Genomic DNA, 45,697 nt, shown 5'->3' with positions numbered 1-45,697 from the left:
GGCCGGGCTGGTGGAGTACATCAAGTACTACAACCAAGAGCGAATCAGATTGAAATTGAAGGGGCTAAGCCCGGTAAAGTACCGGGAACAGGCCCAAGCAGCCGCCTGACCCCACCGTCCAAGTCTCGGGGGTCACTTCAGAAGCGGGGTTTTGCGGTAGTGCCGGCCGCTGGCCGGCAACACCAAGGCCCTTGGAGGTTCCGTGGTTGCCGGCCAGCGGCCGGCACTACCCGTTGCACCCAGGGTCAGAGCCCGCCCCTTACGCCTTGGCGTACTTGCCGGTGCGGTAGATCAGCCAGCCGACCAGGAACAGCACGGCCAGGCCGATCCACTGTGCGCCCGGCAGGTGGAACGGCACCGCCAGCACGTCGGCACGGCTGCTGATCACGATCGGAATCGCGATGGCGATGCCCATCAGTGCCTCACCGGTGATCAGGCCGGCGGCAAACAGCACGCCCGGCTTGTGCACGCGGTCGCGGCCTTCTTCGTCATCGGCGCGCACCTTGTGGAAGCGCTCGACCAGATGGGCGATCAGGCCGCCGAGGAAGATCGGCACCATCAGTTCCAGCGGCAGGTAGATGCCGATGGCGGCGGCCAGCACCGGCACGCGGAAGCGCGCGTTGCGTGACTTCAGCCAGCTGTCGAAGGCGATGATGGCAGCACCGACCACAGCACCGATGCCGATGAAGGTCCACGGCAGTTCACCACCGAACAGGCCCTTGGCCACCGAGGCCATCAGGTTGGCCTGCGGCGCAGCCAGCGCGTTCGGGTGCAGCTCGGACTTCACGCCGATGCCGTAGGCAGTGGCCAGCAGGTTCAGTACCGGGGCCATGATCAGCGCGCACGAGAACGCACCGATGCCCAGCATCAGCTGCTGCTTCCACGGGGTGGCACCGACGATGTAACCGGCCTTGAGGTCCTGCAGGTTGTCACCACCGACCGCAGCGGCGCAGCACACCACCGCACCGATCATGATCGCAGCCACCGCACCCAGCGGTGCACCGCCGGCACCGACCGGCTTGAGGCCGTCAGCGCCCAGCAGCACGACCAGCACGGCCGAGGCGAACAGGATGGTCGAGATGGTGATGCCCGAGACCGGGTTGTTGGACGAACCGATCAGGCCGGCCAGGTAGGCCGAGACCGAAACAAACAGGAAGCCGGCGACGATCATGATGAGGGTCATCGGGATCGACACGTGCCACTGGCCGACGATGGCCTGATACAGGGCCAGCAGCGGCAGCACGAACGCCACCAGGGCGACCAGCATCCACTTCATCGGCAGGTCGCGCTCAGTGTGCGCCAGCACCGGGCCGCCACTCTTGCGGGCCGCGGCGAAGCCGCTCTTGACGCCGTTGAGCAGCGACTTGCGCAGCGAGATCAGGGTCCAGATGCCACCGATCAGCATCGCACCAACGCCCAGGTAGCGCATCTTCGCGCCCCAGATGGCGAACGCGGCCTCGGTGGAGGAAGCCGCGGCAACCGACGCGGCCAATGCCGGATCGGTGTTCATGAAGAACGCCTGGTAGATCGGAATGGCGATGTGCCAGGTCAGGATCGAGCCGGACACCACCACGATGCCGACGTTGAGGCCGACGATGTAGCCCACGCCCAGCAGTGCAGGCGACAGGTTGGTGCCGATGAAGGCGGTGACCTTGGAGCTGCCGACATAGGCCGAGGTGGCCCAGGCGTCCGGGATCAGGCGCATGCCGCTTTCCGCGGCCAGCTTGACGAAGGCGCCGATCACCGCCGACAGGCCCAGGATCTTCAGGCCCGGACCCGGGTTCTCACCGGCCTTGAGCACTTCCGCCGCCGCCTTGCCTTCCGGGAACGGCAGCGGGTCTTCAACGATCATCGAACGGCGCAGCGGCACCGAGAACAGCACGCCCAGCAGGCCGCCCAGGCCGGCGATGCCCAGCACCCACCAGTACTTGAAGTCCGGCCAGTAGCCCATGATCACCAGCGCCGGGATGGTGAAGATCACGCCGGCGGCGATCGACGAACCGGCCGAAGCGCCGGTCTGCACGATGTTGTTTTCAAGGATGGAGCCACCGCCCAGCAGGCGCAGCACGCCCATGGAAATCACCGCGGCGGGAATGGCGGTGGCGATGGTCAGGCCTGCGAACAGGCCGAGGTAGGCGTTTGCGGCCGACAGCACCACCGCCAGCACGATGGCCAGGGCCACTGCGCGGAAGGTGAGCTGCTTGGGCGCAGCGTCGTGGTTCATGGAAGCCCCTGCTGGCAAAAAATCCCTGCCACGCTAGCGTTCAGGGCAGATCAAGTCCAGCGTGCCAAAGGATGGGGGCGTGCGCTGCAGCGCAACGGGCCAACACGTGGCCCGGCAATCGACCGACCCGGCAAAGTCCGGATGGGCGCACCGCAAATGATATGTTATATCTTAATGCTACCTTGTTCTTACTGCATCGCATGCCCCCTTCCCCCTCCCCTCGCCTGGCCTCCATCGACCAGCTGCGCGGCACCGTGATGCTGCTGATGCTGCTGGACCACGTGCGCGAGACCTTCTTCCTGCAGCACCAGGTGAGCGACCCGATGGATGCAGCGACAGTCTCTCCTGCGCTGTTCGCCTGCCGCCTGCTGGCCCACCTGTGCGCACCCGTGTTCGTCCTCTTGACCGGCCTGTCGGCCTGGCTGTACGGCCAGCGCCAGGCGGATCCGCGCCGGGCCACGGCCGCGTTCCTGCTCAAGCGCGGCCTGTTCCTGGTGGTACTGGAGCTGACCCTGGTGAACTTCGCCTGGACCTTCCAGCTGCCGCCGGACACGCTGTACCTGCAGGTGATCTGGGCCATCGGGCTGAGCATGATCGCGCTGGCCGGCCTGCTGTGGCTGCCACGCCCGGCCCTGCTGATGCTGGCAATCGCGGTGGTGGCCGCGCACAACCTGTTCGACGGCATGCGGGTGCAAGGCGATGGCCTGCTGGCGGTGCTGTGGAAAGTGCTGCATCAGCGCGGCTGGATCGAGGCTGGCGCGCTGCGCCTGCGTACCTCCTATCCGGTGCTGCCGTGGATCGGGGTGATCGCACTGGGTTATCTGATGGGGCCCTGGTTCGCCCGCGAGCGCGCGCCGGAGCAGCGCCAGCGCTGGCTGCTGTGGACAGGCTTCGGCGCGCTGGCCCTGTTCGCATTGCTGCGGTTCGCCAACCAGTATGGGGATGCTCCCTGGTCGTACCAGACCACTACGCTGCGCACGTGGTTGAGCATCTTCAATGTCACCAAATACCCGCCGTCCTTGCAGTTCCTGCTGCTGACCCTGGGGGTGGGAATGTTGCTGCTGCGGCTGTACGAATGGCCGCCGCTGGCGCGGGCACTGCAGCCGCTGGCCGATATCGGCGCTGCGCCGATGTTCTTCTACCTGCTGCACCTGTATGTGCTGAAGGGGCTGTACCTGGGCGCGCTGGCAATCTGGGGCCCGACACACGGTGACCTGTACGCGCTGGATTCGGTCGCCGGCCTGCTGCTGGTGGCCTGTGTGCTGGCGGTGGTGCTGTACCCACCGACGCAGGCCTTCGCGCGGTTCAAGGCGCGAAGGCGCGATCTGCCGTGGTTGCGATACCTGTGATCGCCCAGGCCAGTCCGGCAATCCATGGCGTGGATCTACTGAAAGCGGATCAGGCCACAGGCCTATAATTCCGCGATGAATTCCACCGCTATCGCTTCCGACGATTTCCTGGGCCATCCCAAGGGCGTCTACGTCTGCTTCTTCACTGAAATGTGGGAGCGCTTCTCCTTCTACGGCATGAAGGCGCTGCTGCTGCTGTACCTGACCAAGTACCACCTGTTCGGCGACAAGGCCGGCCTGGACCTGCTCGGTGCCTATGGCGGCCTGGTGTACTGCATCCCGGTGTTCGGTGGCATGCTGGCCGACCGCTGGCTGGGCATGCGCCGGGCAGTGCTGTTCGGCGGCATCCTGCTGGTGCTCGGCCACCTCGGCATGGCCTTCGAGGGCCACGCCGCGTACCGGGTGAACGGCGAAGTGGTGCGCGACACCTCCGCACTGGCGGTGACCTACCTGTCCCTGGCGCTGATCATCATGGGCGTCGGCTTCCTGAAGCCGAACATCTCCACCATCGTCGGCAAGCTGTACGCCAAGGACGACCCCCGTCGCGACTCGGGCTTCTCGCTGTTCTACGCCGGCATCAACCTCGGCGCGCTGTTCTCTTCGCTGGTGTGTGGCTTCCTCGGTGAGGCCTATGGCTGGAAGTATGGGTTCGGTGCTGCCGGCATCGGCATGCTGGCCGGCCTGGCGATGTTCCTGTGGGGCCAGAAGTACCTGCAGGGCCATGCCGAACCGCCGCAACCGGCCGCGCTGAAGCAGAAGGTGCTGGGACTGCCGCGCGAATGGCTCATCTATCTGTGCGCGGTGCTGGGTGTGCTGCCGGTGGCGTGGCTGATGTGGGCTGCCGGCAACGGCGCGTTCGCGCTGGGCGGTGAAATCAGCCTGGCGCTGATGCTGATGCTGGTGGTGCTGGGCGGCGTGCTGGTCTGGTTCGCCTGGTTCACCGGCAGCAAGTGCACGCCGGTGCAGCGCCAGCAGATGATCGCGCTGATGGTACTGATCTTCCTGGCGCTGGTGTTCTTCACCATGTACGAGCAGTCCTACGGCTCGTGGGTGACCTTCACCGACCGCCTGTTGACCAAGGACATCGTGCCCTCGCTGGTGATCACGGGCGGCACGCCGCTGCCGTGGTCGATCCTCTCGCTGCTGCTGGCACCGCTGGGCTTCGTGATCAGCGCGCGGCTGTCCGAGCGCCGCCCGGGCTCGTCTGCACCGCGCACGTTCTTCGCCGCCATCGTCGTGCTGATGCTGGTGCTGCTGGTGCGCGACTGCCTGGTGATCCCGCAGACCGCCGGCTCGCTCACCTATCTCGGCGGCCTGTTCCTGGTGCTGCTGGCGCCCGTGTTCGCCGCGCTGTGGACGTGGATGGACCGCCGCGGCTGGGAGCCGGGCAAGCCGGTGAAGTCGGCCTGGGGCCTGGTGATCGGCGCACTGTCGTTCTTGCCGCTGGCACTGGCGGCGCAGCAGGTGGGCGCCACCGGCGAGATGGCCAGCGTGTGGTGGCTGGTGCTGGCCTACTTCCTGCTCGCCAGCGGCGAGATGTGCCTGTCGCCGGTCGGCCTGTCGGCAGTGACCCAGCTGGCCGTGCCGCGGGTGATGAGCCTGATGATGGGCACCTGGTTCCTGGCCACCGCATTCTCGGAGACGCTGGCCGCGCTGTTCGGCAAACTGGCCGCGATCGAGGTGCCGGAAGGCGAATCGCTGGACATGGTGGCCGCAGCCGGCGCCTACGCGCACCTGTTCTGGCTGCTGATGTGGATCGGCCTGGGTTGCGCACTGGCGGCCTTCATCGCCGCACCGCTGCTGAAGAAGATGATGCACGGGGTGAAGTAAACCCCGCGCTTGCGGAAAACCAGGGCGGCGGAACGTTCATCCGCCGCCCTGTCAGCTCAGGGCGCCTTGTCCTTGCCGGTCGCAGGCGCGGCCGTCGCGGTCTTGCCACCCAGGCTGCGCGCCAGGAAGGCCAGCAACTTGTCGTAGTACTCGCTGCGATGGGCCTCGGTGTAGAAGCCGTGGCCTTCGGTCTTGTAGTACAGGCTTTCCACCGGCGTGCCGGCGCGCTTGAGCGCCGCTTCCATGCGTTCGGTGTGCTGGATCGGCGCGCGCTTGTCCTCGCCACCGGCGGCCAGGAACACCGGCACCTTGATCCGTTCGGCCAGGTTCACCGGCGACACCGCACCCAGCTTGGCCGGATCCCCCAGCCATTCGCGCAGATAGGTCACGCCTGAACCCCGGTCCTGGATGTCGCCGCGGGTGTACATCATCGGCAGGTCGTAAACCCCGACATAGCCCGCCGCGCACTGATACAACCCGGGTTCGCGGGCGGCACCCATCATCGCCGAGTAGGCCCCGTAGCTGGCGCCGTAGATACAGATGCGACGGCCGTCGGCGATGCCTTCGCTGATTGCCCAGCGGGTGGCATCAGTGACATCGTCCTGCATTGCCGCGCCCCACTGCTGCGCACCGGCCTGGGTGTGGGCCCGGCCGTAGTTGCCCGAACCACGGAAGTTGACCTGCAGCACGGCATAACCGGCCGCGGCCAGCATCTGCGTTTCGCGGTCGTACTGGCCGGAATCGAAGATGTCGAACGGGCCGCCATGCGGCATCACCACCATCGGCAGGTTGCGCCCGTCGCTGCCGGCCGGCAGGGTCAGGAAGCCATGCAGCGGCAGGCCATCGCGGGCCTTCAGTGCAATCGGCTTCACGCTGGCACTACGGTCAACGTCGATCCAGTCGCTGCGGCTGATCAGGTGATCAGCCTTGCGCGCCACCGTGTCGTACACGTAGAAATCGCCCGGGTTCGAGCCCGACCAGGTTTCCACCAGCACGACACGGCCATCGCGGGTGCTGGAGGTGATGTAGACGGGCCCTCCGAAGGCGGCTTCCAGGCTGCGGTACAGGCGCGCCTCCGGCGACTTCTCGTCGAAGAACCGGGTACGCGGCGTATCGCCCAGATACAGCGCGCCCACCGGCACGTGGGTGCCGGGCCGATGGATGATGCGATACGGATTGACCACCTCGTCGCGCAGCAGCGTGGCACGCTCGCCGGTCTGCGGGTTCCAGCTGACGATCGCATCCGGGCCCTGGGCCTGCTCGACGTTGAGGTAGGCCAGGCTGTCATCGGCCGAGAAGCCGAGGGCGGTTTCGATGCGCTTGCTGACCGCCTCGTCGTTGATCAGCTTCCAGGTGTCGCCGCTGCGTTCGCGGAAATACAGCTTGTTGATGTTGTCGCTGCCCGAGCCGTGCACGAAGCGGACCTCGCCGGCGCCATCGGTGGTGAATTCGCCGCGCCGTACCGGCGAAGATGCCACCCGCGCACGGCGGCCGGTGGTCACATCCATGCGATCGACGCGGGTGAACGGGTCCTCGGCCAGCGGCCATACGGTCACCAGCACGTTGCGCTCGTCGCCCGGCAGGTCGTCGGCCAGGAAGGCGGCCACTGCTTCGACTTTCTTCGGCTGGATGCGGGTCCCCGGGCCCTTGCTTTCGACGCGATAGCCGACCAGCAGCTCGCCACGGTTGCCGTTGGCGTCGACGGCATAGAGTTCGCCGGTGGGATTGGGTTGGTCGAGCGAGCCCCACTTCTGGGCCAGGCCGATCAACAGGCGTTCGTTGCTGACCCAGTCGAATTCCTGCGCGTGGTTGCGGCTGGGTGGCCAGAAACTGCCGACCAGCTGCTTGTCCTTCAACCGCAGGATCGCGATCGCGGTGCTGTCTTCCCTCGGCACCGTTGCCGCTACGTACTCGCCCCCCGGCGAAATCTTGATGTCGGTGAAGGTCTCCCGGCGCAGGTACTGCGTCAGGTCCACCGCCCCCACGCTGCCTGCGGCAACGCCCCCGATGACGGCCAGTGCGGCCGCCAGAATCGTCTTGTGCATCCTTCCCCTGCTCCTGTGGACACCTTGTCCTGGTGGCCGATTCTAGGCAGGGCCATGCCTTTCCCGCCAGAGCCGGAAAAGACGACGGCACCGTTGCCGGTGCCGTCGTTGCCACTACCTTGGAGAGAGAGTCAGGACGTGGGTTCGGGGGGCGTGCGCCGGGTCAGTGGACCCCGCGCACCGCCAACATGAGGGCCAGGATGCTGAGGATCACGGCGATGGTGCCGTCGAGCACGCGCCAGGTGCTGGGCTTGGTGAACAGCGGCGCCAGCAGGCGTGCGCCGAGGCCCTGCGCGGTCAGCCACAGGCAGCTGGCGGTGACCACGCCGGCGGCGAAGGCCATGCGGGCGTTACCGAAGTTCTCGGCGATCGAGCCGATCACCATCATGTCCAGCCAGAAGTGCGGATTGATCAGCGAGAAGCCGACCGCGGCCATCAGCACCGCGCGGCGGCTGCCGTCGTCGCTGTCAGCCTCGCCCATGCCACCGCCCCCCGCGATTGCACGGCGTGCCGACTTCATCGCATACCAGGCCAGGAAGGCGACGCCGGTCCACAGCACGGCGCTGGTCAGCCACGGCAGCGCCGAGGTGAGCGTGCGCAGGCCGGCCACGCTGGCGAAGATGAAGATGGCATCGATGGCCGCGCAGGTGGCGACCACCGGCACGATGTGCTTGCGCAGGATGCCCTGGCGCAGAATGAAGGCGCTCTGGGCGCCGACCACGGCGAACAGGCCGATGCCGGTGGCTGCACCAGAGAACCAGGCACCGAGGCCGGTGCTGGCGGAGATGACCGAGAACATGGGATTCACTGCCTTGTATTGCTTGGGGGGACGGTGCCTCGCGAAGGCGGACAGCACCGGAACGGGCGCTATTGTCGCGCCGCAACATGAAAAAGACGAGCTAAACTTCCTAAATCAACATTAGCGGAGCTTAATTCGATGCGTATCGATCATGCCCAGCTGCGCGCCCTGGCCGCGGTGATCCGCGAAGGCAGCTTCGACCGCGCCGCGCAGTCGCTGAATGTCACGCCCTCGGCCATCTCGCAGCGGGTCAAGGCACTGGAGGACCGGATCGGCCGCCTGCTGGTCAAGCGCGGCACGCCGGCCACCGCCACCGCCGAGGGGCAGCTGCTGGTGCAGCTGGCCGAGCAGACCGCCCTGCTCGAACACGATGCGCTGCACCGGATGGGCCTGGCCGACGAGGATCTGCCCCAGGCCAGCATCCCGGTGGCGGTGAACCACGACAGCCTGGAAACCTGGTTTCCGCAGGCGGCCCACCAGTTCGCGCAGAGCACCGGCACCACCTTGGACCTGCGTGTGGAAGACCAGGACCACACGGTGGAGCTGCTGCGCCAGGGCACGGTGCTGGGCGCGGTGACCACCCTGGACGAGCCGGTGCAGGGCTGCCAGATCCATGCGCTGGGCAGCATCCGCTATGCAGCGACCTGCACCCCCGAATTCCGCGAACGCCACTTCGCCAAGGGCGTGACCGCGCAGGCGCTGGCGCAGGCCCCGGTGCTGGTGTTCAACCGCAAGGACGAAATGCAGTCGCGCTTCGCCCGGCGCATGGCCGGCGACGACCTGCCCAGCACCGCACCGACCTGGTGGATTCCCTCCACCCGGGCCTTCGTGCAGGCCAACCTCGGCGGACTGGGCTGGACCATGAACCCGCTGCCGCTGGTCAAGCGCCACCTGGACGCAGGCCGCCTGGTCTACGTGCGCCAGCGCGCGTGGGAAGACGTGCCGCTGTACTGGCAACACTGGAAAGGCGACGTGCAGACCATGGCTCTTCTGACCCGCGCGGTGCTGGATGCGTCCTCGGCGCTGATCCGGCGCAAGCGCTGAGCTGCACAGCGACAAGGGCGTGGAGGGATCAAGTCGCTTCCGCCGTGCAGGCCGTATGGCCTGATACGACTTGATCCCCGGCGTCCCCTTTTTCGGCGCGTGACCGGGGTCCGTTCCGGGGCGCCCGGTTGTGCCAGCATCGCAGCACCCGACACGGAGCGCCGCGATGCAGACCGATCCGCTGTTCCTGCACATCCGGGTGGTGATGGGCATCATCCTCGGCCTGTCGATTACCACCGTGCTCAAGGGCCTGGCGCAGATCATCGAGCATCCGCAGCGCCGCGGCTGCTCGGCCCTGCACCTGGGCTGGGTGGCGTGGACGCTGATATCGCTGGTGACCTTCTGGTGGTGGGAGTTCCGCCTCATCGAGGTGCACCGCTGGACGTTTGAAACCTACCTGTTCGTGATCGTGTACTGCGCGACCTGGTTCCTGCTGTGCGCGCTGCTGTTTCCCGACGACCTGCGCGAATACGGCAGCTACGGGAACTATCTCATGCAGCGCCGGCGCTGGATCTTCAGCGTGATTGCTGCACTGACCCTGCTCGACCTGGTCGATACCGCCATCAAGGGCAGCAGCCGCTGGAAGCTGCTGGGAGCCGCGTACCCGTTGCATGCCGTGTTGATGCTGGCGGTGGCGGTGCTCGGCTGGCGACTGCGCAGCCAACGCACACAGCTGCGCCTGGTGCTGGCAACGCTGGCGTACCAGATCGGCTATTTCGCCGTGGAATACTTCACCGTCGGCAGTGACTGACCCGGCTGCCTGCACTCCCGGGAAACGCCTTCGACGCCCCGCGGCCGGGCGGCATCGGCATCCGCAGGGACGGCCGCGTCGCCGGGCATGGCCTGGCGCTATGGTAGAGGACCGCCGACCGGATGCTGCGTTGCATCAAAAACGGACCGGATCCGGTTAGAATCGCACCTGGATGCGGCAAGGCGTTGTTTCTTCACGCCCTTTCCCTGCCCCACGCGCATCCTGACCCCTTCCCCTCCGCCAACGATCCCGCCCCCATGAAGAAATTTGGCAAGGCTCTTCTCGCCCTGCTCGTGCTGCTGTTGCTGGCCGCCGCGCTGTTCCTGTACTGGCCGCTGACCCAGCGCTCGGTGCCCGCCGCCAGCAACGACAAGCCCGTCGATGTGGTGCTGGTCGGCGCCGGCATCATGAGCATTACCCTGGCCACCTACCTGCAGGAACTGCAGCCGGACTGGAACATCCAGGTCTACGAACGCCTCGACGGCGTCGCCGGTGAAAGCTCCGACGGCTGGAACAACGCCGGCACCGGCCATTCGGCGTTCGCCGAACTGAACTACACCCCGGAACTGCCCGATGGCAGCATCGAGACCAAGCGCGCGGTCGGCATCGCCGAATCGTTCGAGGTCTCGCGCCAGTTCTGGTCGCACCAGGTGAAGGAAGGCCGGCTGAGCCAGCCCAGCGACTTCATCAACCCGACGCCGCACATGAGCTTCGTCTGGGGCGATGACAACATCGCCTACCTGCACAAGCGCCAGCAGGCGCTGGTGAAGAACCCGCTGTTCTACGGCATGCAGTACTCGGAAGATCCGGCACAGATCAAGCAGTGGGCGCCGCTGCTGATGGAAGGCCGCGACCCGAAGCAGAAGGTGGCCGCGACCTGGATGCCGCTCGGTACCGACGTCAACTTCGGTGTGATCACCCGCCAGCTGACCGCCGGCCTGCAGCGCAGCCCGAACTTCAGCCTGCACCTGAACCATGAAGTGACCGCGCTGCGGCAGAACGCCGACAAGAGCTGGAACGTGACGGTGAAGGATCTCAAGGCCGGCACCGAAACCACCACCCACACCCGCTTCGTCTTCATCGGTGCCGGCGGCGCCGCGCTGAAGCTGCTGCAGATGTCCGGCATTCCGGAGTCGAAGGACTATGCCGGCTTCCCGGTCGGTGGCCAGTTCCTCGCCTTCCAGGGCCAGGACGTGACCTCGCGCCATGGCGTGAAAGCCTACGGCATGGCCGAGACCGGTTCGCCGCCGATGTCGGTGCCGCACCTGGATGCGCGCAAGCTGGACGGCAAACCGGTGGTCCTGTTCGGGCCGTTTGCGCTGTACAGCACCAAGTTCCTCAAGCACGGCTCGTGGTGGGACCTGTATTCCTCGGTGACCCACAACAACGTTGGCCCGATGCTGGAAGTGGGCAAGGACAACCTGGACCTGGTGCAGTACCTGATGGGCCAGGCGCGCCTGAACGATGCCGACCGCCAGGCCGAACTGGTCAAGTACTTCCCCAATGCCAAGCCGGGTGACTGGAAGCTGGTCACCGCCGGCCAGCGCGTGCAGATCATCAAGCGCGATCCGCTGAAGGGCCCGGTGCTGCAGTTCGGTACCGAGATCGTGACCGACAAGGACCACACCATCGCCGCACTGCTCGGCGCGTCGCCGGGCGCGTCGACCTCGCCGCCGATCATGCTGGACCTGATGGCCAAGGCCTTCCCGGACCAGATGAAGGCCGGTTGGGAAACCCGCCTGCGCGAGATCGTGCCGTCGTATGGGCGCAAGCTCAACGACAGCCCGGCGCTGGTGAACGAGATCCGTACGCTGACCAGCCAGACCCTGCACCTGCCGTACCTGGAGGTGCCGGTGGATGCGAACGCGGCGGTGCCGGCTCCGGCCGCTGCGGCTCCGGCTCCGGCGAAGGAAAAGCGCAATGCCAATGAGGAACTGCAGGCTCTGTAAGCCCGCGCGTTCCTTCGATGCAGACGGACGGCCACCTTCGGGTGGCCGTTCTCGTCTGGGCGGGCCACCGGATGTAGAGCCGAGCCTGCGCTCGGCTGCTCTTCGCGGCTGCCAACAGCCGAGCATGGGCTCGGCTCAACAGGAAGCCTGCTGGATGCCGGAAAGCCTCTACGTAATGACGCGAATTGTAATCTTGTTAAGAATTATTTACATTTGAGTCCTGCGCAGTGATCGCGCCTCTCCAGAAGGACCTGACCGTGCCCGAAGCCGCCGCCCCGGGTGCTGGACGACTGTTGCCGCCCTTCCCCGTTTCCAAGCCTCGAGCCCACCATGCCCCTGCCTGTCCGTAACCGCCTGCCCCGCCGCGCGCTGCTGCCGGCTGCCCTGCTTTCGTCGCTGACCCTGCTGGTCACGCCCGCCGCGTTCGCCGCCACCGATGCCGCCGCCGATGCCAAGACCCTGGACCGGGTCAGCGTCCGGGCCGAGCGGTCCGCTCCGCCGGCCAGTACCACGCGCCTGCCGATCACCCTGCAGGAAACCCCGCAGTCGGCCACCGCGATCAGCCTGCAGCGCCTGCAGGACGAATCACTGTTCAGCATCAACGATGTGATGCGCAACGTGACCGGCGTCAGCGTGTCCTTCTATGACACGCAGCGCCCGCTGTACTACGCGCGTGGCTTCGCCATCACCGACTTCCAGGTCGACGGCATTCCCACCTACAGCGGCTCCACCAACCAGGAATACGACACCGCCTTCTACGACCGCATCGAAGTGATCCGCGGTGCCAACGGCCTGCTCAGCGGCGCCGGCGTGCCGTCGGCCACGGTCAACCTGCTGCGCAAGCGCCCCGGCAAGGAATTCGACGCGTCGTTCGCGGTCAGCGCCGGCAGCTGGGACTACCGCCGCATGGAAGCCGATGTCACCGCGCCGCTGACCGATGACGGCCGTTTCCGCAGCCGCGTGGTCGCCGCCTACACCGATCGTGGCCTGTATTACGACCGTTACGACGAGAACAAGATGGCCGGCATGGCGGTGCTGGAAGGCGATGTCACCGACAGCACCACCCTCACCCTCGGCTACCAGACCCAGGACAACAACCCGACCGGTTCGACCTGGGGCACCGTGCCGTTCTTCGACAGCCAGGGCAATTTCGCCCATCTGCCGCGCTCGACCAACCTGTCGCCGAAGTGGAGCTACTGGAAGCGCGAGAGCAACACCGCCTTCGCCAACCTGGAACAGCGCTTCGGCGACAACTGGCTGCTGAAGATCAACACCGCCTACACCCGCGGCAACGTGCAGAACGTGCGCCTGTACGGCACCGGCAACCCGGACCCGGTGACCGGCTCGGGCATCTTCCTGCGTGCGGCCGCCGGTGATTCGAAAGACACCCGCCGCAATGTCGATGCTTACCTGACCGGCAGCTTCCCGCTGTTCGGCCGCGACCACGACCTCACGGTCGGTGCCCAGTGGTCGGATCTGGAAGGGACCACGAACACCGTGGCGCTGAACTTCCCGAGCGACTGGGCAACGTGTGTCAGCGCCACGGGTGCACGCGAGCGCTGCTACTACATCCCCAACGTCTACAGCTGGAACGGCGATATCTCCGAGGTGACCTACCGCCGCACCGGCGCGCGCCGCGTGGCCAAGACCACGCAGAGTGGCGTCTATCTGGCCACGCGCCTGCACCTGGCCGATCCGCTGTCGCTGATCGCCGGTGCACGCCTGAGCCGGTGGGAAACCCTCACCCGCTCCTACAACGCCGCCGGCGCCTATACCGGCACCAGCGGTGCGTACAAGGTGAGCGATGAAGTCACTCCGTACGTGGGCCTGGTCTACGAGATCACCCCGAACGTGTCGGCCTATGCCAGCTACACCGAGATCTTCAATCCGCAGAACTACAAGGACCGCAACGAGAACCTGCTGGCGCCGGTGCAGGGCTCGAACCTGGAAGCGGGCATCAAGACGCAGTGGTTCGATGGCCGCCTGACCGCAAATGCCGCTGTGTTCGAGGCCAAGCAGGACAACTACGCGGTGCGTGACATGGGCGTGCCGGAGGGTTCGCTCAGCGACGGCAGCTCGGCCTACATCGGCGTCAACGGTACCAAGGCGCGTGGCTGGGAGATGGATATCAACGGCGAAATCCTGCCGGGCTGGACGGTCAATGCCGGCTACACCCACGTCAAGGTCACCCGCGCCGCCACCGACCTGCTGTACGCCAACCCGCCCAAGGACCTGCTGCAGCTCAACACGCAACTGCAGCTGCGCGGTGCGCTGGAACGCCTGAGCATCGGCGGTGGCCTGCAGTGGCAGAGCAAGGTGCAGGGCTACAACATCGCCTACCCGCTGGGCGGCACGGTGACCGTGAACCAGCCGGCGTACATGCTGGTGCAATTCAATGCCAACTACCGCATCAGCGACAGCTGGACCGCAACGCTGAGCGTGCGCAACGCGCTGGACAAGACTTACTGGGCCAACCTGGACTACAACAACTACGGCGAGCCGCGCTTCGTATCGGCCAGCCTGCGCTGGAAGTTCTGAGCCTCCTGCGAACCGGTGGGTGCCGACCGTTGGTCGGCACACCCCACACCCTGAATGGGCCCGCCTCCGCGCGGGCCCTTCTCTTTGCTGCACTGCAGGTTGTACCCACTTCGTAATTATGCCGTAATTATCCCAACACCCGTCGGAAGCCGGTCAATGAACCCGAGCTGGGATACGTTGGAACGCAGTCGCCAGGCCCGCCTGGAACGTGCCGCGCCGTGGGCCCGGGGACGCGAGGTCGCCAGCAGCGACGTCGGCGAGTTGCTGCACGCAGTGCTGGAGCCAGGCGACAAGGTCTGCCTGGAGGGCAACAACCAGAAGCAGGCCGATTTCCTCGCCCAGGCGCTGGCCGACCTCGACCCCGCCCGCGTGCATGACCTGCACATGGTGCAGTCGGTCCTCTCACTGCCCTCGCACCTGGACGTATTCGAGCGTGGCATCGCCTCGAAACTGGATTTCTCGTTCTCCGGCCCGCAATCGGTGCGACTGGCCAACCTGGTGGCCGAAGGGCGCATCCAGATCGGTGCCATCCACACCTACCTGGAACTGTTCGGCCGCTACTTCATCGACCTTACGCCGCGCGTAGCGCTGGTCGCCGCGCAGGCCGCCGACCGCCACGGCAACCTCTATACCGGGCCGAATACGGAAGACACTCCGGTGATCGTCGAAGCCACCGCCTTCGGTGGCGGCATCGTCATCGCCCAGGTCAACGAGATCGTTGACAGCCTCCCCCGCGTCGATGTTCCTGCGGACTGGGTCAACTTCGTGGTGCAGGCGCCGAAGCCGAACCATATCGAGCCGCTGTTCACCCGCGACCCTGCGCAGATCTCCGAAATCCAGGTACTGATGGCAATGATGGCCATCAAGGGCATCTACGCCGAGTACGGCGTGAATCGTTTGAATCACGGCATCGGCTTCGATACGGCCGCCATCGAACTGCTGCTCCCCACCTACGCCGAATCGCTCGGTCTGAAGGGAAAGATCTGCCAGCACTGGGCGTTGAACCCACACCCGGCACTGATTCCGGCGATCGAATCGGGCTTCGTCAGATCGGTGCATTCGTTCGGTTCGGAACTGGGCATGGAGAAATACATTGCCGCGCGGGGCGATGTGTTTTTCACCGGCGCCGACGGCTCGATGCGTTCCAACCGCGCGTTCTCGCAGACCGCAGGCCTGTATGCCTGCGACATGTTCATCGGTTCCACCCTGCAGATCGACCTGCAGGGCAACAGTTCCACTGCCACCCGCGACCGCATCGCCGGCTTCGGCGGCGCACCGAACATGGGCTCGGACGCGCGCGGCCGCCGCCATGCCAGCGAGGCCTGGATCAAGGCCGGCCGGCAGGCCGCACGCCCGGGCGAGATGCCACGCGGGCGCAAACTGGTGGTGCAGATGGTGGAAACCTTCCGCGAGCACATGGCCCCGGCATTCGTTGACCGCCTCGACGCCTGGGAACTGGCCGAACGCGCGAACATGCCGCTGCCGCCGGTGATGATCTACGGCGACGACGTCAGCCATGTGCTGACCGAGGAAGGCATCGCCAACCTGCTGCTGTGCCGCACCCCCGAGGAGCGCGAACAGGCGATCCGTGGCGTGGCCGGCTATACCGCCGTGGGCATCGGGCGCGACCGCGCGATGGTGGAGAACCTGCGCGACCGCGGCGTGATCCGCCGTCCCGGTGACCTCGGCATCTCCGTGCGCGATGCCAGCCGTGACCTGCTGGCGGCGCGTTCGGTGAAGGACCTGGTGCGCTGGTCCGGCGGTCTGTACGACCCGCCCAAGCGCTTCCGCAACTGGTAAGGGGCTGAGCATGGAAACCCTCGACTATCGATTCGAAGGCCGCACCGACGTCCCCTTCGCGCGCGATGCGGTGCTGGTGGGCGTGCTGGCGTCGGGCAACCTGGAAATCCTGCTGGAACCGGCGGCGCAGCAGGGCGCGATGACGGTGCGCGTCATCACCGCCGCGCAGGGCTTCGGCAGCATCTGGCAGGCGGTGATCAACGACTTCGCACAACGTCATCCGCTGCGCGATGTGCGCGTCTCGATCAACGACGCCGGTGCAACCCCGGCCGTGGTCAGCCTGCGCCTGGACCAGGCCGTGGAAACCCTGCTGGCCGGAGGCGCGCCATGAACCACGTACAGCGCCACAGCTATTACGAAGCCGATGCGCGCGAGCGCATCGCCGGGCTGGTCGACGCCGGCTCGTTCCACGAGTTCCTCGGCCCGGCGCGACGGATGATGAGTCCGCACCTGGCCCAGCTCGACCAGCCGGCCGCGTTCGACGATGGCATCGTCGTCGGCGAGGCCAGGCTGCAGGGCAAACACGTGCTGCTGGCCGCACAACAGGGTGAATTCATGGGCGGCGGCGTGGGCGAAGTGCATGGCGCCAAGCTGACCGGGCTGCTGCGCCGTGCAGCGCACACCCGCCCTGACGGCGTGCTGCTGCTGCTCGATACCGGCGGCGTGCGGCTGCACGAAGCCAATGCGGGCCTGATTGCGATCTCCGAGATCATGCGCGCCACCCTGGACGCGCGTGCAGCGGGCGTGCCGGTGATCGCGCTGATCGGCAGCGGCAACGGCGCCTTCGGTGGCATGGGCATCGTTGCCCGCTGCTGCACCACGGTCATCATGTCCGAGGAAGGCCGGATGTCGCTGTCCGGACCGGAGGTGATCGAAACCGTTCGCGGCGTGGAAGAGTTCGACTCACGCGATCGCGCGCTGGTCTGGCGTGTGACCGGTGGCAAGCACCGGTACCTGATCGACCAGGCGCAGGTGCTGGTGCCCGATGCCCTTGAAGCATTCGCGCTGGCCGCGCGCGACGCGCTGCACCCCGATGCGGGCAGCACTGACCCGGATGCTGCACTGGCCGCATTGCAGGAACGCCATGCGGCCTTGAAGGCGCGCGTGCGGGCCTGGGGCGATTGCCGCGATGGCCTGGAGATCTGGGCGCGGCTGGGCATTGCCCACCCCGAACGCCTGCCACTGCTCGACACCGATGAATTCCTCACCGCCACCGGCGACCGGAGCCTGCCATGAGCATGCCGTTGCAGACACTGCTCGATGCCCTGTTTCCGCATGGGCATGCCATTGCGGTGAGCGATTCGGTGCTGACCGGCAGCGCCACCACCGACAACGGCGATGTGACTGTGATCGGCACCGCCAACAAGCTCGAGGTGGGCGTGGACCACGCACTGGCACTGGCCGAGACGGTGCTGGCCAGCACCGCCGCGCATCCGCAGCAACCGATCGTGATGCTGGTCGACACCGCCGGCCAGCGCCTGGCACGCCGCGACGAACTGCTCGGCATCAACGGCTGTTTCGCGCACCTGGCGCAGACGCTGGATCTCGCGCGTCGACGTGGCGCCCGACTGGTCACGCTGGTCTACGGTGAATCCGTCAGTGGTGGCTTCCTCTCGTTCGGGCTGATGGCCGACCACATCCATGCCCTGCCGGATGCGCAGGTGCGGGTGATGGACCTGCGCGCGATGGCCCGGGTGACCAAGCAGCCGCTGGATAAACTGCAGGCGCTGAGCCAGACCTCACCGGTGTTCGCACCGGGCGTGGAGAACTACGTGGCGATGGGTGCGGTGGAATCGTTGTGGGAGGGCAATCTTGCCCAGCACCTTCTGCAGGCCCTGCGCACGCCCGCCCATGGCGACCGCCGCGCAGTGCGCGGAGCCGAACGTGGCGGGCGCATGCTTGCCGCACGCGTGGCTGAAGCCGTGAGCCAGGGCGATGCCTGAGCGGCTGCCCCGACATACGCTGGTCTGGCTGTCAGCGCACGCCGGCTGGCAGGCGGACATCGCCGCGCATGAGTCGCGCTTGGCCGACTGGTTTGCACAGGGCCGGCCGGCCATCGTCGCGCGACGTGCCGCCGACGATGCCGATCCACGCCTGCGTCTCGGCGTGCCGCTGCCGCCCGCCGAGGGCAAACTGCGCCTGGGCCTGCGCGTGCCAGCACACGATGTGCTGCGCACCACACCGCCGCCGGCACTCCAGGCGGTGCTGAAAGGCGACGTTCCGCAGGACTGGCGGCGGCCCCTTGAAGTGCTGCAGAACATCGCTGAGGCGCGCGTATTCGGTGCCTTCGCGTGGCAGCACCTTACTGGCCTGCGCTATGTGCACGCGCGCTCGGACGTCGATCTGCTGTGGCCGATCGACACCACCGCGCAGGCCGATGCCCTGGCTGCACGGCTACAGGCATGGGAAGCCGAACACGACCGGCGGGTCGATGGCGAGCTGTGCCTGGGCGGCGACGCCGCCGTGAACTGGCGGGAGTACGCCGGACGCAGCCGCGAGGTACTGGTCAAGCGCCTCGATGGTGCCGCACTGGAACTACGCGATGCGATGTTCGCCTCCGCCGGGGTGAGCGCATGACCGCCGTCGTGCAATCGGCAGTCAGGCCGGCAGCTGCCGTGGACAGCGCGCGCCTGGGGCGCCTCGCCGTCGCCAGCCTGCATGCGGAGCTGGCGCTGGCGCCCAAGCCCGGACTGGTCACGCCATTCGACAGCGGCAGCCATCACGACATGGACGCCGGCACATTCCTGCGCAGCCTGTTCGCGCTGCGCCACTATTTCACCGCCGTGGCCTGCCTCGGTGCAGCCGGGGCGGACTTCGACGCCTTGCGCCGATGTGGCATCGCAGCCGAAATCGCGATGCTGCGCGCAACCGCCGGCGTCAATACCCATCGTGGCGCGGTCTTCAGTCTCGGCCTGCTGGTGGCGGCCGCCGCGGCCTGTCGCTCCCGCCTGGGCCATGCCGCCACGGGTGAGCAGGTCTGCCAGGAAGTGCGCCGCTGGTCTGCCGAGCTCGCCGACGCACCTCTGGATGCGAACAGCCCTGGCCAGCGCGCGCGCGCACGGCACGGCGTGCAGGGTGTGCGCGAACAAGCGGCCGCCGGCTATCCGCTGCTGCGCGGCGTGGCATTGCCTACCATGCGTCACGCGCTGGCCAGCGGCCTGCCACGCGAGGCCGCGATGTGCCAGACCCTGATGCAGCTGATCGCGTGCGTGGATGACCTCAACCTGCTGCACCGTGGCGGCACCGACGGCCTGCGCTGGGCCCAGCGGCAGGCCCGCACCTTCCTGGACGCGGGCGGCACCTTCGCGCCGGACTGGCGGACACATCTGCGTCGCATCGGTGATGGCTTCGTCGCGCGCCGGCTGAGCCCAGGCGGCAGCGCAGACCTGTTGGCCTGCAGCGGGTTCCTGCTGCTGCAGGAGCGCGCATGAGCCTGGCCCTGCTCTGCCCCGGCCAAGGCGCGCAGCACGCAGCGATGTTCGACCGCGTGCGCGATCTTCCGGCCGCGCGCCACACCCTTGATCGGGCCAGCACGGTGCTCGGCCGCGATGTGTTTTCCGCCGCGGTGGCCGACGACCGTTTCGACAATGCGCAGGCGCAACCGCTGCTGTGCGCGGCCACTCTGGCTCAGTGGCAGGGGTTGCGCGACAACGTGCCAACGCCGACGCTGGCCGCCGGCTACAGCATCGGCGAGTTGGCTGCGCATGCCATCGCCGGCAGCTTCGATGCGGCCACCTGCCTTGCCCTGGCGGCGCAGCGCGCGCAGTTGATGGACGGCGCCAGCCCCGCCGATGCAGGCCTGCAGGCGGTACTTGGCCTGGAGCGCCATGTACTGCAGCCACTGTGCGATCTGCACGGTGCGTACGTGGCCATCGCCAATGGGCAGGACCATTTCATCGTGGGCGGCACGCACGCCGCATTGCAGCGGCTGGCCGGTGCCGCACGGGCGCAGGGTGCCGGCATCCGTCCGCTGGCGGTGCACGTGCCTGCCCACACGCCGTTGCTGGCGGCGGCGGTCGCACCGTTCGCTGCCGCACTCGATGCCTCGCCGCTGCAAGCCCCACGCCTGCCGCTGCTGGCCGGCATCGATGCGCGGCCTGTGCGTGATCGTGCCACGGTGGTGCACACGCTGTCGGCGCAGCTGGCGCAGAGCATCGAATGGGCGCAGGTGATGCGCCAGGCCTTCGAGCGCGGCGCGCGGGTGTTCCTGCAGCTGGGCCCGGGCAACGCACTGGCGCGCATGGTCGCGCCGTCCTATCCGTGCTGCGAAGTGCGCGCGGTGGAAGAGTTCCAGAGCCTGGAAGGCGCCGCGGCGTGGGTCCGCAGTGCGCTGGAGCGGCTGCAGTAACGGGTTCCAGCAGTACGTATCACGCATCACGCAGTACGTCGCCTTAACCCGGGATGGCGGGTCTCCATCCGCGCTGTACGTGAGCCACGTGTCTGGGAGGGCGCATGAGTCCACAAATCGCAACGATCATCGGCCTGGTGATCATGTTCATCGTCGCCACGGCGATGCCGATCAACATGGGCGCGGTCGCCTTTGCGCTGGCCTTCATCATCGGCGGGCTGTGGGTCGACATGGGCGGCAAGGAGGTTTTGGCCGGCTTTCCCGGCGATCTGTTCCTGACCCTGGTCGGCATCACCTACCTGTTCGCCATCGCGCAGAAGAACGGCACCATCGACCTGCTGGTGCACTGGGCGGTGAAAGTGGTGCGTGGCCATATCGTGGCCATTCCGTGGGTGATGTTCGTGATCACCGCGGTGCTCACCGCGTTCGGTGCGCTGGGCCCGGCGGCGGTCGCGATCATCGGCCCGGTCGCGCTGCGCTTTGCCAAGCAGTACAACATCAACCCGCTGATGATGGGCCTGCTGGTCATCCATGGTGCGCAGGCCGGCGGCTTCTCGCCCATCAGCGTGTACGGCAGCATCACCAACGGCGTGGTGCAGAAGGCTGGGCTGGAAGTGACCGAGATGGCAGTGTTCCTGACCAGCCTGGGCTTCAACTTCATGATGGCGACGATCTGCTTCTTCGCCTTCGGTGGCATCGCCCTGCTGCGTCGCGGCTCGATCACCGCGGCAGGAACGATCGGCAATGCCGAACTGGCGATGGCCGGTGGCCCGCAGGCGTCGTCGCGCCAGTTCGCGATCGAAGGCCATGGCGCGCTGGTCGCAGCAGGCGGCGGCACGCTCAGCAATGATCCGGCGGCACTGGATGCGGTGGGCCTGACCCGCGAACGGTTGTTCACCCTGATCGGCCTGCTCGGCCTGGGCGTGGCCGCGCTGATCTACAACCTCAACGTCGGCCTGGTCTCGATCACCGTCGCGGTGGCGCTGGCGCTGCTGTCGCCACAAAGCCAGAAGGGCGCGGTCGATGGCATCAGCTGGTCCACCGTGCTGCTGATCTGTGGCGTGGTGACCTACATCGGCGTGCTGGAACATGCCGGCGCGGTGGACTTCATCGGCAATGGCGTGTCCGACATCGGCATTCCGCTGCTCGGCGCGCTGCTGGTCTGCTACGTCGGCGGCATCGTCTCCGCATTCGCCTCGTCGGCCGCAGTGCTGGGCGCCACGATTCCGCTGGCGGTGCCGTTCCTGATGCAGGGTCACCTCAGCGCCGCCGGCGTGATCTGCGCGCTGGCGGTGTCGTCCACCATCGTCGATGTCAGCCCGTTCTCCACCAATGGCGCACTGGTGGTGGCCTCGGCAGCCAAGGAGGAACGCGAGACCCTGTTCCGCCGCTTCCTGGTCTACAGCGGACTGGTGGTGGCGCTTGGACCGCTGCTGGCCTGGCTGGTATTCGTGGTGCCGGGCTGGATGTAACTACCCAACGGTAGTGCCGGCCGCTGGCCGGCAATCCCATGAAGCCATCCAGCGATCATGGGTTGCCGGCCAGCGGCCGGCACTACCTGGCGGTACACTTCCTCCATGGCCATTGCCCCTGCCCCGCGGTCACCGAAGAAGCGCGCACCTCTGTATGAAGAGGTGGCCGACCACGTGCGCGAGCGCATCTACGACTATCGGCTGCCGCCGGGCGAGTGGATCGACGAGCCCGCGCTGTGCGAAGAACTGGGCATCAGCCGCACGCCGCTGCGCGAGGCGTTGAAGCTGCTGGCCGCCGAAGGCCTGGTACAGATCGACGCAGGTCGTGGCAGCCGGGTCACCCGGTTGACGCTGGAAGACCTCAACCAGCTGTTCCCGGTAATGGCCATGCTGGAAGGCCGTTGCGCGCATGAGGCGGTGCAGCACATCGACGATGCCGGTGTGCAACAACTGGAGGCCCTGCATGCGGCGATGGAAGCGGCGGCGGCCGAGGGCAACATTGCCGAGTACTATCGCAACAACTACCTGATCCACGAAACCGTGCAGCATTACGCGGGCAATCCGTGGCTGATCCGCATCACCCACGACCTGCACCGCATCCTGAAGATGCATCGCGGCCGCCAGCTGCTGACCCCGGGCCGCACGGCGCAGTCGCTGGCCGAACACCGCGAGTTGATGGAGTGCTTCCGCCGCCGCGATGCGCAGGCTGCCGAACGCACCATGGAGCGCCATCTGCTCAGCCAGGGCCAGGCATTGGCCGCCTATGTGGCAGCGGGCGGGCTGTTGAACGTGCCAGCGCCCTTGCCGACCAAAGGCGGCGGTTGAGCGGATGAGGTTGCCGGCCAGCGGCCGGCACTACCCAGCCGAGGTCACGCCCTGGTAGTGCCGGCCGCTGGCCGGCATCCTGGAACATCTCGTCAATCGCCACCACCGCAGCTGCCGCCGTCACCGCTGCCACCGTCGCTGGCGCAGTCGGAGCTGCTGTGGCTGTGATGGCTGTAGCTGTCGCCGGATTGGCCGCCCGGATGATCGTAGCCACCGCCGAAACTGTTGTCGCCCCGGATCCCGGAGCCATCGGCCGTAGCCACCGCCATGCACAGGATGGCGCCGACCAGCGGCAGCAGCCAGACCATCAGCAACTGCACCGTCCGACCGCCCGTCGACAGCCCATCACGCCTGCCGATCACCACGGTAGCCACCACGTTCAAGCCCAGCACCAGCAGGACCAGCAGAAGGGCAACGATCAGCATTCGGCGACACCATGCCTGGACTGGGGGCATTATGGCCTGCCACCCCGGCAATGGCCCTGCCTGTCATGAAGATGGGACAATGTGGGGGTGTGCCGGCCTGCCCCTGGCCGCCGGCGCCCCTCGCACCACACGGAAGAAGAAGAACAACAACATGCTGAAAGTCATTTTCGATACCGACCCGGGCGTCGACGACGCCCTGGCCCTGCTGTACCTGCACAAGCACGCCCAGATCGACCTGATCGGTGTCACCACCACCTTCGGCAATGCCTCGGTGGAGTCGACCACGCACAACGCGCTGTACCTGAAGCAGGCCTGGGGCTTCGCCGCCCCGGTCGCGCGCGGTGCCGACGGCCCGCTGCAGCCGGAAGCCACCCCGGAAGCGTGGCCGGTGCACATCCACGGCCACAACGGCCTGGGCAACCACCCGGTGCCGGCCAGCCTGGACGTGGCCGCCGATGCCCGCCCGGCCCATCAGCTGATCATCGATCTGGTCCGCGCCCATCCGGGCGAAGTGACCCTGGTCGCGGTCGGCCGCATGACCAACCTGGCCCTGGCCCTGCAGCAGGCCCCGGACATCGCCGGCCTGGTACGCGGCGTGGTGATCATGGGCGGCGCCTTCCACGTCAACGGCAACATCACCCCGGCCGCCGAGGCCAATATCTGGGGCGATGCCGAAGCCGCCGACGTGGTGTTCACCGCCAGCTGGCCAGTCACCGCGATCGGCCTGGACGTGACCACCCGCGTGGAAATGGACCGTGACGGCCTGGATAAGCTGGCCACCATCGGCGGTGCCGACGCCGAGCTGGTCCGTGCGCTGTCGCAGGATTACGTGGACTTCTACCTGCAGGCCGGCCACAAGGGCATGGTCGTGCATGACTGCTGCGCGTGCATCGCGCTGACCCGCCCGGAACTGTTCCAGTTCGAGCGCGCCAGCGTGCGCGTGGCCACCGACGGCGTCGCCCGCGGCATGACCATTCCCAAGCCGGAAGGCCTGGCATTCGGCCCCAGCGTGTGGGACGGCCACGTGGTGCAGTCGATCGCCATCGGTGTGGATGCGGCCGCGGTACTGGCCGACATCGAGCAGACCCTGAAGGTCTGACCGGCTAGCGTCTGGCCCTGCCCGGGACCGTCTCGGGCAGGGTCCACAGCACCGGCAGCACCAGCACCGCCACCAGCGCGATCATCGCGCCCGGCGCCGCCGCCCAGCCGCTGCGCTCCACCCACCATTGCGCCAGCCATGGCGTTGCCCCGCCGAAGAAGGCAGTGGCCATTGTTACTCCCAGTGCCAGGCCGCTGACCCGGCCTTCGCCTGGGAACTGCTCAGCCGTGGCCGGGGCCGCCACCGCGCTTACACCGCCGGCCACGCAGGCCAGCAGCACCGCCGCCAGCACGATGCCCAGCGCCGTTGCCTGTGCCATCCACGCAAACAGGGACAGCGGCAGCAGCGCTGCCAGCACGGTCAGGCCCAACAACACCGGACGTCGTCCGATGCGGTCCGACAATGCGCCACACAGGGGCGTGATCGCGATCACTGCCACCGCCGCGATCGTCGACAGCCACAGTGCGTCACCCTCATCGTGGCCCTGCGCGTGCAGGAATGCAGGCACATAGGTGATGCCCACGTAGTAAGTGATCGATCCCAGCGCCGAAATCGCGAACGTGCGCGCCACCGCCAACGGATGATGCTGCAGCACATGCCGCAGTGGTGTGGCGGGAATGCTGCCTTCGCGGCGCTGGCGCTCGAACTCCGGCGACTCGTGCATGCCCGAACGCGCAATCAGGATCACCAGCGCAAGCGCAGCGCCGACGAGGAACGGAATCCGCCAGCCCCAGCTGTCCAGCTGCGGTGTGGGCAGCAGCGCGACGGTAAGTGCAGAGATCGCCACCGCCAGCAGGGCGCCCACTTCGCTGGCGGCCGAGGCCAATGACGTAACCAGGCCGCGTCGGCGCGCCGGTGCGCTTTCCAGCAGGTACGCCACCACGCCGGTATATTCGCCGCCCACCGAGAACGCCATCACGCAGCGCAGCACCAGCAGCAGCACGCCGGCCGTGGCGCCTGCGGTGGCCGCGGTCGGCAGCAGCGCAGTGGCCAGCATTGCCGCTGCCATCAACGCCATCGACGCAAGCAACATCCATCGCCGGCCGAGCCGGTCACCCAGGTGACCAAAGCACAGCGCGCCCAGCGGACGCATAAGGTAGGACACGGCGAATCCGGCCAAGGTGACCAGCAGCGCCTGCTCGCCACCGCCGAAGAACACCCGCGACAGCACCGTGGCGAAGTACAGGTACAGGGTGAAGTCGTACCACTCCACCACCGTGGACAGGCCGGCCACCCACATAGAGCGCTGTCGCGCCACAGTCATCGCGTATTCGCCTTCAACAGCCTCGATCCCGGTTGGGCAGGTTCGGCGCAGCGTGGCATGGATGGGGTGAAATACCGGTCATCGGCTATCGGTTGCCTGCATGTACTGGGCTTCATGGCCGCTGAAGCGCTCACTGTCAAAGCCGAAGCAGAAGCGTCCTTGCTGGAACACAAGGCCGAGCAACTCAGCCCGGCAGCTGCAGCTCCGCCCGCAGGCCGCCGCCCTCGCGGTTGTGCAACCGCAGCGAGCCACCCAGCGACTGCGCCAGCTGCACCGCGATGGCCAGGCCCAGGCCGGTCCCGCCGGTATCGCGGTTGCGCGAGCTTTCCAGCCGGTGGAACGGCGCCAGCACTGCCTGCAGCTGGCCCTCGGGAATACCGGGGCCACGGTCGGAAATGCTGATCCACACCCTTCCGGCCTCATCGCGACCCGCCTCGATCTCGGCGGCGCCGGCGTAGCGCAATGCGTTGTCGACCAGATTGCCGACCACCCGGCGCAGCGGCTGCGGCCAGGTCTGTACGACCAGCCCAGCGGGCGCACCGCCAGTGACCGGCTTGCCCATGTCCTCGTAGTCGCCGACCACACTGGCGAGGAACGCGCCCAGGTCCATCGACACCGGCGCGCCAGCGGCGACGTGGCTGCTGCGCGCATAGGCGACGCCCTCGCGCACCAGTTGCCCAAGGTGATCGAGATCATTCAGCAGGCGCTGCTGGGTAGCGTCTTCCGGCAAGGTCTCCACCCGAAGCTTCATGCGCGTGATGGGGGTCTGCAGGTCATGCGAGATCGCGGCCAGGATCTGCAGGCGTTCACTGACATGGCCACGAATGCGTGCCTGCAGTGCATTGAGTGCGGCCGCCGCGCCGCTTACTTCCGCAGGACCATCTTCAGGCAGTGCAGGCCCGTCCTTGCCCGGCTGCAGATGCTCCACCGCATGCGACAGCTGCTGCAGCGGGCGCAGGGCCAGGCGCACGGCCAGCCACGCGCACACCAGCAGCAGCGCCAGCTGCACCAGCAGCACGGCGGGCAGCCAACGTGCCAGCGGCAGGCCCGACGGGGTGACTTCAATGGTCAAGGGTGTGCCGTCGTGCAGGCGCAGTTCCACCTCAAACCGCTCCGGCAGGCGAGCCACCTGGCGCGCCTGCAACCGATAGCGGTGCCGCAGGCTGTCGTCGATGATCGCCGTGACCTGGCGCGCACGATCGGTCTGCAGCCCCGGCCCGGGCGCGGCTGGACGCAACAGGTAGCGGTAAGTGCGTCGTTCCAACCGTGGTACCCAGGCATCGCGCTGGTCTGCGGGCAGGTGCTCCAGCAGTGCGACACTCACCGCCACATCCTCGTCGAGGTTGCGCAGCATCATGCTGCGGGTGGACTGGTAGCGTTCGAAAAAGAGCAAGCCGAAGGACAGCGCGTGGGCCAGGGTGAGTCCGCCCAGCAGGACCAGCAGCAGCCGCGCCGACAGCGTGCGCGGCCAGCGTGGATGGCGTGCGCCGGCGCTCATTCGTCCGGCCCCAGCAACTGCACCGGCACGCTGAACACATAGCCTTCGCTGCGCACGGTCTTGATGTAAGTCGGCTCGCGCGCGTCGTCACCCAGTCGCTGGCGCACGCGGCTGACCAGCAGGTCAATCGAGCGATCGAACAGTTCGGCATCGCGGCCCTGGGTGAGGCTGAGCAGCTGGTCGCGGCTGAGCACCCGATTGGCGTGGTCGAGGAACACGCGCAACAGGCGGAACTCGGCGCCGCTGAGCGGATACGCGGTCCCCTGTGCGTCCAGCAAGTGGCGCGCGGTGGTATCCAGGCGCCACTCGCCGAAGGCGAGCTGGCGCCCGGCCTCGCTCACCTGCAGGTTCGGCGGCAGCATCTGCGTGCGACGGATCACCGCATTGATGCGTGCCAGCAGCTCGCGCGAAGAAAAGGGCTTGGTCACGTAGTCGTCAGCGCCCATTTCCAGGCCGATGATGCGATCGGTTTCGTCATCGCGGGCGGTCAGCAGCACGACCGGCACCGCACGATGCTTGCCGGCGCGCAGGTTGCGGCACAGGCTCAGGCCGTCCTCGCCTGGCATCATCACGTCCAGCACCACCAGATCCACCGCATGGGTATCCATCAGCGCGCGCATGGCCCGGCCACCGTCGACCTGGCTGACACGCAAACCGTTGCGCAGCAGGTAGTCGGCCAGCATCTGGCGGATCTCGCTGTCATCGTCGACGACCAGGATGTGCGGTACATGGTTCATTGCGTTCTCGATGAAGACGGAGGTCAGGGCCGCGCTGCGCGGCCATGGTAGCGCGGCTCAAGGGCTGGCCAGCAGGCGCTGGATCTCGCTTTCGGTACGTGCGTAGTCGCCCTCGCCGTAATGGCGGTAGACCACCCGCCCCTGCCGGTCGAGCAGGTACAGTGCGGGCCAGAAGCGGTTGCCCCAGGCGTTCCAGATCCGGTACTGGTTGTCCTGCACCACCGGCCAGGTGATGTCCAACCGTGCGATGGCCCTGCGCACGTTGCCGGGCAGCCCTTCATGGGCGAACTCCGGCGTATGCACGCCGATCACCTTCAGGCCCTGCGACGCGTACCTGGCATTCCACTGGTGGACATACGGCGCCACGTTGAGGCAGTTGCTGCAGGTATAGGTCCAGAACTCGACCAGCACCACCTGCCCCCGCAACTGCTTCAGTGTGAGCGGTGGGCTGTTGTGCCAGGGCCCGCCACCGTCGAACCCGGCAGCGGGAAGGGCCTGTGCCGGCTGCGCATCGGCCTCCGGGTTGGGCCAGGCCAGCAACAACGCTGCTCCGCCGAGCAGGCCCAGCAGCAACGGCAGTGCGTACCCTCGCAGTGCGGTCATCGTTCAGCCCCCCTGCTCGGCCAACGGCAGTTCAGCGGGCTTCACCCCTGCCGCCTCCAGGATGCTGTCGGCTACCTGCGCCGGATGCGAAAGCAGCGACACATGGCTGCTCCCGATCGATTGCAGCTGTGCACCGATGCGACGTGCGGTCGCGGCCTGCAGCTGTGGCGACAGCATGCGGTCATCACGGCTGAGCACGTACCAGCTCGGCTTGCTGCGCCAGGCCGCCATGTTCACCACCTCGCCCAGCGCGCTGGCCTTCAACGGGACCTGCGTGCTGTACAGCAGTGCTGCCGACTTTTTCATTACGTCCGGCGCGAAGTCCTGGGCGATGGCATCGGCCGGCAACGTCAGGTAGCCATCCCTCTCCTGCAGCCGGGCCAGGCCCGGCCCGACCGGGAAGCCTTCGCCCTGTTGCGCCGAAGACTGCCCTGCATCCGGTGCGAAGGCCGCCACGTACACCAGCGCCTGCACCTTCGGGTCATTGCCCGCTTCGGTGATGACCGTGCCACCCCAGCTGTGGCCGACCAGCACCACCTTGCCGGGCGCGGCGGCAATCGCGCGGCGGGTGGCGGCCACATCGTCGGCCAACGACGTGAGCGGGTTCTGCACCGCCACCGCCGGCAGCTTCCAGTCGTGCAGCGTGGTGATGACCTTGCTCCAGCTGGAGCCGTCGGCGAAGGCACCGTGCACCAGGATGACGGTGGGCGGTGCAGCGGTATCGGCCTGGGTGGCGAAGGCCGGGGCGGCAGCTCCGGCCAGGGCGAGAGCGGCGGCAAGCGAGGAGATACGGATCACGGGTGACACTCCGGTGTTGGGAGTGGTCATTTCCGCCTGCCGGTGTATCGGCGCTGTTTCTTCGCGGCGCGGAGTTGTAACGGACTGTAGGGCGCAGGCGGGTTTCTACAGTGGGATACATTCTGGCGCCGGCCTGGCCGGGCGCTACTGGGTGGATACCGTTCCACGCACGCGTGCGCGCAACGCATCGATGTGCATCCACGCATCGTCTTTGTATCCGACTGTACGAAACCCCGGCTGCGGCCACAGTCGCTGACAAAACCCCGGGCAACGGCACACGTTGCCGATACCTGCGCCGCCTGGAATGGCCTCCATCGACCACTGGCCCGCAGGAAACCACCATGATCAGCACCGCCTCTTCCGTGTATACCCCCGCCTGGACGCCGTCGGCCGCTGGCTCTCGCCATTGGCGCTTCGCACGCTGCTGGCCTGGGAGTTCTTTGAGTCCGGCCGCGAGAAGCTGGGCGGCCAGAACTGGTTCGCCGAGCTGGAAGGTCGCTTCCCGTTCCCGTTCTCCACCCTGCCCGCATCGTTGAACTGGCAGCTGGCCACCTGGCTGGAACTGGTGGGTGCGGTGATGCTGCTGCTCGGCCTGGCCACGCGCTCGGTGGCCTACGTCTTCTGGGTGTTGACGGTGGTCGCCATCGCCGCCGTGCACTGGCCCGACCAGTGGAGCGGCCTGGGTGAACTCTGGCAGGGCTATGCGATCACCGACCAGGGCTATGGCAACTTCAAGCTGCCGTTGCTGTTCCTGGCCATGCTGCTGCCATTGATCCTCAACGGCGGTGGCGCGCTCAGCGTGGACCGGCTGCTGGTCGGCCCACAGCATGCCCCCGTCGGCGATGACGGCCTGGGCTGGGGCGTCAGCCTGATCGCCCTGTTGCTGCCGGTTGCCGCGCTGTTGCCCGGCATCGGCTTCGGCGGCGCCCTGCTTGGTGGCGTGCTGCTGCTGGGCTACGCGCTGCGCCGTCGTCGCACCGCCTGACCTGCTTCGCCCCTTCCCGCGCTTCCTCCTTTCGTTTCCGTCGCCTTCAGGCGACGTCCATCCCGCACGCCTGGCGTGCCATCCCCAAGGAGTCACTACCATGTCCGTCTCGACCAAGAACACCCCCTCCTCCCGCCTGCCGCGCATTGGTGCCATCGGCATCGCCCTGGCCGGTGGCCTGCTGCTGGCCGGCCAGGCCGCAGCGATCCAACCGCTGGCGATCAGCGCCGTCGCCATGAGCGCCGCCGCCGAAGGCAAGTGCGGCGAAGGCAAGTGCGGGGCCAACAAGGCCACCACCGGCAAGCCCGCCGGCAAGGCCAAGGTGGCCGAAGGCCAGTGTGGCGAAGGCAAGTGCGGCGATGCCTCGTTTGCCCGCACCGACCGTGACCACGACGGCAAGGTCTCGCGTGCCGAGTTCAACGCGGTGGCCGCCAAGTGTGCCGCCGAGTTCGACCGCATCGACACCGACCACGACGGTTACATCAGCGAACAGGAAGCGCACGACTACCTGCGCAGCGTCTACACCGCCAACGGCAAGCCGATGCCGAAGGGCCTGTTCTCCCGCGTTGCCGATTGATCGACGTCCAACCGGCGCTGCCTTCAAGGCGGCGCCCTCTCTCTGGAGCATCCGCCATGTCCCTGCCCTTCAATGCCGCCGGCCTTGGCCTGCGCCGTGGCCTGATCGACGAACTGCTGGCAATGCCGGCCAGTGCCATCGACTTCCTCGAAGTCTCCCCTGACAACTGGATCGGCGTCGGCGGTGCACACGGCGCCGCGCTGCGCCAGCTCAGCGAGCGCCATCCCCTGACCTGCCACGGCCTGTCGCTGGGAGGTCCTGATCCGCTGGACCGCACCCTGCTGGCACAGACCCGTGCCTTCCTCGACCTGCACCAGGTGCAGCTGTACAGCGAACACCTGAGCTACTGCGCCGCCGGCGGACATGTCTACGACCTGCTGCCGCTGCCGTTCACCGCCGAAGCCGTACACCATGTCGCCAGTCGCATCGCCCAGGTGCAGGACATGCTGGGCCGGCGCATCGCCGTGGAGAACATCTCCTACTACGCCGTTGCCGGCGCGGACATGAGCGAGATCGACTTCATCAACGCCGTGCTCGCCGAAGCCGACTGCGACCTGCTGCTGGACGTCAACAACGTCTTCGTCAACGCCTGCAACAACGGTTACGACGCCTTCGAATTCCTGGCCTGCGTGCCGTCCCACCGTGTCGCCTCGCTGCATGTGGCCGGCCATTTCGATGAAGACGATGGCTTCAAGATCGATACCCACGGTGCCCCGGTGAAAGGCGTGGTCTGGGCGCTGTTGCGCGAGGCCTATGCGCGGGTCGGCGTGCGCCCGACGCTGCTCGAACGCGACTTCAACTTTCCGCCGCTGGCGGAGTTGCTGACCGAGGTTGCACAGATCCGCCAAGCGCAGGTCGAGGCACGTTCACCCGAGGTGGCCCATGGCTGAGTCGCTGGCTACCCTGCAACGGCGCTGGGCCGATCATGTGCGGGACCCAGCAATTGCCGCACCCGACGGCGTCGAGGCGGGCAGGCTGGCGGTATACCGCCGCCTGTGCATCGACAGCCTGGACACCCTGCTGGCCGGCAGCCTGCCGCGCCTGCAACAGCAGTTGGGCATGCCACGCTGGCGCGACACGGTGGAGCACTACTACGCCCGCCACGCCTGCCAGACCCCGTTGTTCCCACAGATCGCCGGCGAGTTCGCGACCTGGCTGGCAGTACAGGACACGCTGGCACTCCCGGCCTGGACAGCGGAACTGGCGCACTACGAGAGCTCGCAGCAGTCGCTGCACATTGAAGCACGTGACGCCGGGCGGTCCCTGCACCGCGTTCCCGAGGGCAGCGATGTGCTGGCGGTTTCGCCGCTGGTGCGGGTGCTGGGCTACCAGTGGCCGGTGCATGAGGACGAGGCCCTGGAACCGGTGCCGAGCGCTGCGCCCACGCTGCTGCTGATCCAGCGCCGCGCCGATTTCAGCCTGCAGGTCGAGCAACTGTCACCGCTGGCCTACGCGCTGCTATCAGCCTTCGGTGACGACGGCGCGCCGGTGGATGAGGCACTGCAGACGCTGTCCGAAACGCATGGCGTGGCAACGGACGCATTGCGCGTGGCCTGCGTGCCCGTTCTGGGCGAGCTGTGCATGGCGGGCGTGCTGGTTGTGCCGAACGATTGTTGAGGGTGCCGGCCAGCGGCCGGCACTACCTACTCATTGGCCGGCCAGCGGCCGGTGCTCCCCATTCCTGCTTCGAGGTCTCACCATGGCTGCTTCCAACACTTCCTTCCTGCACGGCTGGCGCCTGTTCGTGGCCATCGCCGTGGTCCTGATCGCATTCGCGCTGGCGGCCTTCGCCCTGTATCCCGATGCAGCCGAAGGCAGCCGTGCGGCGATCCGGATCACTGCACGCACATCGTTCCTGCTGTTCCTGGCGGCGTTCACCGCATCGTCGTTCGCCAGTCTTCTGCCCGGCCCGTTCACCCGGTTCCTGCTGCGCGAACGGCGCACCGTCGGTTTGTCCTTCGCGTTCTCGCACCTGCTGCATGCCATCGCCATCACCAGTTTCGGCATCCTCAACCCGGCGTTCTGGCCAGCACGATCCGCGCTGGCCAATCTTCCGGGCACGGTGGGCTACATCGCCATCCTGGCGCTAGCCATCACCTCGCATCGGGGGATCGCCCGCCGCATGGGCCCCACTGCTTGGCGTCGCCTGCACCTGTCCGGCATGTGGATCATCGCGGCGGTGTTCACCTACTCGTACTTCAAGCGCGTGCCAGGCAACTTCTGGTATGCGGTGCCGTCGGCACTGCTGTTCACCGCCTTCGTGGTGCGCTGGATCACCAAGCGGGCGCAGTCACTGCGCCGAAGCGCGCGTGCGCGGCCACCGCTGCGGAGTTCTCAAGGAGGCGGTTACTTGTAGAGCCGAGCCCATGCTCGGCTGCCTCTGGTTCAGCCGAGCATGGGCTCGGCTCTACAGAGGGATCCCAGCACGATCGGCATCGAATCCCCTGCGGAAAGGGATCTGCCCCACTTCAGGTCACGGCGCGCGGCGCAATGTCACCAGGGTGATCTCCGACGGCACGCCGATGCGTGCCGGGAAACCGGCCCAGAGACCCGCACCATTGCTCACGTAAAGGGTCATCCCGTCCACGTCGTAGCAGCCGGAGACGAAGCCACCATTGGCCCGCTTCACCAGTTGGTCCATGCCGATGATCTGCCCACCGTGAGTGTGCCCGGACAATTGCAGCTTCACGCCGCGCGCCGCCGCCTCTCGCGCGTTGCGCGGGCGGTGGTCAAGCAGGATCACCGGCGCAGAGGGATCGGCGCCGGCCAAGGCGGCGTCCAGATCCGGCAGCGGCAGGCCGTAGCGTGCGGCCACCGGATCGGTGACCCCGGCAATGGTCAGCGCTGCATCACCGCGTCGTACCTGCAGGTGGCTGTTCTCCAGCACCTGCATGTGCAGCGCGCGGAACGCCTGCATCCATGCCTGGTACTGCGCGTAATACTCGTGGTTGCCGGTAATGGCGACGACACCGTCCGGCGCCCGCAGATCGGCCAGAGGACGCGCGTCGTCACGACGGGCCTCGACACTGCCGTCGATCAGATCGCCGGTGATCACGATCAGATCCGGCGCCAATGCGTTGCTCTCATCCACCACCCTGCGCACCCAGTCGCCGGTCAACAGGCGGCTGGCATGGATGTCGGTCAGCTGCAGCACGCGATAGCCGTCGAACGCCGCTGGCAGCCCGGCAACGCTCACCTCGATCTGCCGGGGCTGGGGCACTGCCATGCCCTGACTGACACCATAACCACTGACCAGCAGGGCCAGCACGCCGGCCGCCGGCCGCAAGCGCCGCGTGCGCAATGCGGCTACCGCACGTGGCCAGCGCAGCAGGCGGGACGCGAGCAGGCCCACATCCATCGCCAGCATCAGCAACGCCAACAGCAGCACCGCCGTGGAGCCGGTGACCAGCGTGGCGATGGCCAGTTTCGGAATTTCCGGCGACGCCATGGTGCCCCAGAAGGTGGCGACGATACGCAGCTGCACGGCTACGCCCACCAGCAGCAGCGACAGCACGACCTTCAGCCAAGTGGGCATGCGCTGTGGCCAGAACAGGCGCCAGGCGACATACAGGCCCATCAACAAACCGATCGTACTCAGCACTGCAACCATCCTGGAAAGAAAGTGGGCCGCCATGGTGACGGCTGCAGGCGGTGTTGTGTAGCACCGAGCCCATGCCCGGTATTTCAATCTGCAGCCGAGCATGGGCTCGGCGCTACAACAACAGGGGCGTCAAGCCATTCCGTCGAGGCGCTGCACCCGCAGGCGGGCAATGCGGCGCTTCTCCATCGCCAGCACGGTGATGCGCACACCCGCCACCTCCACCGCATCGCCGGTGTCCGGCAGCCGGCCCAGCTGCTCCAGCACGAGCCCGGAGATGGTCATGTAGTCGGCACTGCGTGGCAGCGATACGCCGGTCAGCCGCTGCAGGTCGTCCAGGGTCAGCGCACCGTCGGCCTCCCACTGGTCCTCGCCCTGCGCGACCACGCCATAGCGCTCGTCCTGGGTATCGACCAGATCGCCGGCAATCGCCGCCAGCAGATCGTTGGCGGTCACCAGGCCTTCCACGCTGCCGTACTCATCCACCGCCACCGCCAGCGGTACCGGATGCTGGCGGATCAGTTCCAGCGCCTGCAGCGCACTGGCGCTGGACAGCACGTACTGCGGCTCGCGCAGGTTGCCTTCCAGCTGCAGCGGCCTGCCCTGCAGCAGGTCAGCCAGCAGGTCGCGGCTCTGCACCACGCCACGTAGGCTGTCCAGGTCACCCTCGCCCACCAGCAGCCGGGTGTGTGGCGATGCCACCAGGCGGGCCACCACATCCTCCTGGCCCCGCGCCAGGTCGATCCACTGCACATCGGCGCGCACGGTCATTACGCTCGACACCGGCCGGTCAGCCAGGCCCAGCACGCTACGGATCATCTCGTGCTCGGCCGGCTGCAGGCGCTCTTCGGCATCTACCGGCTCGTCCACGCCGTCATCGGCATGGCCGTTGGCCGGGCGCGCCCCGAGCATGCGCAGCACCGCATCAGCGGTGCGCTGGCGGAACGGCTGGCGGCGCTCGTTGCGCTCACGATTGAAACGCACCCACTGGTTGAACGCCTCGACCAGGATCGAGAAGGCGATCGCCGCGTACAGGTAGCCCTTCGGGATCTTGTAGCCCAGGCCCTCGGCCACCAGGCTGAAACCGATCATCAGCAGGAAGCCCAGGCACAGCACCACCACGGTGGGATGCTTGTTGACGAAGCGGGTCAACGGCTTGCTCGCCAGCAGCATCAGCGCCATCGCGATGGTGACGGCGGCATACATCACGCCCAGGTTGTCGACCATGCCGACCGCGGTGATCACCGAGTCCAGCGAGAACACCGCATCGAGCACCACGATCTGCGCCACCACCATGGCGAAGCTGGCGTAGACCTTCTTGCCGTCTTCGTGGTGCGCGCGGCCTTCCAGCCGTTCGTGCAGCTCCATGGTGCCCTTGAACAGCAGGAACAGGCCACCGCCCAGCAGGATCAGGTCACGCCCGGAGAAGCTGTGCTCGAACAGCGTAAGCAGCGGCGCGGTCAGTTTCATGATCCAGGCCAGCGCCGCCAGCAGCACCAGCCGCATCAGCAGGGCCAGTGCCAGGCCGATCACCCGCGCGCGGTCGCGCTGGTGTGGCGGAAGCTTGTCGGCAAGGATCGCGATGAACACCAGGTTGTCGATGCCGAGCACGATCTCAAGCACGACCAGGGTTGCAAGGCCCATCCAAATCGAGGGGTCAGCCAACCATTCCATTTCAGGTCCGTTTCGTCAGTGGGTAAGGGAGAAGAAGAAACACTCAGTCTGCTTCCTGCGCCCGCACCGGGTCGTACCCGAGCAGGTCGCCAGGCGTGCATTGCAGCTCCCGGCAGATCGCATCCAGCGTGGAAAAGCGGATGGCGCGCGCCTTGCCGGTCTTCAGGATCGACAGGTTCGCCAGGGTGATGTCGATGCGACCGGCCAGCTCGGACAGGGTCATGCCCCGTTCCTGCAGCACGCGGTCCAGGGTGATGACGATTGCCATCAGATGACACCGTCGAGGTCATCGCGCATCGCCGCGCCCACGGCGAAGACGCGTGCCAGCACGAACAGCATCAGCACCGCCACCAGCCCGGTGATCGACATGCCGCCGCCCACCTCCATCCAGCTGAAGTCCGGGCCCATCCAGGCCGCGTAGGCGCCGATCAGGATCGACAGCAGCTCCATCGCCAGCATCAGCCACGCCATGCGTTGCAGGCGCTGCGCATTGGCGTGGGTGAACGGCCTTTCACGCGCCGCCGATTTCAGCAGCCGCAGCAGATGGCGCAGGAACAGCAGGCACAGCACCAGCAGCGCGACGATCACAGCCAGCCCCAGGCAGAAGTGCAGGAACAGCGCGTTGCCGTGTGCAGCAGCGGCAGCGGCATCGTGGACGCTGTCGAGCAGCCAGCGACGGTCGTGCGCGACCAGCGGCACGGCCAGCAGTGCGGCCAGGATGCCCAGCCAGCACATCGCCCGGACGGCCTGGACGGCGGCCTGGGCCAGGGTGAACAAGCCTCGCGCGGGTCTGGCGCGGGCGGGACGAGCGGTCAAGCGGCCTCCGGCATTGGGGCGGCCTCGCCGCCCCGGGGTGGATTTATCGATAAACGATATATCACAACGTGCGTGAAAGGCTGAATCGCGGGCCTGGGCAGCCTGCGCGGCACGGGGCCAGCGTTATTGGCTGGGTGCAGTCTGCTCCAGCATCGCTTCGCCCGGCGTCACCGAGGCCATCGCCTGCACGCCGGCCTCGGCCGCCTGCCGCGTGACCAGCCGGAAACGCACCTGCAGCTTGGCCTGCCCGGGCGTGGCCCAGCCGTACTGGATCGCCACCTGGTCCGCCGACAACGGCCCACGGCCTGGCAGCGAGCGCGCCTGCAACGGCGTTGGCGCCGCCTGCACCAACCGGGCAAAGCCCTTCTGCACGACCGCCGCGTCGGCCTTTTCGGCGTAGACCGTACACGTGCCATCGTCAGCCCAGCTGACCGCATAGCGGCCGCTGGCCAGCGGCACCATCCAGGCCACGCCCGACTGCCCCTGCAGCAACGTTGCCGCCTCGGCAGGCTGCAGGGGTGACAGCCCGTTGGATTCCATCAACGACTGCAACCGCGCCGGTGCGCCGATGTGCTGCATGCAGGCGGTATCGAACAACTCACTGAAAGGGTCCTGCGCCTGTGCGCTGGCCTTCGGTGCACGTGCAGGCTGCGCCGCCGCCAGGGCAGGCAGCAGGGCCAGGATCAGCCAGGAGGCAGGGCGCATTGGAACTCCACGGTACGGAAAACAGCAGGGAGGATGGCAAAGCCCGGGCGCGGCGCGCAACGGCCGCGTTGCCGCCGGCCTCCCCGCGCCGGGATCAGGTTGTGATTTCGCCCTCGTCCTCGCCATCCCAGTAGTGGATACGGCTGGCGCGCACATGGATCAGTACCAGTCCCGGTGTATCCACTCCCTGTTCGAACCACCGTTCCAGGTCCTTCACCCAGTGCTCGCGCATCGTGGCCCGATCGCGCACCAGCGCCGCCCTTCCCTGCACGTGCACGAACAGCGGCGGCTTGCCCAGCAGCGACTTGCTGCCGGAGAAACCCAGTGCGACGGTGGGGTCAGCCTCGATCTCGCGCACCATGTCGGTGTCTTCCATGGTGAAGAACCAGCTGTCACCGTCATAGTCCACGTCACCGTTGTTGCTCATGGGGCGACCGGCAATTTCTCCACCGGCGCGGGTCTGCAGCATCGTGAAATCGATGCCGGCCATTTTCTTGGCAAGTTCTGGGAGGGTGAGCTGGGTCACGGCGCGGTCCTTGATCGGAGGGACGCCCAGCGTCTGCGCAGAGCGGTGACCGGAAAGTGCATGAGCACTTGCGGCCTCTTCACGGGAAACGAGATACGGCGCATGGTCCATGCGTGACGCACTCCACACCACCATGCTTACGTTAAAGGCAGATAGAGGAACGCCCCTGCGGAGCACTACACCCAGCTAACAGGGGCGTGCCCGAGAATCGCGCAACCCCGTGGCACGACCGGCATGGCAGCCGGCGTGCACGCGGCGACTCCTCCCCCAACCGCACGGCCTCCACATGGATCTGTTCGCCTGGCTCGCGTTCGGCTGCTACCTGTTGGCGTTCTTCATTGTCTCGCTGTTTGCTGCGGCCTATCTGAAACGTTCCGACTTCATGCCCTACCACGCGCAGGCCGTGGGCATGTCGTGGGCGGAGATCGAACCGCGCATGCAGGTGCTGCTGATGGCACTCATCCGCGTGGTCGGCGCCGGGTGGATCGCACTGGCCGGTGCCGGCGTGATGCTGGCCTGGTTGATCTTCTTCGGTGGTCACTTCGCGCTGCCACAGCTGCTGGCGTTCCAGTTGTTCTGCCTGGTCGCCACCGCGCCCCCGGTGCTGGTCGCCTCCGGCGTGCGGCGACGCACCGGTGCGCGTACCCCGGTATCCACCGGCGCGGTCGTGGTGCTGCTGTCGCTCCTCGGCCTCGCGCTGGCCGTGCTGTCACTGTCCCGGTGAGTTCCCTTGCCCCCTCCCCACGAGGCTCCGCCATGAACCCCGAATCGATCTTCTACAGCGTGGTCAACGGTAATCTTCCACGTTCCCAGGCCGGCACCCTGCTCGGCTGGCGCTTCGTCGGGTATGACGATGCACTGCGTCGCATCCAGGTCGAGTTCGACGCCGGGACGGTGCTCACCAATCCGATGGGCAACGTGCAGGGCGGATTCCTGTCAGCGATGCTGGACGACTGCATGGGGCCGGCGATCTACGCCACCCTGCCAGCCAACCGCATCGCGGTCACGGTGGAATCCAAGACCAGTTTCGTCAACCCGGCACGGCCGGGGCGGATCATCGGCTGGGGCGAAGTCGAGCACAGCAAGGGCAGCATCGCCTTCACCCGTGGCTGGCTGACTGACCCGGCCGGCAAGGTACTGGCCACCGCCAGCGCCACCTTCCGAGTGGGTGCGCTGCGCTGGCGCGGTCTCTCGGTGCCGCGTCCCATCGCGAGGCGGATGATCGCGCGCACGCTGCGGCGCGTGCATGCGCGCATCGGCTGATGCGTGTCCTCAACGTGCGTTGCGGCCGCCGCCGGCCACCCGCACGCGGTCGCGGCCCTGCGCCTTGGCCTGGTACATGGCCGCGTCGGCGGCACGCAGCAGGGTGCGCCAGCCCAGCGCATCGGTGCCCCCCTCGGCTACGCCGAAGCTGGCAGTGACCCGCAGTACGTTGCCTCCGGCCAGTGCGATGTCCAGCTGCCGCATGGCCACGCGCAGCGACTCGGCCAACTGGCGGCCGCCGGCCAGATCGCCGTCGGCGAGCAGCACCAGGAATTCCTCGCCACCGTAGCGGGCGATGCTGTCGCTGCGGCGCAGGTGGCGCTGCAGCAGCTGTGCCACCTGCACCAGCACCTGGTCGCCAGCAGCATGCCCATGGCCATCGTTGATGGCCTTGAAGCGATCGATGTCAAGCAGGATCACCACCGCGCTGGTGCCACCGTCGGCATGGCGCTGCTGCACCCTCTGGTCCAGCGCGCGCCGGTTCAACAACCCGGTCAGTTCATCGGTGCCGGCCAGCTGGCGCAGCTCGCTGGTCAACGCCGAGCGCTCGCGCGACTTCTCGCGCAGCACTTCGATGGCATCGAACAGGCGCTGCATCTCGGCCAGCGGGTGGGTCACGTGCTGTTCCGGGCCCGGCGCTTCCGAGGCGATCTGGATCACCTGCTTCTGTGCCTGCAGCAGCGGCCGCAGGATCTGCAGATGGGCAATGCGCAGCGCCACGCCGAGCACCACCAGCGTGCCAAGCACGGTCGCCACCAGCACCACCAGGCGCGTCGCTTCGCGGTTGCGGGTGCGCTCGAAACGGGCGATGGACACGCTCAGGTAACCGTCACGCAGCGCTTCCAGCGACCGCAGGGTCGGTACGTAGCGCGTGGTGAACTCGGCGGCGGTCCACGGCGGCGGCACGCCACGCCGTCCATCTTCGATCAGCTGTTCGATCATCGGCAGCGATTCGCCGAAGAACTGGCGGCGTGCCATGTCCCAATGCCAGGACAGCGTCGGATCGCTGCGGAACACGGCTTCATGGCTGCCTGCCAGCCGCCACAGTTCCAGCAGGCGGCCTTCGGTCTGCAATGCCGCCCGCACCTGTTCGTCACGCCAGGCCCCCGGTACCGCCACCGGCGCCATCACGTTCGAGGCCAGGCGGCCGCCATGCTCGCGCAGGTCGATCAGCACCTGGCCCTGCATCGCCGGGATCGCCGCTTCGCGGTCGGCACTGACCAGCACGCTGATCTGCGCCGAGGTCAGCACGTGCAGGCGATCGACCACGGCGAACATGCTGCTGATCGCGCGGTCCACGTCTTCCACCCGGCGCACTTCGTGCGGCTGTGCCGCCACCTGGTCCACCGCGGCCCGCGCCGACTGCAGGCGACGTTGCGCGTCGGCCAGCAGCCCATGTTCGTCGACCACGCCCGGATCGGCCTTGAACACGGTGTCCAGTTGCAGCAGGGCGGTGTCGACCCGCTTGCGCGCAACCGCCAGCTGCGCGGCCAGCCGCGCCTGTTCGGCCGCATCGGCCGTATTGACTCCCAGCAGGCTGTTGGCGGGGCCGCGCTCGGCCGACACCCGGTTGGCCAGGTCGAAGGTCTGCTGCAGTCGGCGCAGGCTGACCAGGTTGTCCTCGGCAGCGGTGAAGCGCAGCGTGCCCTGCACCAGTGCGATGGCCATCAGCGGCAGCGTACAGACTACGAACAGCCCGGCCAGGATCCAGACCCAGGTCCGCAATCCGATGGGCGACGCCTTGCGGGCCATGCACATTTCCCCTGTCGTGCGGAACACTGTAGCGGCCGCCTGCACAGGCGCCAAGCCGCTAGCGGGCCAACCGTGGCCGTCGGTACACCGTGCCCGCCGCGAACGCACCGACAAGGCCGCGCGGACACTCGAATCGGGACAAATACGTCATGCCCCGCCGCGTCAGATCCAGCGCTGGTCGACCAGTTCGCGCTTCACGTAGGCATAGAACACCGGCGCGGCGACCAGGCCCGGCAGGCCGAAGGCCGCCTCCATCACCAGCATGGCCAGCAGCAGCTCCCAGGCCCGCGCCTGGATTTCGCCACCGACAATGCGCGCGTTGAGGAAGTACTCCAGCTTGTGGATCACGATCAGGTACAGCAGCGCCGCCACCGCCACGTAGAACGAGACCGACAGTGCGACGATGGTGATGATCGTGTTGGAGATGATGTTGCCCACCACCGGCAGCAGGCCGGCCAGGAAGGTGATCAGCACCAGGGTCTTGGACAGCGGCAGGTGCACGCCGAACAACGGCAGCACGCCCAGCAGGAAGATCGCGGTGAACACGGTGTTCAGCAGCGAGATCTTCACCTGCGCGAACACCACCTGGCGGAACGCGGTGGCCAGGCGGCTGGTGCGCCCGATCAGCTCCTGCGCCAGCGGACCCATCTTCGGCAGCGGCAGTTCGTCATACAGTGCGATCATCGCACCCAGCACCATGCCGATCAGCACGCGCACACCCACCTGGACCACCGAGGTACCGGCCACGCCCAGCTGGCGCTGATGCTCGGCGGCCCAGTCGTTCAGCGCCGCGCGCAGCGCCGGCATGTCCTCGGGGATGTAGGGTTGCAGCAGCGCCGGTACCTGATGCCGCGAGGTGTTGAGGATCTCCATCAGGCGCGCCAGCAATGCGTCCGGGCCGCCGGTCTCGTTGCGGAAGAACGAGGCCACGCCGATCCCGGCCAGCACCAGCGCACTGATGATGATCGCCGACAGCACGATCACGGCGATCGCCCGTGCGCGTCCCGGCGGCAGCCTGCCTTCCACGGTGGAAGCCAGCAGGTGGGTCAGCTGGAACACCAGCAGGCCGGACAGAAGGGTGACCACCAGGCCCAGTTTCAGCGCCAGCCACATGCCCAGCAGCATCATCAGCCACGCCGCGATCCTTGGAATGGGGGGCTTGGGCTGGGCAACGAGAGCGTCTTGCATGGGAGCGCGTCCGGGCGGGGTGGCCCATGGTAGAGGATTGGCGTGCTGATTCCGCGTGCAGGATGAATGGGCATTTCATCCTCGTTCGGCGGCAGCCGTGCCGTCCCCACGCGCGCTCACTCGCCATAGCTGGCGGTGTTCTTGCCCTGGCGCTTGGCGTGGTACAGCGCGCGGTCGGCCAGTGCCAACCAGTCCTCGACACTGCCGCCACGCGGCGTGGCCGCAATGCCGATACTGACGCTGAATTCCACACCCGGCGTGGCCTGCCGCGCGGCCTCGAGCAGGTGCAGGCGCACCCGCTCGGCCACGTGCATCGCGTCAACAGGCGTGCAGTCGCGCAGCAGCACGACGAACTCATCGCCCCCGAGCCGCGCGGGCGTATCACCGGGCCGGGCAACGGTGCGCAATGTCGCCGCGATATGCCGCAGCACCTCGTCACCGGCGCGGTGGCCATGCGAGTCATTGATGCGCTTGAAGTCGTCCACATCGAGCATCAGCAGGCAGGCAAACCCGCCCTGGCCCTGTGCCCGGTCCAGCGCCTGCTGCGCACGCAGGATCAGGAAGCCACGATTGGCCAGTTCGACCAGCGGGTCCATCCGGCTGAGACGTTGCAGCTGGCGGTTCTGCGATTTGACCCGGCGCGCCAGCTGCCAGCTGAGAATGCTCAGGCCGATGCCATACACGAACAGGAACGGGACACTCAGCACGATCGTGCGCTGCGAGGTGACCGGCTGGTAAGGGAAGCCGAGCGCCCACCAGGTGAGCGCGAAGCCCAGCATCAGGGCCAGCGTGGCGCGCATCGCCAGGCGAACGCCACCGGCAGCGATCTTGTCGGCCACCAGCAGTGCGGCGAACAGTGCACTGGGCACCGCGCTCAACGCCATGAAGGCGATCCAGCCACCACCGAAAAAGGAGTCGGCCACCATGCAGCGGAACTGGACGAGCGCGGGCTGGCCGGAGCGCTGGGTCAGCATCAATGCCAGCGCAGGCCACGCCAGCGCGTTGAGCAGCAGCAGGACCCACGCCAGCGGCCCATCGTGGCGCTCGAGGATGATCGAAGCGATGGGGATTGCCCCCAGTCCATTGCCGACGAAACGCATCCAGCCGATGCGACGTGCCGCGCCAATGCCTTCGACCGCGCCTTCCGCCGAATCGGTGAAGAATGGCATTGCCCCCCCCTTGCGCGATCGCACCTGCTGCCACGGCCCTTGCCGGGCTGCCTGCGATGAGTCTGACAGCTTTGCGTCAATTCGGGATCAAGGTCGCGGCACGACGCGCGGGCCGGCCGCCCTGCTCCGACTGCCCTGCCTCGCCTGCGCTACCGCCGAGGCGCCGCTGTCGAACCGCGCAGCATGAAGCTGAACTCCAGCGTCTGCTGAAGCGGTACATCGATCTGTTCGATGATGGCGAGCAGCAGGTTGACCGCGCGCTCGCCGATTTCACGCATCGGCTGCCGGATGGTCGTCAGCGGCGGGGTGAGATAACGCGAAGAGGCCAGGTCGTCGAAGCCGACGATGGAGAGCGCTTCCGGAACGCGGATGCCCCGGTCGCGACAGGCCGCCAGTGCCCCCAGTGCCATCTGGTCGCTGAAGCAGAACACCGCGGTCGGCACGGGCGTGCCGTCCAGCAGCGCCATCACCGCCGCATGCCCGGACTCAACGGAAAAGTCCCCGGGCACGATGCTCAGCTGGCGCAGGCGACCCCGCGCCTTGCCGGCGGCCCGGACCCCTTCCAGCCGCTGCTGGTGCAGGGGGTTGTCAGGTGGCCCGCCGACCACGGCGATCCGTTCGTGCCCCAGGCCGTACAGGTGCTCCATCACCGCGCGTGCGGCGGCCGCGTTGTCGATATGGACGCTGGGGATGCCCAGTGCGGGGTCGAACTCACATCCATTGACCACCGGCGCAGCTGCGCCGCGCTGCTCGACGATTTCGCGCGCGGTCGGTGGCAGGCGATGGCCCAGCACGATCATGCCGTCGGCCTCGTTGCGCCGGAGCATCTGTGCGTAGCGCTCCTCACGATCGGGTTGATGCTGGGTATCGCCCAGCAGAACCGCGTAGCCGACCGCCTGCGCGGCCTCCTCCGCACCCTGCAGGATCTGTGCGAAGAACGGATTGGCGATGTCCGGGACGGTGACCAGGATCTTGCCGCTGCGCTGGGTCTTGAGCGTGCGGGCCACCGTGTTGGGCACATAGCCCAATGCGGCGGCGGCCTGCTCGATGCGCGCACGGGTGGCCGGCAGCACCTTGTCCGGCCGGGAAAGCGCCCGTGACACCGTGCCTGCGGAGACGCCGACGTGCCTGGCGATGTCGTAGATGGTGGCCATGGCGTTAGTTCTCCTGTCCGCTGTGCAGTGCACAACAGGTCCTGCGTGCGCCCCTGCTAGGATAATGCAATCGATTGCATCGAGGGCGAATCACGTTGAAGACGCTCAAGGGTCCAGCGCTGTTCCTGGCGCAGTTCATCGGCGACACAGCTCCTTTTGATCGGCTGGACACGCTGGCCGGGTGGGCCGCGGGTCTGGGCTATTCTGGCGTACAAGTTCCCACCTCCGCGCCCCACCTGTTCGATCTGGCCGAGGCGGCGCGCAGCCAGGCGTACTGCGACGATGTTGCCGGCATGCTGGCCGGGCACGGCCTGCAGATCACCGAACTGTCGACGCATCTGCAGGGGCAGCTGGTCGCGGTCCATCCCGCCTACGACAGCCTGTTCGACGGATTCGCCCCCGCCGACGTGCGCGGCAACCCGCCCGCGCGCCAGGCTTGGGCCGTGGAGCAGCTGCGGCTCGCCGCGCAGGCCAGCCAGCGCCTGGGGCTGACCGCGCACGCCACGTTCTCCGGTGCGCTGGCCTGGCCCTACTTCTATCCGTGGCCGCAGCGCCCGCCGGGCCTGGTGGAAGAAGCCTTCGCCGAACTCGGCCGCCGCTGGCGCCCGATCCTGGATGTGTTCGATGCCTGCGGCGTGGACCTGTGCTTCGAGATCCACCCGGGCGAGGACCTGCATGACGGTGCGACATTCGAGCGCTTCCTCGATGAGGTCGACCATCATCCCCGCGCGAAGATCCTGTACGACCCCAGCCACCTGCTGCTGCAGCAGATGGATTACCTCGGTTTCATCGACCGTTACCACGCCCGCATCGGCATCTTCCACGTCAAGGACGCGGAGTATCGCCCCAGCGTGCGCAGCGGCGTGTATGGCGGCTACCAGGACTGGATCGA

44 protein-coding genes (1 of these 44 running past the window's edge) are annotated in these 45,697 nt (G+C 67.3%); 25 read left to right on the top strand and 19 right to left on the bottom strand.

What is annotated here, in order from left to right; genetic code table 11:
* Nucleotides 1–109 (top strand): IS3 family transposase (locus AC5P8U_RS14610; protein WP_308140878.1); only part of this gene is annotated, 109 nt, incomplete at its 5' end.
* 150 nt (nt 110–259) lie between these two features.
* On the opposite strand, the gene AC5P8U_RS14605 is transcribed toward AC5P8U_RS14610, so the two are convergent.
* Nucleotides 260–2,224 carry an OPT family oligopeptide transporter gene (locus AC5P8U_RS14605; RefSeq protein ID WP_072168689.1) on the bottom strand — a complete coding sequence of 655 codons (1,965 nt, stop codon included), beginning with the start codon at nt 2,222–2,224 and terminating at the stop codon, nt 260–262.
* Nucleotides 2,225–2,424: 200 nt separating this feature from the next.
* Between AC5P8U_RS14605 and AC5P8U_RS14600 the strand changes: the two genes are divergently transcribed.
* A complete protein-coding gene (locus AC5P8U_RS14600; protein ID WP_447897505.1) occupies nt 2,425–3,573 on the top strand; it encodes an acetyltransferase domain-containing protein in 1,149 nt (382 codons plus the stop codon).
* Between the two features lie 75 nt (nt 3,574–3,648).
* On the top strand, nt 3,649–5,403 hold the full coding sequence (locus AC5P8U_RS14595) for a peptide MFS transporter (protein ID WP_438914755.1): 1,755 nt from the start codon (nt 3,649–3,651) through the stop codon (nt 5,401–5,403).
* 56 nt (nt 5,404–5,459) lie between these two features.
* Here the strand turns inward: AC5P8U_RS14595 and AC5P8U_RS14590 are convergent, their stop codons facing one another.
* Nucleotides 5,460–7,448: an alpha/beta hydrolase family protein gene (locus AC5P8U_RS14590; RefSeq protein ID WP_088496413.1), complete on the bottom strand. Its 1,989-nt coding sequence runs from the start codon at nt 7,446–7,448 to the stop codon at nt 5,460–5,462.
* A gap of 163 nt (nt 7,449–7,611) precedes the next feature.
* On the bottom strand, nt 7,612–8,247 hold the full coding sequence (locus AC5P8U_RS14585; RefSeq protein WP_072168685.1) for a LysE/ArgO family amino acid transporter: 636 nt from the start codon (nt 8,245–8,247) through the stop codon (nt 7,612–7,614).
* 138 nt (nt 8,248–8,385) lie between these two features.
* On the opposite strand from AC5P8U_RS14585, the gene AC5P8U_RS14580 reads away from it, so the two are divergent.
* From AC5P8U_RS14580 to AC5P8U_RS14520, 13 genes are all read left to right on the top strand, one after another.
* Nucleotides 8,386–9,291 (top strand): LysR family transcriptional regulator ArgP, encoded by a 906-nt coding sequence (locus AC5P8U_RS14580; RefSeq protein ID WP_072168684.1) that lies wholly within the window; start codon nt 8,386–8,388, stop codon nt 9,289–9,291.
* Between the two features lie 166 nt (nt 9,292–9,457).
* Entirely contained in the window at nt 9,458–10,042 is a 585-nt protein-coding gene (locus tag AC5P8U_RS14575; RefSeq protein ID WP_072168683.1) for a hypothetical protein, read from the top strand.
* Nucleotides 10,043–10,299: 257 nt separating this feature from the next.
* Nucleotides 10,300–11,991 carry a malate dehydrogenase (quinone) gene (mqo, locus tag AC5P8U_RS14570; RefSeq protein WP_072168682.1) on the top strand — a complete coding sequence of 564 codons (1,692 nt, stop codon included), beginning with the start codon at nt 10,300–10,302 and terminating at the stop codon, nt 11,989–11,991.
* A 330-nt stretch (nt 11,992–12,321) separates the two neighbouring features.
* Nucleotides 12,322–14,529 (top strand): TonB-dependent siderophore receptor, encoded by a 2,208-nt coding sequence (locus AC5P8U_RS14565; protein WP_088496415.1) that lies wholly within the window; start codon nt 12,322–12,324, stop codon nt 14,527–14,529.
* Between the two features lie 156 nt (nt 14,530–14,685).
* Nucleotides 14,686–16,329, top strand: coding sequence for a malonate decarboxylase subunit alpha (mdcA, locus tag AC5P8U_RS14560; protein WP_188241185.1), 1,644 nt, complete (start codon nt 14,686–14,688; stop codon nt 16,327–16,329).
* Between the two features lie 10 nt (nt 16,330–16,339).
* A complete protein-coding gene (gene mdcC, locus AC5P8U_RS14555; RefSeq protein WP_065178127.1) occupies nt 16,340–16,660 on the top strand; it encodes a malonate decarboxylase acyl carrier protein in 321 nt (106 codons plus the stop codon).
* Nucleotides 16,657–17,565 carry a biotin-independent malonate decarboxylase subunit beta gene (locus AC5P8U_RS14550; protein WP_111201158.1) on the top strand — a complete coding sequence of 303 codons (909 nt, stop codon included), beginning with the start codon at nt 16,657–16,659 and terminating at the stop codon, nt 17,563–17,565. Before mdcC ends, AC5P8U_RS14550 begins: the two co-directional genes overlap by 4 nt.
* A 2-nt stretch (nt 17,566–17,567) precedes the next feature.
* Nucleotides 17,568–18,272, top strand: coding sequence for a biotin-independent malonate decarboxylase subunit gamma (gene mdcE / locus AC5P8U_RS14545; protein WP_065178163.1), 705 nt, complete (start codon nt 17,568–17,570; stop codon nt 18,270–18,272).
* Nucleotides 18,265–18,906, top strand: a complete 642-nt coding sequence (mdcG, locus tag AC5P8U_RS14540) for a malonate decarboxylase holo-[acyl-carrier-protein] synthase (protein ID WP_188241186.1) — start codon at nt 18,265–18,267, stop codon at nt 18,904–18,906. The genes mdcE and mdcG overlap by 8 nt, the downstream gene beginning before the upstream one ends.
* Nucleotides 18,903–19,760: a triphosphoribosyl-dephospho-CoA synthase MdcB gene (mdcB, locus tag AC5P8U_RS14535; protein ID WP_227836623.1), complete on the top strand. Its 858-nt coding sequence runs from the start codon at nt 18,903–18,905 to the stop codon at nt 19,758–19,760. Before mdcG ends, mdcB begins: the two co-directional genes overlap by 4 nt.
* Nucleotides 19,757–20,677 carry a malonate decarboxylase subunit epsilon gene (gene mdcH, locus AC5P8U_RS14530; RefSeq protein WP_088496419.1) on the top strand — a complete coding sequence of 307 codons (921 nt, stop codon included), beginning with the start codon at nt 19,757–19,759 and terminating at the stop codon, nt 20,675–20,677. The genes mdcB and mdcH overlap by 4 nt, the downstream gene beginning before the upstream one ends.
* Nucleotides 20,678–20,781: 104 nt before the next feature.
* A complete protein-coding gene (locus AC5P8U_RS14525) occupies nt 20,782–22,149 on the top strand; it encodes an SLC13 family permease (protein ID WP_069139059.1) in 1,368 nt (455 codons plus the stop codon).
* Between the two features lie 105 nt (nt 22,150–22,254).
* Entirely contained in the window at nt 22,255–22,974 is a 720-nt protein-coding gene (locus AC5P8U_RS14520; RefSeq protein WP_353080151.1) for a GntR family transcriptional regulator, read from the top strand.
* Nucleotides 22,975–23,066: 92 nt separating this feature from the next.
* Here the strand turns inward: AC5P8U_RS14520 and AC5P8U_RS14515 are convergent, their stop codons facing one another.
* Nucleotides 23,067–23,399: a hypothetical protein gene (locus tag AC5P8U_RS14515; RefSeq protein WP_088496747.1), complete on the bottom strand. Its 333-nt coding sequence runs from the start codon at nt 23,397–23,399 to the stop codon at nt 23,067–23,069.
* A 151-nt stretch (nt 23,400–23,550) separates the two neighbouring features.
* Here AC5P8U_RS14515 and AC5P8U_RS14510 point away from each other — a divergent pair, with 151 nt between their 5' ends.
* Complete coding sequence (locus tag AC5P8U_RS14510; protein ID WP_005415667.1) at nt 23,551–24,498, top strand: nucleoside hydrolase; 948 nt, start codon at nt 23,551–23,553, stop codon at nt 24,496–24,498.
* 4 nt (nt 24,499–24,502) lie between these two features.
* Here AC5P8U_RS14510 and AC5P8U_RS14505 read toward each other — a convergent pair whose 3' ends face one another.
* The 5 genes from AC5P8U_RS14505 to AC5P8U_RS14485 all read right to left on the bottom strand — a co-directional run bounded on the left by AC5P8U_RS14505 (nt 24,503) and on the right by AC5P8U_RS14485 (nt 29,398).
* Nucleotides 24,503–25,762 carry an MFS transporter gene (locus AC5P8U_RS14505; RefSeq protein WP_069139056.1) on the bottom strand — a complete coding sequence of 420 codons (1,260 nt, stop codon included), beginning with the start codon at nt 25,760–25,762 and terminating at the stop codon, nt 24,503–24,505.
* Nucleotides 25,763–25,946: 184 nt separating this feature from the next.
* Complete coding sequence (locus AC5P8U_RS14500) at nt 25,947–27,260, bottom strand: sensor histidine kinase (RefSeq protein ID WP_447897590.1); 1,314 nt, start codon at nt 27,258–27,260, stop codon at nt 25,947–25,949.
* Nucleotides 27,257–27,997: a response regulator gene (locus AC5P8U_RS14495; RefSeq protein ID WP_072168670.1), complete on the bottom strand. Its 741-nt coding sequence runs from the start codon at nt 27,995–27,997 to the stop codon at nt 27,257–27,259. Before AC5P8U_RS14495 ends, AC5P8U_RS14500 begins: the two co-directional genes overlap by 4 nt.
* A 57-nt stretch (nt 27,998–28,054) precedes the next feature.
* Nucleotides 28,055–28,600, bottom strand: a complete 546-nt coding sequence (locus AC5P8U_RS14490) for a redoxin family protein (RefSeq protein ID WP_072168669.1) — start codon at nt 28,598–28,600, stop codon at nt 28,055–28,057.
* A 3-nt stretch (nt 28,601–28,603) separates the two neighbouring features.
* A complete protein-coding gene (locus tag AC5P8U_RS14485) occupies nt 28,604–29,398 on the bottom strand; it encodes an alpha/beta fold hydrolase (RefSeq protein WP_072168668.1) in 795 nt (264 codons plus the stop codon).
* A gap of 406 nt (nt 29,399–29,804) precedes the next feature.
* On the opposite strand from AC5P8U_RS14485, the gene AC5P8U_RS14480 reads away from it, so the two are divergent.
* From AC5P8U_RS14480 to AC5P8U_RS14460, 5 genes are all read left to right on the top strand, one after another.
* Nucleotides 29,805–30,383, top strand: a complete 579-nt coding sequence (locus tag AC5P8U_RS14480; protein ID WP_447897589.1) for an HvfX family Cu-binding RiPP maturation protein — start codon at nt 29,805–29,807, stop codon at nt 30,381–30,383.
* A gap of 100 nt (nt 30,384–30,483) precedes the next feature.
* Entirely contained in the window at nt 30,484–30,960 is a 477-nt protein-coding gene (locus AC5P8U_RS14475; protein ID WP_447897588.1) for an HvfA family oxazolone/thioamide-modified RiPP metallophore, read from the top strand.
* Between the two features lie 56 nt (nt 30,961–31,016).
* Nucleotides 31,017–31,850, top strand: a complete 834-nt coding sequence (locus tag AC5P8U_RS14470; protein ID WP_447897587.1) for an HvfB family MNIO-type RiPP peptide maturase — start codon at nt 31,017–31,019, stop codon at nt 31,848–31,850.
* Nucleotides 31,843–32,577: an HvfC family RiPP maturation protein gene (locus AC5P8U_RS14465; protein WP_088496742.1), complete on the top strand. Its 735-nt coding sequence runs from the start codon at nt 31,843–31,845 to the stop codon at nt 32,575–32,577. Before AC5P8U_RS14470 ends, AC5P8U_RS14465 begins: the two co-directional genes overlap by 8 nt.
* Nucleotides 32,578–32,659: 82 nt before the next feature.
* The gene (locus tag AC5P8U_RS14460; protein WP_088496741.1) at nt 32,660–33,316 is read left to right on the top strand and encodes a ferric reductase-like transmembrane domain-containing protein; all 657 of its coding nucleotides are present in this window, start codon (nt 32,660–32,662) and stop codon (nt 33,314–33,316) included.
* Between the two features lie 117 nt (nt 33,317–33,433).
* On the opposite strand, the gene AC5P8U_RS14455 is transcribed toward AC5P8U_RS14460, so the two are convergent.
* The 6 genes from AC5P8U_RS14455 to AC5P8U_RS14430 form a co-directional block, all read right to left on the bottom strand.
* Entirely contained in the window at nt 33,434–34,570 is a 1,137-nt protein-coding gene (locus AC5P8U_RS14455; protein WP_088496568.1) for a metallophosphoesterase, read from the bottom strand.
* Nucleotides 34,571–34,690: 120 nt separating this feature from the next.
* A complete protein-coding gene (locus AC5P8U_RS14450) occupies nt 34,691–36,232 on the bottom strand; it encodes a TerC family protein (protein WP_188241191.1) in 1,542 nt (513 codons plus the stop codon).
* A gap of 43 nt (nt 36,233–36,275) precedes the next feature.
* Complete coding sequence (locus tag AC5P8U_RS14445) at nt 36,276–36,500, bottom strand: helix-turn-helix domain-containing protein (protein WP_188241192.1); 225 nt, start codon at nt 36,498–36,500, stop codon at nt 36,276–36,278.
* Nucleotides 36,500–36,967: a DUF2975 domain-containing protein gene (locus AC5P8U_RS14440; RefSeq protein WP_032954010.1), complete on the bottom strand. Its 468-nt coding sequence runs from the start codon at nt 36,965–36,967 to the stop codon at nt 36,500–36,502. Before AC5P8U_RS14440 ends, AC5P8U_RS14445 begins: the two co-directional genes overlap by 1 nt.
* 204 nt (nt 36,968–37,171) lie before the next feature.
* Nucleotides 37,172–37,753, bottom strand: a complete 582-nt coding sequence (locus AC5P8U_RS14435) for an NMCC_0638 family (lipo)protein (RefSeq protein ID WP_180884927.1) — start codon at nt 37,751–37,753, stop codon at nt 37,172–37,174.
* A gap of 94 nt (nt 37,754–37,847) precedes the next feature.
* On the bottom strand, nt 37,848–38,279 hold the full coding sequence (locus tag AC5P8U_RS14430; protein ID WP_072168661.1) for a pyridoxamine 5'-phosphate oxidase family protein: 432 nt from the start codon (nt 38,277–38,279) through the stop codon (nt 37,848–37,850).
* Nucleotides 38,280–38,565: 286 nt separating this feature from the next.
* Here AC5P8U_RS14430 and AC5P8U_RS14425 point away from each other — a divergent pair, with 286 nt between their 5' ends.
* Both AC5P8U_RS14425 and AC5P8U_RS14420 read left to right on the top strand, forming a co-directional pair.
* Nucleotides 38,566–39,003, top strand: coding sequence for a hypothetical protein (locus AC5P8U_RS14425; RefSeq protein ID WP_227836618.1), 438 nt, complete (start codon nt 38,566–38,568; stop codon nt 39,001–39,003).
* 32 nt (nt 39,004–39,035) lie between these two features.
* The gene (locus AC5P8U_RS14420; protein ID WP_088496565.1) at nt 39,036–39,542 is read left to right on the top strand and encodes a PaaI family thioesterase; all 507 of its coding nucleotides are present in this window, start codon (nt 39,036–39,038) and stop codon (nt 39,540–39,542) included.
* Between the two features lie 9 nt (nt 39,543–39,551).
* On the opposite strand, the gene AC5P8U_RS14415 is transcribed toward AC5P8U_RS14420, so the two are convergent.
* The 4 genes from AC5P8U_RS14415 to AC5P8U_RS14400 all read right to left on the bottom strand — a co-directional run bounded on the left by AC5P8U_RS14415 (nt 39,552) and on the right by AC5P8U_RS14400 (nt 44,805).
* Nucleotides 39,552–41,294: a GGDEF domain-containing protein gene (locus AC5P8U_RS14415; RefSeq protein ID WP_447897350.1), complete on the bottom strand. Its 1,743-nt coding sequence runs from the start codon at nt 41,292–41,294 to the stop codon at nt 39,552–39,554.
* A 162-nt stretch (nt 41,295–41,456) separates the two neighbouring features.
* The gene (locus AC5P8U_RS14410) at nt 41,457–42,482 is read right to left on the bottom strand and encodes an AI-2E family transporter (RefSeq protein WP_072168658.1); all 1,026 of its coding nucleotides are present in this window, start codon (nt 42,480–42,482) and stop codon (nt 41,457–41,459) included.
* A gap of 116 nt (nt 42,483–42,598) precedes the next feature.
* A complete protein-coding gene (locus AC5P8U_RS14405; RefSeq protein WP_151355112.1) occupies nt 42,599–43,651 on the bottom strand; it encodes a sensor domain-containing diguanylate cyclase in 1,053 nt (350 codons plus the stop codon).
* 149 nt (nt 43,652–43,800) lie between these two features.
* Nucleotides 43,801–44,805, bottom strand: a complete 1,005-nt coding sequence (locus AC5P8U_RS14400) for a LacI family DNA-binding transcriptional regulator (protein WP_447897351.1) — start codon at nt 44,803–44,805, stop codon at nt 43,801–43,803.
* Nucleotides 44,806–44,900: 95 nt separating this feature from the next.
* On the opposite strand from AC5P8U_RS14400, the gene AC5P8U_RS14395 reads away from it, so the two are divergent.
* On the top strand, nt 44,901–45,697 hold the 5' portion of the coding sequence (locus tag AC5P8U_RS14395; protein ID WP_227836617.1) for a sugar phosphate isomerase/epimerase family protein. 256 nt of this gene lie beyond the right edge of the window; only the first 797 of its 1,053 coding nucleotides appear in the window; it begins with the start codon at nt 44,901–44,903; the stop codon falls past the right edge of the window.

Source organism: Stenotrophomonas sp. YJH_SMC_81 (genome assembly GCF_059370875.1).
Note: the sequence above shows the minus strand (reverse complement) of the source record. Positions and strands in the feature narration are given on the sequence as shown.

Bases quoted from the DNA above. Each gene is read 5' to 3' on its own strand.
- AC5P8U_RS14565 (WP_088496415.1), top strand. From the start codon at position 12,322: ATGCCCCTGCCTGTCCGTAACCGCCTGCCCCGCCGCGCGCTGCTGCCG.
- AC5P8U_RS14460 (WP_088496741.1), top strand. From the start codon at position 32,660: ATGGCTGCTTCCAACACTTCCTTCCTGCACGGCTGGCGCCTGTTCGTG.
- AC5P8U_RS14590 (WP_088496413.1), bottom strand. From the start codon at position 7,448: ATGCACAAGACGATTCTGGCGGCCGCACTGGCCGTCATCGGGGGCGTT.
- AC5P8U_RS14405 (WP_151355112.1), bottom strand. From the start codon at position 43,651: ATGCCATTCTTCACCGATTCGGCGGAAGGCGCGGTCGAAGGCATTGGC.
- AC5P8U_RS14470 (WP_447897587.1), top strand. From the start codon at position 31,017: ATGTCCCTGCCCTTCAATGCCGCCGGCCTTGGCCTGCGCCGTGGCCTG.
- AC5P8U_RS14505 (WP_069139056.1), bottom strand. From the start codon at position 25,762: ATGACTGTGGCGCGACAGCGCTCTATGTGGGTGGCCGGCCTGTCCACG.
- AC5P8U_RS14400 (WP_447897351.1), bottom strand. From the start codon at position 44,805: ATGGCCACCATCTACGACATCGCCAGGCACGTCGGCGTCTCCGCAGGC.
- AC5P8U_RS14455 (WP_088496568.1), bottom strand. From the start codon at position 34,570: ATGGTTGCAGTGCTGAGTACGATCGGTTTGTTGATGGGCCTGTATGTC.
- AC5P8U_RS14525 (WP_069139059.1), top strand. From the start codon at position 20,782: ATGAGTCCACAAATCGCAACGATCATCGGCCTGGTGATCATGTTCATC.
- AC5P8U_RS14435 (WP_180884927.1), bottom strand. From the start codon at position 37,753: ATGCGCCCTGCCTCCTGGCTGATCCTGGCCCTGCTGCCTGCCCTGGCG.
- AC5P8U_RS14585 (WP_072168685.1), bottom strand. From the start codon at position 8,247: ATGTTCTCGGTCATCTCCGCCAGCACCGGCCTCGGTGCCTGGTTCTCT.
- mdcC (WP_065178127.1), top strand. From the start codon at position 16,340: ATGGAAACCCTCGACTATCGATTCGAAGGCCGCACCGACGTCCCCTTC.
- AC5P8U_RS14550 (WP_111201158.1), top strand. From the start codon at position 16,657: ATGAACCACGTACAGCGCCACAGCTATTACGAAGCCGATGCGCGCGAG.
- AC5P8U_RS14605 (WP_072168689.1), bottom strand. From the start codon at position 2,224: ATGAACCACGACGCTGCGCCCAAGCAGCTCACCTTCCGCGCAGTGGCC.
- mqo (WP_072168682.1), top strand. From the start codon at position 10,300: ATGAAGAAATTTGGCAAGGCTCTTCTCGCCCTGCTCGTGCTGCTGTTG.
- AC5P8U_RS14575 (WP_072168683.1), top strand. From the start codon at position 9,458: ATGCAGACCGATCCGCTGTTCCTGCACATCCGGGTGGTGATGGGCATC.
- AC5P8U_RS14450 (WP_188241191.1), bottom strand. From the start codon at position 36,232: ATGGAATGGTTGGCTGACCCCTCGATTTGGATGGGCCTTGCAACCCTG.
- AC5P8U_RS14440 (WP_032954010.1), bottom strand. From the start codon at position 36,967: ATGTGCTGGCTGGGCATCCTGGCCGCACTGCTGGCCGTGCCGCTGGTC.
- AC5P8U_RS14475 (WP_447897588.1), top strand. From the start codon at position 30,484: ATGTCCGTCTCGACCAAGAACACCCCCTCCTCCCGCCTGCCGCGCATT.
- AC5P8U_RS14420 (WP_088496565.1), top strand. From the start codon at position 39,036: ATGAACCCCGAATCGATCTTCTACAGCGTGGTCAACGGTAATCTTCCA.
- AC5P8U_RS14425 (WP_227836618.1), top strand. From the start codon at position 38,566: ATGGATCTGTTCGCCTGGCTCGCGTTCGGCTGCTACCTGTTGGCGTTC.
- AC5P8U_RS14495 (WP_072168670.1), bottom strand. From the start codon at position 27,997: ATGAACCATGTACCGCACATCCTGGTCGTCGACGATGACAGCGAGATC.
- AC5P8U_RS14445 (WP_188241192.1), bottom strand. From the start codon at position 36,500: ATGGCAATCGTCATCACCCTGGACCGCGTGCTGCAGGAACGGGGCATG.
- AC5P8U_RS14410 (WP_072168658.1), bottom strand. From the start codon at position 42,482: ATGCAAGACGCTCTCGTTGCCCAGCCCAAGCCCCCCATTCCAAGGATC.
- AC5P8U_RS14515 (WP_088496747.1), bottom strand. From the start codon at position 23,399: ATGCTGATCGTTGCCCTTCTGCTGGTCCTGCTGGTGCTGGGCTTGAAC.
- AC5P8U_RS14500 (WP_447897590.1), bottom strand. From the start codon at position 27,260: ATGAGCGCCGGCGCACGCCATCCACGCTGGCCGCGCACGCTGTCGGCG.
- AC5P8U_RS14415 (WP_447897350.1), bottom strand. From the start codon at position 41,294: ATGGCCCGCAAGGCGTCGCCCATCGGATTGCGGACCTGGGTCTGGATC.
- AC5P8U_RS14520 (WP_353080151.1), top strand. From the start codon at position 22,255: ATGGCCATTGCCCCTGCCCCGCGGTCACCGAAGAAGCGCGCACCTCTG.
- AC5P8U_RS14490 (WP_072168669.1), bottom strand. From the start codon at position 28,600: ATGACCGCACTGCGAGGGTACGCACTGCCGTTGCTGCTGGGCCTGCTC.
- mdcG (WP_188241186.1), top strand. From the start codon at position 18,265: ATGCCTGAGCGGCTGCCCCGACATACGCTGGTCTGGCTGTCAGCGCAC.
- mdcH (WP_088496419.1), top strand. From the start codon at position 19,757: ATGAGCCTGGCCCTGCTCTGCCCCGGCCAAGGCGCGCAGCACGCAGCG.
- AC5P8U_RS14465 (WP_088496742.1), top strand. From the start codon at position 31,843: ATGGCTGAGTCGCTGGCTACCCTGCAACGGCGCTGGGCCGATCATGTG.
- AC5P8U_RS14600 (WP_447897505.1), top strand. From the start codon at position 2,425: ATGCCCCCTTCCCCCTCCCCTCGCCTGGCCTCCATCGACCAGCTGCGC.
- mdcE (WP_065178163.1), top strand. From the start codon at position 17,568: ATGCCGTTGCAGACACTGCTCGATGCCCTGTTTCCGCATGGGCATGCC.
- AC5P8U_RS14580 (WP_072168684.1), top strand. From the start codon at position 8,386: ATGCGTATCGATCATGCCCAGCTGCGCGCCCTGGCCGCGGTGATCCGC.
- AC5P8U_RS14595 (WP_438914755.1), top strand. From the start codon at position 3,649: ATGAATTCCACCGCTATCGCTTCCGACGATTTCCTGGGCCATCCCAAG.
- AC5P8U_RS14510 (WP_005415667.1), top strand. From the start codon at position 23,551: ATGCTGAAAGTCATTTTCGATACCGACCCGGGCGTCGACGACGCCCTG.
- mdcB (WP_227836623.1), top strand. From the start codon at position 18,903: ATGACCGCCGTCGTGCAATCGGCAGTCAGGCCGGCAGCTGCCGTGGAC.
- mdcA (WP_188241185.1), top strand. From the start codon at position 14,686: ATGAACCCGAGCTGGGATACGTTGGAACGCAGTCGCCAGGCCCGCCTG.